The sequence below is a fragment of the Pseudocitrobacter sp. 2023LY-00077 genome, assembly GCF_055796175.1.
In genome coordinates, this window is the sequence record NZ_JBSPEI010000014.1 from 1 (window position 1) to 57,671 (window position 57,671).

Annotated in this window: 53 protein-coding genes (1 of these 53 running past the window's edge); 34 read left to right on the forward strand and 19 right to left on the reverse strand. The window is 52.8% G+C overall.

Annotated elements, in window-relative coordinates:
- Positions 1 to 427 precede the first annotated feature (427 nt).
- Entirely contained in the window at positions 428 to 1,132 is a 705-nt protein-coding gene (locus ACWWFX_RS17580) for a FadR/GntR family transcriptional regulator (RefSeq protein WP_276222716.1), read from the forward strand.
- Between the two features lie 9 nt (positions 1,133 to 1,141).
- The gene (mdtD, locus tag ACWWFX_RS17585) at positions 1,142 to 2,539 is read left to right on the forward strand and encodes a multidrug transporter subunit MdtD (RefSeq protein WP_456146784.1); all 1,398 of its coding nucleotides are present in this window, start codon (positions 1,142 to 1,144) and stop codon (positions 2,537 to 2,539) included.
- Here the strand turns inward: mdtD and rbsR are convergent.
- The 7 genes from rbsR to kup form a co-directional block, all read right to left on the reverse strand.
- A complete protein-coding gene (rbsR, locus tag ACWWFX_RS17590; RefSeq protein ID WP_473224388.1) occupies positions 2,536 to 3,528 on the reverse strand; it encodes a ribose operon transcriptional repressor RbsR in 993 nt (330 codons plus the stop codon). The two genes, mdtD and rbsR, sit on opposite strands and share 4 nt — an antisense overlap.
- 3 nt (positions 3,529 to 3,531) lie before the next feature.
- The gene (gene rbsK, locus ACWWFX_RS17595) at positions 3,532 to 4,461 is read right to left on the reverse strand and encodes a ribokinase (RefSeq protein ID WP_473224389.1); all 930 of its coding nucleotides are present in this window, start codon (positions 4,459 to 4,461) and stop codon (positions 3,532 to 3,534) included.
- A gap of 99 nt (positions 4,462 to 4,560) precedes the next feature.
- A complete protein-coding gene (rbsB, locus tag ACWWFX_RS17600) occupies positions 4,561 to 5,451 on the reverse strand; it encodes a ribose ABC transporter substrate-binding protein RbsB (protein WP_015966578.1) in 891 nt (296 codons plus the stop codon).
- A gap of 27 nt (positions 5,452 to 5,478) precedes the next feature.
- The gene (gene rbsC, locus ACWWFX_RS17605) at positions 5,479 to 6,444 is read right to left on the reverse strand and encodes a ribose ABC transporter permease (RefSeq protein WP_276222725.1); all 966 of its coding nucleotides are present in this window, start codon (positions 6,442 to 6,444) and stop codon (positions 5,479 to 5,481) included.
- A 5-nt stretch (positions 6,445 to 6,449) separates the two neighbouring features.
- Complete coding sequence (gene rbsA, locus ACWWFX_RS17610; RefSeq protein ID WP_015966580.1) at positions 6,450 to 7,955, reverse strand: ribose ABC transporter ATP-binding protein RbsA; 1,506 nt, start codon at positions 7,953 to 7,955, stop codon at positions 6,450 to 6,452.
- A 7-nt stretch (positions 7,956 to 7,962) separates the two neighbouring features.
- Positions 7,963 to 8,382, reverse strand: coding sequence for a D-ribose pyranase (gene rbsD / locus ACWWFX_RS17615; RefSeq protein WP_108476235.1), 420 nt, complete (start codon positions 8,380 to 8,382; stop codon positions 7,963 to 7,965).
- Between the two features lie 182 nt (positions 8,383 to 8,564).
- Positions 8,565 to 10,433: a low affinity potassium transporter Kup gene (kup, locus tag ACWWFX_RS17620; RefSeq protein ID WP_276222729.1), complete on the reverse strand. Its 1,869-nt coding sequence runs from the start codon at positions 10,431 to 10,433 to the stop codon at positions 8,565 to 8,567.
- Between the two features lie 219 nt (positions 10,434 to 10,652).
- On the opposite strand from kup, the gene ravA reads away from it, so the two are divergent.
- Together ravA and viaA are read left to right on the forward strand one after the other, a co-directional pair.
- Positions 10,653 to 12,152, forward strand: a complete 1,500-nt coding sequence (gene ravA, locus ACWWFX_RS17625) for an ATPase RavA (protein WP_473224390.1) — start codon at positions 10,653 to 10,655, stop codon at positions 12,150 to 12,152.
- Positions 12,146 to 13,597, forward strand: a complete 1,452-nt coding sequence (viaA, locus tag ACWWFX_RS17630) for an ATPase RavA stimulator ViaA (protein ID WP_456146780.1) — start codon at positions 12,146 to 12,148, stop codon at positions 13,595 to 13,597. Before ravA ends, viaA begins: the two co-directional genes overlap by 7 nt.
- A gap of 2 nt (positions 13,598 to 13,599) precedes the next feature.
- Here viaA and asnA read toward each other — a convergent pair whose 3' ends face one another.
- Positions 13,600 to 14,592 carry an aspartate--ammonia ligase gene (gene asnA, locus ACWWFX_RS17635; protein ID WP_276222735.1) on the reverse strand — a complete coding sequence of 331 codons (993 nt, stop codon included), beginning with the start codon at positions 14,590 to 14,592 and terminating at the stop codon, positions 13,600 to 13,602.
- A 152-nt stretch (positions 14,593 to 14,744) separates the two neighbouring features.
- Here asnA and asnC point away from each other — a divergent pair, with 152 nt between their 5' ends.
- The 14 genes from asnC (at position 14,745) to ACWWFX_RS17705 (ending at position 27,125) form a co-directional block, all read left to right on the forward strand.
- Positions 14,745 to 15,203, forward strand: a complete 459-nt coding sequence (asnC, locus tag ACWWFX_RS17640) for a transcriptional regulator AsnC (RefSeq protein ID WP_015966586.1) — start codon at positions 14,745 to 14,747, stop codon at positions 15,201 to 15,203.
- Positions 15,204 to 15,291: 88 nt separating this feature from the next.
- Positions 15,292 to 15,741, forward strand: coding sequence for an FMN-binding protein MioC (gene mioC / locus ACWWFX_RS17645; RefSeq protein ID WP_149463815.1), 450 nt, complete (start codon positions 15,292 to 15,294; stop codon positions 15,739 to 15,741).
- A gap of 372 nt (positions 15,742 to 16,113) precedes the next feature.
- Complete coding sequence (gene mnmG / locus ACWWFX_RS17650) at positions 16,114 to 18,003, forward strand: tRNA uridine-5-carboxymethylaminomethyl(34) synthesis enzyme MnmG (protein ID WP_456146779.1); 1,890 nt, start codon at positions 16,114 to 16,116, stop codon at positions 18,001 to 18,003.
- A gap of 97 nt (positions 18,004 to 18,100) precedes the next feature.
- Complete coding sequence (rsmG, locus tag ACWWFX_RS17655) at positions 18,101 to 18,724, forward strand: 16S rRNA (guanine(527)-N(7))-methyltransferase RsmG (protein ID WP_276222741.1); 624 nt, start codon at positions 18,101 to 18,103, stop codon at positions 18,722 to 18,724.
- Between the two features lie 615 nt (positions 18,725 to 19,339).
- A complete protein-coding gene (gene atpI, locus ACWWFX_RS17660) occupies positions 19,340 to 19,720 on the forward strand; it encodes a F0F1 ATP synthase subunit I (RefSeq protein WP_015966590.1) in 381 nt (126 codons plus the stop codon).
- An 8-nt stretch (positions 19,721 to 19,728) separates the two neighbouring features.
- Entirely contained in the window at positions 19,729 to 20,544 is an 816-nt protein-coding gene (gene atpB, locus ACWWFX_RS17665; RefSeq protein WP_276222744.1) for a F0F1 ATP synthase subunit A, read from the forward strand.
- 46 nt (positions 20,545 to 20,590) lie between these two features.
- Positions 20,591 to 20,830: a F0F1 ATP synthase subunit C gene (gene atpE, locus ACWWFX_RS17670; RefSeq protein WP_000429386.1), complete on the forward strand. Its 240-nt coding sequence runs from the start codon at positions 20,591 to 20,593 to the stop codon at positions 20,828 to 20,830.
- 61 nt (positions 20,831 to 20,891) lie between these two features.
- Complete coding sequence (gene atpF / locus ACWWFX_RS17675) at positions 20,892 to 21,362, forward strand: F0F1 ATP synthase subunit B (protein WP_015966592.1); 471 nt, start codon at positions 20,892 to 20,894, stop codon at positions 21,360 to 21,362.
- A gap of 14 nt (positions 21,363 to 21,376) precedes the next feature.
- Positions 21,377 to 21,910, forward strand: coding sequence for a F0F1 ATP synthase subunit delta (gene atpH / locus ACWWFX_RS17680; RefSeq protein ID WP_276222762.1), 534 nt, complete (start codon positions 21,377 to 21,379; stop codon positions 21,908 to 21,910).
- Between the two features lie 12 nt (positions 21,911 to 21,922).
- The gene (gene atpA, locus ACWWFX_RS17685) at positions 21,923 to 23,464 is read left to right on the forward strand and encodes a F0F1 ATP synthase subunit alpha (protein WP_015966594.1); all 1,542 of its coding nucleotides are present in this window, start codon (positions 21,923 to 21,925) and stop codon (positions 23,462 to 23,464) included.
- Between the two features lie 50 nt (positions 23,465 to 23,514).
- Positions 23,515 to 24,378: a F0F1 ATP synthase subunit gamma gene (gene atpG, locus ACWWFX_RS17690; RefSeq protein ID WP_015966595.1), complete on the forward strand. Its 864-nt coding sequence runs from the start codon at positions 23,515 to 23,517 to the stop codon at positions 24,376 to 24,378.
- Between the two features lie 26 nt (positions 24,379 to 24,404).
- Positions 24,405 to 25,787, forward strand: coding sequence for a F0F1 ATP synthase subunit beta (atpD, locus tag ACWWFX_RS17695; RefSeq protein WP_015966596.1), 1,383 nt, complete (start codon positions 24,405 to 24,407; stop codon positions 25,785 to 25,787).
- 20 nt (positions 25,788 to 25,807) lie between these two features.
- Positions 25,808 to 26,227 carry a F0F1 ATP synthase subunit epsilon gene (locus tag ACWWFX_RS17700; RefSeq protein ID WP_015966597.1) on the forward strand — a complete coding sequence of 140 codons (420 nt, stop codon included), beginning with the start codon at positions 25,808 to 25,810 and terminating at the stop codon, positions 26,225 to 26,227.
- A gap of 199 nt (positions 26,228 to 26,426) precedes the next feature.
- Positions 26,427 to 27,125: a Bax inhibitor-1/YccA family protein gene (locus tag ACWWFX_RS17705; RefSeq protein ID WP_473224391.1), complete on the forward strand. Its 699-nt coding sequence runs from the start codon at positions 26,427 to 26,429 to the stop codon at positions 27,123 to 27,125.
- 391 nt (positions 27,126 to 27,516) lie between these two features.
- Here the strand turns inward: ACWWFX_RS17705 and ACWWFX_RS17710 are convergent, their stop codons facing one another.
- Positions 27,517 to 29,664: a right-handed parallel beta-helix repeat-containing protein gene (locus tag ACWWFX_RS17710; RefSeq protein WP_473224392.1), complete on the reverse strand. Its 2,148-nt coding sequence runs from the start codon at positions 29,662 to 29,664 to the stop codon at positions 27,517 to 27,519.
- Positions 29,665 to 30,009: 345 nt separating this feature from the next.
- Here ACWWFX_RS17710 and glmU point away from each other — a divergent pair, with 345 nt between their 5' ends.
- From glmU to phoU, 11 genes are all read left to right on the forward strand, one after another.
- Positions 30,010 to 31,380: a bifunctional UDP-N-acetylglucosamine diphosphorylase/glucosamine-1-phosphate N-acetyltransferase GlmU gene (gene glmU, locus ACWWFX_RS17715; protein WP_473224393.1), complete on the forward strand. Its 1,371-nt coding sequence runs from the start codon at positions 30,010 to 30,012 to the stop codon at positions 31,378 to 31,380.
- Between the two features lie 221 nt (positions 31,381 to 31,601).
- Positions 31,602 to 33,431: a glutamine--fructose-6-phosphate transaminase (isomerizing) gene (glmS, locus tag ACWWFX_RS17720; RefSeq protein ID WP_276222776.1), complete on the forward strand. Its 1,830-nt coding sequence runs from the start codon at positions 31,602 to 31,604 to the stop codon at positions 33,429 to 33,431.
- A gap of 651 nt (positions 33,432 to 34,082) precedes the next feature.
- On the forward strand, positions 34,083 to 34,679 hold the full coding sequence (locus tag ACWWFX_RS17725; RefSeq protein WP_473224394.1) for a chaperone-usher fimbrial major subunit: 597 nt from the start codon (positions 34,083 to 34,085) through the stop codon (positions 34,677 to 34,679).
- Positions 34,680 to 34,756: 77 nt separating this feature from the next.
- Positions 34,757 to 35,443 carry a fimbrial chaperone gene (locus ACWWFX_RS17730; RefSeq protein WP_473224395.1) on the forward strand — a complete coding sequence of 229 codons (687 nt, stop codon included), beginning with the start codon at positions 34,757 to 34,759 and terminating at the stop codon, positions 35,441 to 35,443.
- 22 nt (positions 35,444 to 35,465) lie between these two features.
- Positions 35,466 to 37,997 carry a fimbria/pilus outer membrane usher protein gene (locus ACWWFX_RS17735; RefSeq protein ID WP_473224431.1) on the forward strand — a complete coding sequence of 844 codons (2,532 nt, stop codon included), beginning with the start codon at positions 35,466 to 35,468 and terminating at the stop codon, positions 37,995 to 37,997.
- A 17-nt stretch (positions 37,998 to 38,014) separates the two neighbouring features.
- Positions 38,015 to 39,073, forward strand: coding sequence for a fimbrial protein (locus ACWWFX_RS17740; protein WP_473224396.1), 1,059 nt, complete (start codon positions 38,015 to 38,017; stop codon positions 39,071 to 39,073).
- Between the two features lie 256 nt (positions 39,074 to 39,329).
- Positions 39,330 to 40,370 carry a phosphate ABC transporter substrate-binding protein PstS gene (pstS, locus tag ACWWFX_RS17745; protein WP_015966602.1) on the forward strand — a complete coding sequence of 347 codons (1,041 nt, stop codon included), beginning with the start codon at positions 39,330 to 39,332 and terminating at the stop codon, positions 40,368 to 40,370.
- Between the two features lie 127 nt (positions 40,371 to 40,497).
- Entirely contained in the window at positions 40,498 to 41,457 is a 960-nt protein-coding gene (gene pstC / locus ACWWFX_RS17750; RefSeq protein WP_015966603.1) for a phosphate ABC transporter permease PstC, read from the forward strand.
- The gene (gene pstA, locus ACWWFX_RS17755) at positions 41,457 to 42,347 is read left to right on the forward strand and encodes a phosphate ABC transporter permease PstA (protein WP_473224397.1); all 891 of its coding nucleotides are present in this window, start codon (positions 41,457 to 41,459) and stop codon (positions 42,345 to 42,347) included. Before pstC ends, pstA begins: the two co-directional genes overlap by 1 nt.
- Positions 42,348 to 42,393: 46 nt before the next feature.
- Positions 42,394 to 43,167 carry a phosphate ABC transporter ATP-binding protein PstB gene (pstB, locus tag ACWWFX_RS17760; RefSeq protein ID WP_276222790.1) on the forward strand — a complete coding sequence of 258 codons (774 nt, stop codon included), beginning with the start codon at positions 42,394 to 42,396 and terminating at the stop codon, positions 43,165 to 43,167.
- Between the two features lie 13 nt (positions 43,168 to 43,180).
- Complete coding sequence (phoU, locus tag ACWWFX_RS17765) at positions 43,181 to 43,906, forward strand: phosphate signaling complex protein PhoU (RefSeq protein ID WP_015966606.1); 726 nt, start codon at positions 43,181 to 43,183, stop codon at positions 43,904 to 43,906.
- Positions 43,907 to 43,997: 91 nt separating this feature from the next.
- Here the strand turns inward: phoU and yieH are convergent, their stop codons facing one another.
- Positions 43,998 to 44,663 (reverse strand): 6-phosphogluconate phosphatase, encoded by a 666-nt coding sequence (yieH, locus tag ACWWFX_RS17770; protein WP_473224398.1) that lies wholly within the window; start codon positions 44,661 to 44,663, stop codon positions 43,998 to 44,000.
- A 168-nt stretch (positions 44,664 to 44,831) separates the two neighbouring features.
- On the opposite strand from yieH, the gene adeP reads away from it, so the two are divergent.
- Positions 44,832 to 46,169: an adenine permease AdeP gene (gene adeP, locus ACWWFX_RS17775; protein ID WP_473224432.1), complete on the forward strand. Its 1,338-nt coding sequence runs from the start codon at positions 44,832 to 44,834 to the stop codon at positions 46,167 to 46,169.
- Between the two features lie 92 nt (positions 46,170 to 46,261).
- On the opposite strand, the gene ACWWFX_RS17780 is transcribed toward adeP, so the two are convergent.
- The 4 genes from ACWWFX_RS17780 to ACWWFX_RS17795 all read right to left on the reverse strand — a co-directional run bounded on the left by ACWWFX_RS17780 (position 46,262) and on the right by ACWWFX_RS17795 (position 49,899).
- On the reverse strand, positions 46,262 to 46,828 hold the full coding sequence (locus ACWWFX_RS17780) for an NADPH-dependent FMN reductase (protein ID WP_276222796.1): 567 nt from the start codon (positions 46,826 to 46,828) through the stop codon (positions 46,262 to 46,264).
- A 38-nt stretch (positions 46,829 to 46,866) separates the two neighbouring features.
- On the reverse strand, positions 46,867 to 47,616 hold the full coding sequence (locus ACWWFX_RS17785; RefSeq protein WP_276222798.1) for a 4'-phosphopantetheinyl transferase family protein: 750 nt from the start codon (positions 47,614 to 47,616) through the stop codon (positions 46,867 to 46,869).
- Between the two features lie 170 nt (positions 47,617 to 47,786).
- Entirely contained in the window at positions 47,787 to 48,746 is a 960-nt protein-coding gene (gene yidZ, locus ACWWFX_RS17790; protein ID WP_276222800.1) for an HTH-type transcriptional regulator YidZ, read from the reverse strand.
- Positions 48,715 to 49,899: an MdtL family multidrug efflux MFS transporter gene (locus ACWWFX_RS17795; RefSeq protein WP_473224433.1), complete on the reverse strand. Its 1,185-nt coding sequence runs from the start codon at positions 49,897 to 49,899 to the stop codon at positions 48,715 to 48,717. Before ACWWFX_RS17795 ends, yidZ begins: the two co-directional genes overlap by 32 nt.
- A gap of 99 nt (positions 49,900 to 49,998) precedes the next feature.
- Between ACWWFX_RS17795 and ACWWFX_RS17800 the strand changes: the two genes are divergently transcribed.
- Positions 49,999 to 50,133 carry a hypothetical protein gene (locus tag ACWWFX_RS17800; protein WP_276222803.1) on the forward strand — a complete coding sequence of 45 codons (135 nt, stop codon included), beginning with the start codon at positions 49,999 to 50,001 and terminating at the stop codon, positions 50,131 to 50,133.
- A gap of 10 nt (positions 50,134 to 50,143) precedes the next feature.
- Here the strand turns inward: ACWWFX_RS17800 and mnmE are convergent, their stop codons facing one another.
- The 5 genes from mnmE to rpmH all read right to left on the reverse strand — a co-directional run bounded on the left by mnmE (position 50,144) and on the right by rpmH (position 53,996).
- Complete coding sequence (gene mnmE / locus ACWWFX_RS17805; protein WP_456146771.1) at positions 50,144 to 51,508, reverse strand: tRNA uridine-5-carboxymethylaminomethyl(34) synthesis GTPase MnmE; 1,365 nt, start codon at positions 51,506 to 51,508, stop codon at positions 50,144 to 50,146.
- Between the two features lie 104 nt (positions 51,509 to 51,612).
- Positions 51,613 to 53,256, reverse strand: coding sequence for a membrane protein insertase YidC (yidC, locus tag ACWWFX_RS17810; protein ID WP_276222807.1), 1,644 nt, complete (start codon positions 53,254 to 53,256; stop codon positions 51,613 to 51,615).
- A 2-nt stretch (positions 53,257 to 53,258) separates the two neighbouring features.
- Positions 53,259 to 53,516: a membrane protein insertion efficiency factor YidD gene (yidD, locus tag ACWWFX_RS17815; RefSeq protein ID WP_276222809.1), complete on the reverse strand. Its 258-nt coding sequence runs from the start codon at positions 53,514 to 53,516 to the stop codon at positions 53,259 to 53,261.
- A complete protein-coding gene (rnpA, locus tag ACWWFX_RS17820) occupies positions 53,480 to 53,839 on the reverse strand; it encodes a ribonuclease P protein component (protein ID WP_014072458.1) in 360 nt (119 codons plus the stop codon). The genes yidD and rnpA overlap by 37 nt, the downstream gene beginning before the upstream one ends.
- A gap of 16 nt (positions 53,840 to 53,855) precedes the next feature.
- The gene (gene rpmH / locus ACWWFX_RS17825) at positions 53,856 to 53,996 is read right to left on the reverse strand and encodes a 50S ribosomal protein L34 (RefSeq protein WP_000831330.1); all 141 of its coding nucleotides are present in this window, start codon (positions 53,994 to 53,996) and stop codon (positions 53,856 to 53,858) included.
- Positions 53,997 to 54,790: 794 nt separating this feature from the next.
- Here rpmH and dnaA point away from each other — a divergent pair.
- The 3 genes in view from dnaA to recF are tightly spaced (at most 4 nt apart) and all read left to right on the forward strand, a layout consistent with a single transcriptional unit that may run on beyond the window.
- On the forward strand, positions 54,791 to 56,188 hold the full coding sequence (gene dnaA / locus ACWWFX_RS17830; protein ID WP_041686133.1) for a chromosomal replication initiator protein DnaA: 1,398 nt from the start codon (positions 54,791 to 54,793) through the stop codon (positions 56,186 to 56,188).
- Positions 56,189 to 56,192: 4 nt separating this feature from the next.
- On the forward strand, positions 56,193 to 57,293 hold the full coding sequence (dnaN, locus tag ACWWFX_RS17835; protein ID WP_108476261.1) for a DNA polymerase III subunit beta: 1,101 nt from the start codon (positions 56,193 to 56,195) through the stop codon (positions 57,291 to 57,293).
- A protein-coding gene (recF, locus tag ACWWFX_RS17840) for a DNA replication/repair protein RecF (RefSeq protein ID WP_015343928.1) crosses the window boundary here: on the forward strand, positions 57,293 to 57,671 show its beginning. It continues 695 nt past the right edge of the window; the window shows 379 of its 1,074 coding nt (coding positions 1-379); it begins with the start codon at positions 57,293 to 57,295; the stop codon falls past the right edge of the window. The genes dnaN and recF overlap by 1 nt, the downstream gene beginning before the upstream one ends.

The following is a 57,671-nucleotide window of genomic DNA, read 5'->3' on the forward strand; positions in this document are numbered from 1 at the left end:
CAGAGACTTGGTATTCATTTATCGTCTTGCGACGTTAAGAATCCGTATCATTGAGTGCCCACACAGATTGTCTGATAAATTGTTAAAGAGCAGTGCAACGCGGCGTGAAGCTCACCGTTGCGAGGTGCGCATATTACGCTTTCCTCCTTCAGAGTCAAGCGCTTATTTTCGCTTTTCTCTGGCGACGTTCCCGAAGGAAGCCTGCTAACCCGGCGGCTTAGAGGCCGTTGTTCCGTGTCAGTGGAGGCGCATTATAGGGAGTTATTTCAGACAGACAAGAGGTTATTTAAAAAAAATTACAGTTCGTGCTTTTTTTCACCAATATGCATGCTAATACGCCATAAAATGCACTCTTTGGCGTTTTTGCAGCCGATTTTTGTCGGTGAATGGCATACTAGAACCAATAACAAGATACAGGACACCTTTTATGTCTTTAAGCGCACAGCAATTAGCAGCTCAAAAAAACATCTCGTGGGTATTAGCGGAGAAGTTAGCTCAGAAAATCCTTAAAGGTGAATATCCTCCGGAAAGTATTCTGCCGGGCGAAATGGAATTAGGTGAGATCTTCGGCGTGAGCCGTACCGCCGTTCGTGAAGCGGTCAAAACCCTTTCCGCGAAAGGGATGCTTCTGCCGCGCCCGCGTATTGGCACTCGTGTCATGCCGCAATCACACTGGAACTTTCTCGATACCGAGCTGCTTTCATGGTGGCTGACGGAAGATAATTTCCAGGAAGTGATGAAACACTTTCTGGTGCTCCGCCACAGCCTCGAACCGCAGGCCTGCTTACTGGCCGCCGTATTAGGCACCGCAGAGCAAAAAGCAGAACTCAATACACTAATGAAGGAGATGGCGATTCTGAAAAAGAATTTCGATCGCCAACGCTGGATTGATGTAGATACCGCCTGGCACGAGCATATCTATGAAATGACGGCCAACCCATTCCTGATATCCTTCGCTAAACTTTTCCATTCGGTCTATCACACTTACTTTACCTCGATTACTCAGGATGAAGTGATCGAACTGGAAAAGCATCAGGCAATTGTTAACGCTATTCAGGAAAGCGATAGCCAAAAAGCGTTTATTGCCTGCCAGGCGCTATTAAGCGCTCCGCATATTCGACCTGGAGTATAAAAGCATCGCATGATAAAGAAAAAAGCGCGGAGTATGGCCGGGTTGCCGTGGATAGCCGCCATGGCATTTTTCATGCAGGCCCTGGATGCGACAATCCTTAATACCGCGCTCCCCGCCATCGCGCACAGCCTTAACCGTTCACCGCTTGCTATGCAGTCCGCCATTATCAGTTACACCCTGACGGTAGCCATGCTGATCCCGGTTAGCGGCTGGTTAGCCGACCGCTTCGGTACTCGTCGCATCTTTATGATTGCCGTGACGCTTTTCACGCTGGGTTCGTTAGCCTGCGCCCTCTCAACATCATTATTAGAGCTGGTTATCTTCCGCGTCATTCAGGGTATCGGCGGGGCAATGATGATGCCCGTCGCGCGTCTGGCGCTACTGCGCGCGTACCCACGCAGCGAACTGCTGCCGGTGCTTAACTTCGTCACCATGCCGGGACTGGTGGGGCCGATACTCGGTCCGGTACTCGGCGGCGTGCTGGTCACGTGGGCCAGTTGGCATTGGATTTTCCTTATCAATATTCCGATTGGAATTACGGGTCTCTTCTATGCCCGCAAATACATGCCCAACTTCACCACGCCGAAGCGCAGCTTTGATATGTCCGGCTTCCTGCTGTTCGGCCTGAGCCTGGTGCTGTTCTCCAGCGGGATGGAGCTGTTCGGCGAACGTATTGTGGCAAGCTGGATAGCTTTCGCGATTATTGGCATCAGTATTCTGCTGTTGCTGGCTTATATTCGCCACGCCCGCCGTCATCCGACGCCGCTTATCTCTCTGTCACTCTTTAAGACGCGCACTTTTTCCGTCGGCATTGCCGGCAATCTGGCCACGCGTTTGGGCACTGGCTGCGTGCCGTTCCTGATGCCACTGATGTTGCAGGTCGGCTTTGGCTATCCGGCGTTGATAGCCGGTTGCATGATGGCGCCGACCGCGCTTGGGTCTATTCTGGCAAAATCGACGGTTACGCAGGTACTGCGCTGGCTCGGTTATCGGAAAACACTGGTGGGTATTACGCTGTTTATTGGCGTGATGATTGCGCAGTTCTCGCTGCAATCACCCTCAATGCCGATTTGGATGTTGATCCTGCCGCTGTTTGTGCTCGGGATGGCGATGTCGACGCAGTTTACGTCGATGAATACCATTACACTTGCCGATCTGACGGATGAAAACGCCAGCAGCGGCAACAGTATGCTGGCCGTCACCCAACAGCTCTCAATCAGTTTAGGGGTGGCGATCAGCGCCGCCGTGTTAAGGGTGTACCAGGGAATGGAAGGCTCAAACACCATCGAACAATTCCACTACACCTTTATTACGATGGGCGGGATAACGGTAGTGTCAGCATTCATGTTTATGCTGCTGAAGCCGAAAGATGGCCGCAACCTGATTAAGGAGCGGCACAAAACTTAAACTGAGCCGCGAACCACCAGCTCGGGCGTCAACTGCACACGCTGCTGTTTTTGTCCGGGCTGTGCCATACGGTGGATTAACACATCAATCGCCAGTTCGCCCAGTTCATCTTTGGGCTGATGAATGGTCGTGAGCGGTGGCGTCATGTAGCGTGCCAGTTCAATATCATCATAACCAATCACCGCCATATCCTGCGGAATGCGCAATCCGGCCTGATAAAGCGCCTGATACGCCCCTACCGCCATCGCGTCATTGCCGACAAATACCGCCTGCGGTAATTCCGGCAGCGCCAGCAACTGCTGCATGGCATCAAAACCACCGCCAAATTCAAAGTTACTGGTGATCACATACCCGTCGGGTACAGGAAGCTCCGCATGCTGCATAGCTGAGTGATATCCTTCCAGACGCATACGTGCAGGCGTTTTATCCAGCGGCCCGGCGATACAGGCGATGCGGGTGTGGCCCTGTTCGATGAGATAGCGCGTCGCCATGTCACCGCCCAGCAAAGAGTTATCCTGAATCAGATCGCTATCGCCATCAAACGGCGCCCAGTCCATCATCACCGTCGGAATGGACGGATAACGCTGCATAATCTCCTGCGACGGCTGGTGCGTTTCGGTGCATAACAGCAATAACCCATCAACGCGTTTTTGCATTAGCGTCTCCAGGTTGCGGTTCATCCGCTGCTCGTCGCCTTCGGTATTACACAGCACCAGACTGTAGCCGCGTTCAAAACAGCTTCGCTCCACGCCGCGCACCAGCTCCGAATAGAATGGATTGGTACTGGCGGTGATCAGCATGCCGATAGTGCGGGTTTGATTTAGTTTGAGGCTACGCGCTATCGCAGATGGCGCGTAGTTCAGGCTTTTGATGGCCGCATCGACTTTTTCAGTGATCGCTTCACTGACGTAGCGGTCTTTATTGATGACGTGAGAAACGGTAGAGGTTGAAACGCCCGCCACGCGAGCGACATCTTTCATGGTAGCCAAACATTACCTCTGCTGATTCAGAAATTCGTCGATCTCTTCACGCCAGGGAACGGAAGGCTGCGCGCCTTTACGGGTGACGGCAATGGCCGCCGCCGCGTGCGCAAACCGAATCGCCTCGTTCAGCGGTTTATCTTCCAGCAGTGCGGTGATCAGCGCGCCGTTAAAAGTATCTCCGGCGGCGATGGTATCAATGGCCTGCACTTTAAAGCCCGCCACGCGCTGACCTTCGCCCTTCACACTTGTCCACACGCCACGGCTACCCAGGGTGATGATAACGGTATCGATGCCTTTGGCGTGCAACGCCTGCGCCGCTTTCGCCGCATCGTCATCGTTTTCTACGCGGATGCCGGTTAGCTTCTCAGCTTCCGTTTCATTCGGCGTGATGATGTCCACCAGCGCCAGTAATTCGTCAGACAGTTCACGTGCCGGAGCCGGGTTTAAAATCACCTGTGTCTGGTGCTGATGGGCAATTTTAGCCGCCAGCAGGACGCTTTCCAGCGGTGATTCCAGCTGCATCAGCAGCGCATCCGCCTGTGCAATACGCGTTTTCTGCGCCTCAACCAATGCAGGCGACAGCGCCGCATTGGCGCCCGCATGAATACCAATGACGTTTTCGCCTTCGCCGTTAACGAAAATCAGCGCCACGCCGGTTGATTCCCCCGGAATCACGCTCACCGGCGCCACGTCGATACGATCGTTCGCCAGCTGTTGACGCACGCGCTCGCCAGTATCATCGTCACCCGTACAGGCGATAAACGCGATATCCGCGCCGCTGCGCCCTGCGGCCACCGCCTGGTTTGCGCCTTTGCCACCAAAAGCGACCTGGTACTGGTTACCGGTGACGGTTTCACCCGGCGTCGGGAAGGATTCGAGGTTAAGGATGTGATCGGCATTGATGCTGCCAAGAACGACGAGTTTGCCTGCGGTTTTCATTTCAGCGTGTCCGATAAGTGCGCCACCCGTTGCCGGGTGGCGCGTGCCCTGCTTTTCTTTATAGGTTGTCCCTCAAGCCTTTTGTGGCCTGATAGTGACTTATTGCTTAATGACCAGTTTCAGGTCAACCGGATATTTAGCCTGAACTTTCTCACCTTTCAGGACCTTATCCGCAGTTTCAACGCCTTTCGCGCCGATCTGCTCTGGCAACTGAGCAATAGTCGCCGACAGTTTGCCATCATTTACTGCTTTTTCGCCATCTGGCGTGCCGTCAAACCCGACAACCATCACATCGGATTTACCTGCGGTTTGCAGCGCACGCAGTGCACCCAGCGCCATTTCATCGTTCTGAGCAAATACCGCCTGCACATCCGGGTGCGCAGTCAGCAGGTTCTGCATGACGTTCAGGCCCTTAGTGCGGTCGAAATCAGCCGGTTGGCTCGCCAGCACATTAAATTTGTGCGCTGCCACAGCCTGCTGGAAACCTTCACCACGCTCACGTGCAGCAGAGGTTCCGGCGATACCTTGTAATTCAATCACCTTCGCGCCTTCACCGGCTTTTTTCGCAATGTAATCACCGGCGATTTTTCCGCCCAGCACGTTATCAGACGCGATATGGCTGACCACTTCGCCTTTCGACGCTACGCGGTCGAGGGTGATTACCGGAATTTTAGACTGGTTAGCCATTTTGATGGCGTTACCCACTGCGTCGGAATCCGTTGGGTTGACCAGCAGAATTTTCGCGCCGCGCACGGTCAGGTCCTGCACGTTCGCCAGCTCTTTCGCCGGGTTGTTCTGCGAATCCAGTACCACCAGGTTGTAACCCAGTTTGTCGGCTTCTTTCTGCGCGCCATCTTTCAGGGACACGAAGAACGGGTTATTCAGGGTAGAGATGACCAACGCGATGGTGTCTTTCGCCATCGCGTTTGCGCTCACAGTGGCGCTCAGCGCAACAGCAGAAACCAGGGTTGCCAGTTTTTTCATATTCATAGTTAAGATGTCCTGTAGAGTCGTGAGTTACTGCTTTTTGTTGTCTACCAGCACCGCCAGCAAAATCACCACTGCTTTAACGATCATCTGGTAATAGGAAGAAACACCCAGCAAATTCAAACCATTATTCAGGAAACCGAGGATCAGCGCGCCGATCAGCGTCCCAACAATGCGACCTTTACCGCCCGCAAGACTGGTGCCGCCCAGCACAACCGCCGCGATAGCATCCAGCTCGTAGCCGGTGCCCGCCGTCGGCTGCGCAGAAGAGAGACGCGCCACTTCGATAACACCCGCCAGCGACGCCAGCAGGCCGCACAAAGCGTAGACGATAATTTTGATTTTATTGACGCTGATACCGGAAAGGCGTGTTGCCGCTTCGTTACCGCCCAGCGCATAGATATAGCGGCCAAGACGCGTGTGGTGCAGCATGTACCAGGCCGCGAGGAAGACAATCGCCATGATCCACACCGGCGTCGGGATGCCGAGCGGGCGGCCAATCCCGAACCAGCCGAACAGATCGGCGTTATCGGTAAAACCGGTATTCACCGGGCTGCCGTTGGTGTACACCATGGTCACCCCGCGCAGCAGTAGCATCATCACCAGCGTGGCGATAAACGCCTGCACGCGGCCTTTCGCCACAATCACCCCGGTCACCGCGCCAATAGCGCCGCCCAGCACCAGCGCGGCAGCCACCGCCACCAGCGCATTGACTTCAAGGCCGACAATCGAGGCAGCGACCGCGCCGGTGAGCGCCAGCAGAGAACCGACGGACAGGTCGATCCCCGAGGTCAAAATCACCAGCGTCATCCCCACCGCCATAATGGCGTTAACGGAGGTCTGTTGCAGGATGTTGAACAGGTTATTGACGGTAAAAAAGTTGGGACTCATGGTCGAGACGATGGCAATCAGCACCAGCAAAGCGATCAGCGATTTTTGCTCCAGCAGCCATGCTTTGGTGAAATAGCGGCGACCAGCGACAGCCTGGTTTGTCATCTTCTTTACTCCTGATTCACACGGTTAAGCTTGCCCACAGCGGCAGCCATTAATACTTCCTGGGTGGCCTGCTCGCGTGTGAATTCACCGCCGAGATGCCCTTCATGCATCACAATAATGCGATCGCTCATCCCCAGTACTTCCGGCATCTCGGAGGAGACCAGAATGATGCTCAGGCCGTCAGCCTTGAACTGGTTGATCAGCTGATAAATCTCTTTTTTTGCGCCAACGTCTACGCCACGCGTGGGTTCGTCGAGAATCAGCACTTTCGGGCGCGTCATCAGGCCACGCGCGATGGCGACTTTCTGTTGATTACCGCCGGAGAGCAGGCCGATAGCCTGTTCCATTGATGGCGTTTTGACGTTAAACAGACGGATAAAATCGCTGACCGCCTGCTGCTCATCTTTATGCTTCAGGCTGCCGCCCGCGTGGCTGAAATAGCGCAGCGCCGTCAGCGACATATTCTCTTTCACCGACATGCCGAGCACTAAGCCGTCCCGTTTACGGTCTTCAGAGATATAGACAATGCCGTTCGCCAGGCCATCCTGCGGGGAACGCGCCACCACTTCGTGGCCGTCGAGGGTGACATAGCCGCTGCTGCGCGGCAGCGCGCCGTACAGCACTTTCATCAGTTCCGTACGCCCTGCGCCCATCAGGCCCGCCACGCCAAGAATTTCGCCTTTGCGCAGCGTAAAGGAGACGTTTTCAACGCCCGATCCGCACAGGTTATCGACCTTCAGGCGGATCTCACCCGGCGCTTTATCGAGGCGTGGGTATTGATCTTCGAGCTTGCGCCCTACCATCATTTCGATCAGTGAATCTTCCGTTAGCGAGGAAACTTCCCGCTCAGCGATAAACTGCCCATCGCGGAATACGGTCACGTCATCGCAAATCTCGAAGATTTCTTTCATGCGGTGGGAGATATAGACAATGCCGCGCCCCTGCGATTTCAGCTCGCGGATAACACGGAAGAGGGATTCGGTTTCGGTATCAGTCAACGCATCGGTCGGTTCATCCATCACGATGACTTTCGACTCAAAGCTCAGCACCTTGGCAATTTCCACCATCTGCTGATCGCCGATGGAGAGTTCGCCCACCAGCCTGTCGCTTTTAAAGCGCAGGTTGAGTTTCGCCAGCAGCACGTTCGCTTCGGCGTACATCTTCTTCCAGTCGATTTTGCCAAAGCGATTCACAAACTCGCGGCCGAGGAAGATGTTTTCCGCAATGGTGAGCTGCGGGATCAGGTTCAGTTCCTGGTGAATGATGCCAATCCCGGCTTCCTGCGACGATTTCGGCCCGCTAAAGGTGGTTTCTTTGCCCAGCCATAACAGCGAACCGGCATCGCGAGAGTAGATACCGGTCAGCACTTTCATCATCGTGGATTTGCCGGCGCCGTTTTCGCCAACCAGCGCCATCACGCGGCCCGCATAAACATTTAACGCCGCGCCAGAGAGGGCTTTCACCCCCGGGAAGGATTTATCGATACCTTTTAATTGCAGTAATGCGTCCATGTTGGCCTCAGAAGGTGACGCCAGCACAGAGAATAATGTTCGCATACGGGGAACACTCCCCGCTGCGAATCACCGCCTGACTGTCTGCGGTTTGTTTTTTAAACTGCTCATGGGTGGTGTAACGAATTTCTATGGTATTTCCCTGGTGTTGTTGCAGTTGCCCGATGAATTTGAGCAACGTTTCGTGGAGTTGCGGATTATGTTGTTTAATCTCCGAGGCGAGAATGGCGGCCTCAACCTGCATTTCACGGGTCACTACGTCCAGCACCTGCATAAAGGTGGGAACGCCCTGAGTTAATGCCATATCGATACGCGTTGTACTGCGTGGGATGGGTAAACCCGCATCACACACCACCAGCGTATCGGTATGCCCCAGGCGGGAGATGACCGATGAGATCTCAGAATTAAGTACCGTGCCTTTCTTCATTTTCTTGCTCCACTAGCGAAACGTTTCGCTGATGTAAGTTTAATCTTAAGAGTGAGCAGAAAACCAACATGGCGTAACAGAATTGTGATCGTCGTCGAAACGTTTCGCTCGCGACGTAAAAAGCGAAGAGTAGAAAGAGAAACGCCGGGAGGTGATAAACCTTCCCGGCGTGTTGATAGACTTTAAATCTCGACCTGGGTGCCCAGCTCGATAACCCGGTTCGGCGGGATTTCGAACTGATCCGGCGCGCGCAGGGCGTTACGTTGCAGCAGCAAATAGAGCTTACCGCGCAGGCGTAAATACCATGGGCGTTTGCCAACAATCAGCGACTCATGCGACATAAAGAACGACGTTTCCATCATTCGGCAGCTTAAACCTTCCAGACCACAGCGATGGAACACCTCTTCCACGTTCGGCGTTTCACGCCAGCCGTAGCTGGCCACCACCCGCCAGAAGGTTGGCGAAAGCTGTTCAATCTGCACACGACGCACGTTGTGGACGTAAGGCGCATCTTCCGTGCGCAGCGTCAGTAAGATCACCCGCTCATGCAGCACCTTGTTGTGCTTGAGGTTGTGCATCATAGCAAACGGAATCACGTTCAGCGCGCGCGACATATACACCGCGGTGCCCGGTACGCGAACCGGCGGTGATTTCTCCAGCGACGCGATCATCGCTTCCAGAGAGTTACCGTGCTCATGCATACGACGCAGCAGACGGAAGCGTTCGCTTTTCCAGGTCGTCATCACGATAAACATCACCGTACCGAGGCTCAGCGGCAGCCAGCCACCGGAGACGATTTTATCGAGGTTCGCCGAGAACAGCGGAATATCGATGCACAGGAAGGCGACCAGAATGAACGCCACCAGGAACTTGTTCCAGTGCCAGTTTTTACGCGCCACGGTGGTCGACAGAATTGAGGTCAGCACCATCGTACCCGTTACCGCGATACCGTAAGCTGCCGCCAGATTACTGGAGTGCTCGAAGTTGATAATGACGATAACCACCGAGAAATAGAGCAGCCAGTTGATGAACGGGATGTAAATCTGCCCGGACTCCATTTCAGAGGTGTGAATAATGCGCATCGGCGAGAGATAACCCAGACGCACCGCCTGGCGAGTCAGTGAGAAGACGCCGGAAATAACCGCCTGCGAGGCGATAACCGTCGCCAGCGCCGCCAGAATCAGCAGCGGGATCAGCGCCCATTCCGGCGCGAGCAGGAAGAACGGGTTCTTAATCGCTTCCGGATGCTTCAAAAGCAGCGCGCCCTGACCGAAGTAGTTCAGCGTCAAAGACGGCAGCACCACCGAGAACCAGGCCAAACGAATCGGGAATTTACCGAAGTGGCCCATATCCGCATACAGCGCTTCTACCCCGGTGATGGAGAGGACAACCGCCCCCAGCGCCACAAACGACACCATCTTATATTCAAGGAAGAAGTGCACCGCCCACATTGGATTCAGCGCCTGAAGGACTTCCGGGTTACCGATAATGCTGCGCACGCCAAGCACCGCCAGAATCAGGAACCATGCCAGCATAATCGGGGCGAAGAGTTTGCCCACCATGCCGGTACCGTGCTTCTGAATCATAAACAGCAGCGTCAGCACCAGGATTGAGAGCGGTACTATCCAGCTATCAAGCTGTGGTGCGACAATTTCCAGGCCTTCAATGGCTGACATCACCGATATCGCCGGCGTGATGACCACTTCCCCATAGAAGAAGCTGCCGCCGATCAATCCAATGATAACCAGGAAGGAGGTGGTTTTTGCCGACGTGTTGCGCCCCGCCAAAGACATTAGCGTCAGGATCCCCCCCTCACCGGCGTTATCCGCGCGCATGACGAAGGTCAGATACTTAATGGAGACAACAAAGATCAGCAGCCAGAAGATTAATGACAGAAAGCCAAAAACCGCGTCACGTTCAACGCCAAAACCAAACTGCCCGGACAAACATTCTCGAAGAGTATAAAGAGGGCTGGTGCCGATATCGCCGTATACCACCCCAATGGCAGCGAGGGTTATCGCCGACAAAGATTGCTTCTTATCAGTGCTCATAGACTAGTCTTTCGTTTGTAAAACAAATGAGTGCCTGGTCCCTTGGCCCACGAAAAGCGCACAGTATGCACGATTAATCGCAAAATCGTACCCTTATGTGAATTCATATTAACCTGGCGCAAAGAAAATGAAGCGCTTCTTCAGCCTATTATCCTCGTCCATGAAACGTCTATACTCGCTCAGTTAGCCGTATGTTCGGCGAAAGGATGCAACTCAATTATGGCCCAATCACATTTATTAGCAGAAAGAATTTCGCGCCTGAGTAGCGCGCTTGAGAAAGGGCTGTATGAACGCAGTCACGCTATCCGCCTGTGCCTGCTGGCAGCGCTCAGCGGCGAGAGCGTGTTTTTGCTTGGCCCGCCAGGTATCGCCAAGAGCCTGATTGCGCGGCGCATTAAGTTCGCTTTTCAACACGCGCGCGCTTTCGAATATCTGATGACCCGCTTCTCCACGCCGGAAGAAGTCTTTGGCCCGCTGTCCATCCAGGCGTTAAAAGATGAAGGGCGCTATGAGCGTCTGACCGCAGGCTATTTACCGGAAGCGGAAATCGTTTTTCTTGATGAGATCTGGAAAGCTGGCCCGGCGATTCTGAACACCCTGCTGACCGCCATTAACGAACGTCATTTCCGCAACGGCGCGACGGTCGAGAAAATCCCGATGCGCCTGCTGGTGGCCGCATCGAACGAACTGCCGGAAGCAGAAAGCAGCCTTGAAGCGCTGTATGACCGTATGCTGATTCGTCTGTGGCTCGACAGGGTGCAGGAGAAAGGCAACTTCCGTTCCATGCTGGTGAGCCAGCAGGATGAGAACGAAAACCCGGTATCATCGGTGCTTCAGGTCACGGATGAAGAGTTCTTCCAGTGGCAGAAAGACATCGCCGCTATCAAGCTGCCGGATACGGTTTTTGAACTGATCTTCACCCTGCGCCAGCAGCTCGATACGCTGCCCAATGCGCCCTATGTCTCTGACCGTCGCTGGAAGAAAGCGATTCGTCTGCTACAGGCCTGCGCATTCTTCAGCGGGCGCGATGCCATTGCGCCTATCGATCTTATTCTGCTTAAAGAGTGCCTGTGGCACGACGCGCAAAGCCGCAATTTGATGCAGCAACAGCTCGAAATATTGATGACCGGGCACGCCTGGCAACAGCAATCGATGCTGAATCGCCTGAGCGCCATTACTCAGCATCGCTTGCAGCTTCAGCAGCAGGAAAGCGATAAAACCGCGCTCAAAGTGACGCGTCTGGGCGGTATGTTCAGCCGTAAACCGCACTATGAACTTCCGGCGGAAGTTCAGGGCCCAACGGTCACGTTGCTGCTGCAAAAACCGCTTAAATTGCACGATATCGACGTTATTCACATCACCTTCGAGCGTCAGGTGCTGGCGCACTGGCTGGAGAAAGGCGGTGAAATTCGCGGCAAACTCAACGGCATCGGTTTTGCGCTGACGTTGAATATGGAGGTTGATAACGCGCAGCATCTGGTAGTGCGTGATATCAGTTTGCAGGGCTCACGCCTGGCGCTGCCGGGAACCGAAAGCCAGCAGAACATGCCTGCCGAAATCAAACAGCAGCTCGACGAACTGGCGGAAGAGTGGCATCGGCAGCATCTCAGCTTCAACGATCAGCAGAAATGCCTGTTCATTCATAGCGACTGGCTGGCGCAGATCGAAGCCAGCCTGCAGGATGTCGCGGCGCAGATCAAACAGGCACAGCAATGCTGACGATCGATACGCTCAACGTGATGCTGGCGGTCAGCGAAGAGGGATTGATCGAAGAGACGATCATCGCCCTGCTGGCGTCACCACAGCTATCGGCATTCTTTAAGAAATTCCCGCGCCTGAAAAGCGCTATTACGGAAGATCTGCCCCGCTGGCGTGAAAACCTGAAAAGCACGCTTAAAGGTACGCATGTGCCGCCGGAGCTGGAAGAAGAAGTGCTCTGCTATCAGCAGTGCCAGACCTTCTCCACGCCGCAAATCAATGCGCAGTTGCCGCAGATCCTGGCGCTGCTGAAAAAGGTGCGCTCACCGTACGCCGAACAGGCACAACAGCTGGCGGCGCATAATCCCACCTTTACCCCGGCGCTGCATACGCTGTTCCTGCAACGCTGGCGGCTAAGCCTGGTGGTGCAGGCGACATCGCTCAACCAGCAGTTACTGGAAGGTGAACGGGAACAGCTGCTGAGCGAGGTTCAGGAGCGAATGACCCTGAGCGGCCAACTGGAACCGGTGCTGGTCGAGAACGAAAACGCCGCCGGTCGTCTGTGGGACATGAGCGCCGGGCAGCTTAAGCGCGGTGATTATCAGTTGATCGTGAAGTATGGCGATTTCCTCAGTCAGCAGCCGGAACTGATGCAGCTGGCGGATCAGCTTGGGCGTTCGCGCGAAGCGAAATCGGTGCCCAAAAAAGATGCGCCAATGGAAACCTTCCGCACCCTGGTGCGCGAACCGTCAACGGTGCCGGAGCAGGTCGACGGCATTCAGCAAAGCGATGACATCCTGCGCCTGCTGCCACCGGAACTGGCCACGCTCGGCATTACCGAGCTGGAATATGAATTTTATCGGCGGCTGGTGGAGAAACAGCTTCTCACCTACCGTCTGCACGGCGACGCGTGGCATGAGAAAGTCACCGAACGCCCGGTGGTACACCAGGATGTAGACGAACAGCCGCGCGGGCCGTTTATCGTCTGCGTAGATACTTCAGGCTCAATGGGCGGCTTTAACGAGCAGTGCGCGAAAGCCTTTTGCCTTGCGATGATGCGCGTCGCGCTGGCGGACAACCGTCGCTGCTTCATTATGCTGTTTTCCAGCGAAGTGGTGCGCTACGAGCTGACTGGTCCGCAGGGGATCGAACAGGCGATCCGTTTCCTGAGTCAGCGTTTTCGCGGCGGTACCGACATGGCGAGCTGTTTTCGCGCCATCATCGAACGGCTGGAAAATCCCGCCTGGCAGGATGCCGACGCGGTGGTGATTTCAGACTTTATTGCCCAGCGGCTGCCGGATGAGGTGGTGAATAAGGTAGGGGAGTTACAGCGAAAACATCAGCACCGTTTTCACGCGGTGGCGATGTCTGCGCATGGCAAGCCCGGCATCATGCGCATCTTTGACCACATCTGGCGCTTCGATACCGGGTTGCGTAGCCGCCTGCTCAGACGCTGGCGGCGTTAATCTTACAGCAGGGAAGAGACGCCTTCACGTACCTGCGCCGGCCATACGCCGCATTGAACCTGCCCGATGTGGGAGAGTTGCAGCAGCAGCATGGTCAGACGCGACTGGCCAATCCCGCCGCCGATAGTCTGCGGCATTTCACCGCGCAGCAGCGCCTGATGCCATTCCAGCTGCAGGCGCTCTTCGTCGCCGGTCAGCTGTAACTGGTGTTGCAGCGCGTTGGCATCAACGCGGATCCCCATCGAAGAGAGCTCAAACGCATCTTCCAGAATCGGGTTCCACACCAGGATATCGCCGTTCAGACCCGCCAGACCAGATTCCGCCTGCGTGCTCCAGTCATCATAATCCGGCGCACGGACGTCGTGGCGTTGACCATCAGAGAGTTTGCCACCGATCCCAATCAGGAAGACGGCACCCAGTTCTTTGGCAATGGCGCGTTCACGACCTTTCGCATCGAGATCCGGATAACGGCTTAACAGCGTCTGGCTGTGCACAAAGTGGATCTGTTCTGGCAGGAACGGTGCCAGACCAAACTCTTTGCTTACTGCTTCTTCTGTTGCTTTGATCCCCGCCCAAATCGCCTTCACGGTACTTTCCAGAGTACCGAGATGACGCTCGCCATCACCCATCACGCGTTCCCAGTCCCACTGGTCAACGTAAACGGAGTGGATCGGCGAAAGGCGGTCTTCATCGGGGCGAAGGGCTTTCATGTGCGTGTAGAGCCCTTCCCCCGCGCTGAAGTCGTGCTGTCCCAGGGTTTGACGTTTCCACTTAGCCAGAGAGTGCACCACTTCAAACTGGGCCTCTGGCAGGGCTTTCACTTTTACCTGTACCGCTTTTTCGCAACCAGAAAGGTTGTCCTGCGTCCCATCCCCTACGCGGCTCAGCAGCGGTGCCTGGACTTCAATCAGGCCCAACTTTTCTTCTAACTGGCGAGAGAAAAAGGATTTTACGAAACTAATCTGGCGTTGTTTTGCGATGTAAGCGGTTTTCATTTTTTATTACTCCTGCGTCCTGTTGGTTATGATTAAGCAACAGAATGCGGGTCATATTCAATAATCAACAGATAAAAAGGCGACTTCACTTTTGATTCGTTAAAAACAGGCGCTAAAATAGAAAGAATCATCATTCTTCATAAGAAAAAGCTATGGAAAATTATCAGATCGACAATCTGGACCGCGGCATCCTCGACGCCTTAATGGCGAATGCCCGCACCGCTTACGCCGAATTAGCCAAACAGTTCGGCGTCAGCCCTGGCACCATTCACGTTCGCGTCGAAAAAATGAAACAGGCGGGCATCATTACCGGCGCGCGCGTCGATGTCAGCCCAAAACAGCTCGGATACGATGTCGGCTGCTTTATCGGCATTATATTGAAGAGTGCAAAAGACTATCCGTCAGCGCTGGCGCGGCTGGAAAGCCTGGATGAAGTGACCGAGGCATACTACACCACCGGCCATTACAGTATCTTTATTAAAGTGATGTGCCGGTCGATAGACGCGTTGCAGCACGTACTTATCAACAAGATCCAAACAATTGATGAAATTCAGTCCACCGAAACACTGATCGTCCTGCAGAACCCGATCATGCGTACCATCAAGCCGTGATCGGCTTTTTTAATCCCGCACTTTTCCACAGGTAGATCCCAGACCGTTCACAGCGTACAATACGCCACTCTTAATAAAGGTGGCGGTTATGGCAGATATCACACTCATCAGCGGAAGCACACTTGGCAGCGCCGAGTATGTGGCGGAACACCTGGCTGAAAAGCTGGAAGACGCGGGTTTTTCGACCGAAACGCTTCATGGTCCTTTATTAGAGGATCTCTCTGCGTCGGGGATCTGGCTGGTTATCAGCTCCACGCACGGTGCCGGTGATATTCCTGACAATCTGCTGCCTTTTTATAACGATCTCCGCGAGCAGAAACCCGACCTCTCTCAGGTTCGTTTCGGTTCTATCGGTATTGGCAGTCGTGAATACGACACTTTTTGCGGTGCCATCGATAAAATCGACACCGAATTGACCGCCTGCGGCGCGAAACAGATTGGTGAAACGCTCAAGATCAATGTCCTTGAACATGACATTCCTGAAGATCCTGCGGAAATTTGGGTCGGATCATGGGCCGATCGGCTCAGAGATTTGTAAAGATCCAACTTTATTCTGTGGATAACCCTGGTTAAAACCTTGGATCAACCGGTAGTTATCCAAAGAACAACTCTTGGTTAGTTTTTGAGTTGTGTATAACTCCCCGTTTTGATCCCAGCTTATACGGAACAGGATCACCGATCATTCACAGACAGTGATCCTTCTTAAGCTTTTGATCTTAAATACCGGATCGCACTTATCCACAGAAACTGGCGATCCTAATAAGAGATCACAATAGAACAGATCTCTAAATAAAAAGATCTTCTTTTAAATAGCAAAGATCCAGACGCTTTCTCCATCGACTAAAGTTGAGTAGAATCCACGCCCGGGCTTCAATCCATCATCAAACCGCTTTATGCGAGGCAGACCACCATGTTTTATCAGGATCCTTTTGACGTCATCATCATTGGCGGGGGTCATGCAGGCACTGAGGCCGCGATGGCCGCAGCGCGAATGGGTCAGCAGACCCTGCTTTTGACACACAATATCGACACTCTGGGGCAGATGAGCTGCAACCCGGCGATTGGCGGCATTGGGAAAGGACACCTGGTAAAAGAAGTGGATGCACTTGGCGGCCTGATGGCCACCGCGATCGACCATGCAGGTATCCAGTTTAGGATACTAAACGCGAGCAAAGGGCCGGCGGTACGCGCCACTCGTGCTCAGGCGGATCGCGTGCTCTATCGCCAGGCCGTGCGTACTGCGCTTGAGAACCAACCCAACCTGATGATCTTCCAGCAGGCAGTTGAAGATCTGATTGTGGAAAACGATCGCGTTGTTGGCGCTGTCACCCAGATGGGACTGAAATTCCGTGCGAAAGCAGTCGTGCTGACCGTCGGAACTTTCCTCGACGGCAAAATTCATATCGGGCTGGATAACTACAGCGGTGGCCGTGCTGGCGATCCGCCGTCCATTCCGCTCTCTCGTCGTCTGCGTGAACTGCCGCTGCGCGTGAGCCGTCTGAAAACCGGCACCCCGCCGCGTATCGACGCGCGCACTATCGACTTCAGCGTGCTGGCGCAACAGCATGGCGATAACCCAATGCCCGTTTTCTCGTTCCTCGGCGATGCGTCCCAGCATCCGCGTCAGGTACCGTGCTATGTCACGCATACCAACGAGAAAACCCATGACGTGATCCGCAATAACCTCGACCGCAGCCCAATGTATGCTGGCGTGATTGAAGGGATTGGCCCACGTTACTGCCCGTCTATCGAAGACAAAGTGATGCGCTTTGCCGACCGAAACCAGCACCAGATTTTCCTGGAGCCGGAAGGGCTGACCTCCAACGAAATTTACCCGAACGGTATCTCCACCAGCCTGCCATTCGATGTGCAGATGCAAATCGTCCGCTCTATGCAGGGGATGGAAAACGCGAAGATCGTCCGTCCAGGCTATGCTATCGAGTACGATTTCTTCGATCCTCGCGACCTGAAACCGACGCTGGAAAGCAAATACATTCATGGTCTGTTCTTTGCGGGACAGATCAACGGCACCACCGGTTACGAAGAAGCCGCTGCACAAGGCCTGCTTGCCGGTCTGAACGCCGCTCGATTCTCTGCGGAGAAAGAGGGCTGGGCGCCGCGTCGCGATCAGGCCTACCTGGGTGTACTGGTCGACGATCTCTGCACGCTGGGTACCAAAGAACCGTACCGCATGTTTACCTCACGTGCGGAATATCGCCTGATGCTGCGCGAAGACAATGCCGATCTGCGTCTGACCGAAGCGGGCCGTGAGCTGGGTCTGGTTGATGACGTGCGTTGGGCGCGCTTCAACGAGAAGCTGGAAAATATCGAACGTGAACGTCAGCGTCTGAAATCCACCTGGGTGTCGCCATCCTCTGAGTCTGCGGGCGAAGTGAATACTCACCTGAGTGCGCCGCTGTCACGTGAAGCCAGCGGAGAAGATCTGCTGCGTCGCCCGGAAATGACCTACGAACAGCTGACCGCGCTGACGCCATTCGCGCCTGCGCTGGGCGATGCTCAGGCCGCTGAACAGGTTGAGATTCAGGTGAAATACGAAGGTTATATCGCGCGTCAGCAGGATGAGATTGAAAAACAGCAGCGTAACGAAAATACGCTCCTGCCTGCGACGCTCGATTATCGTCAGGTTAACGGTCTCTCCAACGAAGTGATCGCCAAGCTGAACGATCATAAACCGGTTTCAATTGGCCAGGCGTCACGTATTTCCGGGATTACTCCTGCCGCGATCTCAATTTTGCTGGTTTGGCTGAAAAAACAAGGTATGCTGCGCCGCAGCGCGTAATAACGGTTTTGGGCGGCGGCGTTTCGCGAGCCGCCCTACAAATTCGTAAGCCGGATAAAGCTAACATCCGGCAAATTATCCCCAACAGGTAACTTTCGTGATTAACAAACTCTCTCGTCTGCTGGATGAAGCAGGCATTTCGCTCACCGATCACCAGAAAAATCAGCTGGTGGCCTATGTCGATATGCTGAACAAATGGAACAAAGCGTACAACCTGACGTCCGTACGCGATCCTAACGAGATGTTAATTCGACATATTCTGGACAGCATCGTGGTTGCGCCGCATTTGCAGGGGCAACGGTTTATCGATGTCGGTACGGGCCCTGGATTGCCGGGTATCCCGCTTTCGATCGTGCGTCCTGAATCGCATTTTACGTTGCTCGACAGCCTGGGTAAGCGTGTACGCTTCCTGCGTCAGGTGCAGCATGAGCTGAAACTGGAGAACATCGCGCCGGTGCAAAGCCGGGTGGAAGAGTTCCCCGCAGAGCCGCCGTTTGACGGCGTCATCAGCCGTGCGTTTGCTTCTCTGACGGACATGGTGACCTGGTGTAAGCACTTACCAGCGGAAAATGGCCGCTTCTATGCGCTGAAAGGGCAGAGGCCTGACGATGAAATCAGCCAGTTACCGACTGAATTTTCCGTAGAAAATATCGTTGAACTCCGTGTTCCGCACCTGGAAGGCGAACGCCATCTGGTGACAATTAGAACAAACAAAAGTTAACTTTTATCAAAAAATATCGGAAAAAACCGACCTCGATTTTGTTAAAAAGAAGCGACAAAAACGATGGAACATTCAGTTACATTTAACGACATTTTAACTAGACTGTATCTGGCATTTAACGTGGCTCTTTTTGTTAACAATAAAAATAGTCAACGTGGAAAATATCAGTCTACTAGCAGTCGATTCGCTGAATGAAAATTGAATGTTAAATTTTTATTATAAATGTCAATAAGCTGTTTTTACGGTGTGTGTGTCATTTTTGAAAAGAGTTGTCTCTAATTGCCTTTAAGATCAAAACACTGGCAAGTTATGAATTGAGGCTAATCTCAATCGAACATCATCAAAAATGTTTATTATGTGATCTGGAGCACGCTTTGTAGTCAGCGTTTTCGCGGTATTTGCACTTTTGTTCGATCGTTCACACTTTCACAAAAATCGCGAAAATAGAGGTGAGGAAAAATATTTAAACATTTATTCACCTTTTTGCTACTTATTGTTTGAAATCACGAGGCGTCACCGTATAATTTGACCGCTTTTTGATGCTTGACTCCGAGCCTTAAAGAACGTTTTATACGACACGCGGCATACCTCAAAGGGAGCAGGAGTAATAACGTGATGTCATTGTCGCTCGTGAGTCGAAACGTTGCTCGTAAGCTTCTGTTCATTCAGCTCCTGGCAGTAATAGCAAGTGGACTGCTGTTCAGCCTCAAAGACCCCTTTTGGGGCATTTCCTCCGCGTGCGGAGGTATGGCAGTATTCCTGCCTAACATGTTGTTTATGATTTTTGCCTGGCGCCACCAGGTACATACACCGGCTAAAGGCCGAGTCGCCTGGACATTCGCGTTTGGCGAAGCGTTCAAGGTGTTGGCGATGCTGGTGTTGCTGATCGTGGCGTTGGCAGTTTTGAAGGCGGTGTTCTTGCCGCTAATCGTGACATGGATTTTGGTGCTGGTGGTTCAGATACTGGCACCCGCTGTAATTAACAACAAAGGGTAAAAGGCATCATGGCTTCTGAAAATATGACGCCGCAGGATTACATAGGTCACCACCTGAATAACCTTCAGCTGGACCTGCGTACATTCTCGCTGGTAGATCCGCATAACCCCCCAGCCACCTTCTGGACGCTCAATATTGACTCCATGTTCTTCTCGGTGGTGCTGGGTCTGTTGTTCCTGCTTATGTTCCGTAGCGTTGCTAAACGAGCAACCAGCGGCGTACCAGGCAAATTTCAGACCGCGATTGAGCTGGTAATCGGCTTCGTTCATGGCAGTGTCAAAGACATGTACCATGGCAAAAGCAAGCTCATCGCTCCTCTGGCTCTGACGGTTTTCGTCTGGGTCTTCCTGATGAACCTGATGGACCTTCTGCCTATCGACCTGCTGCCGTACATTGCTGAGCATGTACTGGGCCTGCCGGCGCTGCGCGTGGTTCCGTCTGCGGATGTGAACATTACCCTGTCTATGGCACTGGGCGTGTTTATCCTGATTCTGTTCTACAGCATCAAAATGAAAGGCATCGGCGGCTTCGCTAAAGAGTTGACGCTGCAGCCGTTCAATCACTGGGCTTTCATTCCTATCAACTTAATCCTTGAAGGGGTCAGCCTGCTGTCCAAACCGATTTCACTCGGTCTGCGACTGTTCGGTAACATGTATGCCGGTGAGCTGATTTTCATTCTGATTGCTGGTCTGTTGCCGTGGTGGTCACAGTGGATTCTGAATGTGCCGTGGGCCATTTTCCACATCCTGATCATTACGCTGCAAGCCTTCATCTTCATGGTTCTGACGATCGTCTATCTGTCGATGGCGTCTGAAGAGCATTAATTTACCAACACTACTACGTTTTAACTGAAACAAACTGGAGACTGTCATGGAAAACCTGAATATGGATCTGCTGTACATGGCTGCCGCTGTGATGATGGGTCTGGCGGCAATCGGTGCTGCGATCGGTATCGGCATCCTCGGGGGCAAATTCCTGGAAGGCGCAGCGCGTCAACCGGATCTGATTCCACTGCTGCGTACTCAGTTCTTTATCGTTATGGGTCTGGTGGATGCTATCCCAATGATCGCTGTAGGTCTGGGTCTGTACGTGATGTTTGCTGTCGCGTAGTAAGCGTTGCTTGAATTAGTAAGCAATATCAGAACGTTAACTAGATAAGAGGCATTGTGCTGTGAATCTTAACGCAACAATCCTCGGCCAGGCCATCGCGTTTGTCCTGTTCGTTCTGTTCTGCATGAAGTACGTATGGCCGCCGTTAATGGCTGCCATCGAAAAACGTCAAAAAGAGATTGCTGACGGTCTTGCTTCTGCTGAACGAGCTAAAAAGGATTTGGACCTTGCACAGGCCAACGCGACCGACCAGCTGAAAAAAGCGAAAGCGGAAGCCCAGGTTATCATTGAGCAGGCGAACAAACGTCGCGCCCAGATCCTGGACGAAGTGAAAGCTGAAGCAGAACAGGAACGTACTAAAATCGTGGCGCAGGCTCAGGCGGAAATCGACGCTGAGCGTAAACGTGCTCGCGAAGAACTGCGTAAGCAAGTTGCTATCCTGGCTGTTGCTGGCGCCGAGAAGATCATCGAACGTTCCGTGGATGAAGCTGCTAACAGCGACATCGTGGACAAACTTGTCGCTGAACTGTAAGGAGGGAGGGGCTGATGTCTGAATTTGTTACTGTAGCTCGCCCCTACGCCAAAGCAGCTTTTGACTTTGCCGTCGAACACAACAGTGTAGAGCGCTGGCAGGACATGCTGGCGTTTACCGCTGAAGTGACGAAAAACGAACAAATGGCAGAGCTTCTGTCTGGCGCGATGGCGCCGGAAACGCTCGCTAAGTCGTTTATCGCCGTCTGTGGTGAGCAACTGGACGAAAACGGCCAGAACCTGATTAAGGTTATGGCTGAAAATGGTCGTCTGAGAGTGCTCCCGGATGTTCTTGAGCAGTTTATTCATTTACGTGCCGCCAGCGAGGCGATTGCAGAAGTCGAAGTGACTTCCGCGACAGCACTGAGTGAAGAACAGCTTGCGAAAATCAGCACAGCGATGGAAAAACGTCTGTCACGCAAAGTGAAGCTGAATTGCAATATCGATAAGTCTGTAATGGCAGGCATTATCATCCGTTCGGGTGATATGGTCATTGATGGCAGCGTACGCGGCCGTCTTGAACGCCTTGCAGACGTCTTGCAGTCTTAAGGGGACTGGAGCATGCAACTGAATTCCACCGAAATCAGCGAACTGATCAAGCAGCGCATTGCTCAGTTCAGTGTTGTGAGTGAAGCTCACAACGAAGGTACTATTGTTTCTGTAAGTGACGGTGTTATCCGCATCCACGGCCTGGCCGATTGTATGCAGGGTGAAATGATCTCCCTGCCGGGTAACCGTTACGCTATCGCACTGAACCTGGAGCGCGACTCCGTTGGTGCAGTTGTGATGGGTCCGTATGCTGACCTTGCCGAAGGCATGAAAGTTAAGTGTACGGGTCGTATCCTGGAAGTTCCGGTTGGCCGTGGCCTGCTGGGTCGTGTGGTTAACACCCTGGGTGCGCCAATCGACGGTAAAGGTGCGCTGGATAACGACGGCTTCTCCGCTGTTGAAGCTATCGCGCCGGGCGTTATCGAACGTCAGTCCGTTGATCAGCCTGTTCAGACTGGTTATAAGTCCGTTGATGCCATGATCCCAATCGGTCGTGGTCAGCGTGAACTGATCATCGGTGACCGTCAGACCGGTAAAACCGCGCTGGCAATCGATGCCATCATCAACCAGCGTGATTCCGGCATCAAATGTGTCTACGTTGCTATCGGCCAGAAAGCGTCCACCATTTCTAACGTGGTACGTAAACTGGAAGAACACGGCGCGCTGGCTAACACCATCGTTGTTGTGGCAACCGCGTCTGAATCCGCTGCACTGCAATACCTGGCGCCGTATGCCGGTTGCGCAATGGGTGAATACTTCCGTGACCGTGGTGAAGATGCGCTGATCATTTATGATGACCTGTCTAAACAGGCTGTCGCATACCGTCAGATCTCCCTGCTGCTCCGTCGTCCGCCAGGACGTGAAGCATTCCCGGGCGACGTATTCTATCTCCACTCCCGTCTGCTGGAGCGTGCTGCGCGTGTTAACGCCGAATACGTTGAAGCCTTCACCAAAGGTGAAGTGAAAGGGAAAACCGGTTCTCTGACCGCTCTGCCGATTATCGAAACCCAGGCGGGTGACGTTTCTGCGTTCGTTCCGACTAACGTAATCTCCATTACCGATGGTCAGATCTTCCTGGAAACCAACCTGTTTAACGCCGGTATTCGTCCTGCGGTTAACCCGGGTATCTCCGTATCCCGTGTAGGTGGTGCAGCGCAGACCAAGATCATGAAAAAACTGTCCGGTGGTATCCGTACCGCACTGGCACAGTATCGTGAACTGGCGGCGTTCTCTCAGTTTGCATCCGACCTTGACGATGCAACCCGTAAGCAGCTTGACCACGGTCAGAAAGTGACCGAACTGCTGAAACAGAAACAGTATGCGCCGATGTCTGTCGCGCAGCAGTCTCTGGTTCTGTTCGCAGCAGAACGTGGTTACCTGGCAGATGTTGAATTGTCGAAAATCGGTAGCTTCGAAGCCGCTCTGCTGGCTTACGTCGACCGTGATCACGCTCCACTGATGCAAGAGATCAACCAGTCCGGTGGCTATAACGACGAAATCGAAGGCAAGCTGAAAGGCATCCTCGATTCCTTCAAAGCAACCCAATCCTGGTAACGTCTGGTGGCCTGCCCTAAGGCAGGCCGCAAGGCATTGAGGAGAAGCTCATGGCCGGCGCAAAAGAGATACGTAGTAAGATCGCAAGCGTCCAGAACACGCAGAAGATCACTAAAGCGATGGAAATGGTCGCCGCTTCCAAAATGCGTAAATCGCAGGAACGTATGGCGGCCAGCCGTCCTTATGCAGAAACCATGCGCAAAGTGATTGGTCACCTTGCAAACGGTAATCTGGAATATAAGCACCCTTACCTGGAAGAACGCGACGTTAAACGCGTGGGCTACCTGGTGGTGTCGACAGACCGTGGTCTGTGTGGTGGCTTGAACATTAACCTGTTCAAAAAAATTCTGGCGGAAATGAAAGGTTGGTCTGATAAAGGCGTTCAGTGCGATATCGCAATGATCGGCTCTAAAGGCGTCTCTTTCTTCAATTCCGTTGGCGGCAACATCGTCGCGCAGGTCACTGGCATGGGGGATAACCCTTCCCTGTCCGAACTGATCGGCCCGGTAAAAGTGATGTTGCAGGCTTACGATGAAGGCCGTCTGGACAAGCTTTATATTGTAAACAACAAATTTATCAACACCATGTCTCAGGTTCCTACCATCACTCAGCTGCTGCCGCTGCCTGCGTCAGAAGATGAGGATCTGAAGCGTAAATCCTGGGATTACCTGTATGAACCCGATCCGAAAGCGCTGCTGGATACCCTCCTGCGCCGCTACGTAGAGTCTCAGGTTTATCAAGGTGTTGTAGAAAACCTGGCCAGCGAGCAGGCCGCACGTATGGTGGCGATGAAAGCCGCGACCGACAATGGCGGCAGCCTGATCAAAGAGCTGCAGTTGGTATACAACAAAGCTCGTCAGGCCAGCATTACTCAGGAACTCACCGAGATCGTCGGTGGTGCATCCGCGGTATAACCAGGTTAATTCGTAGAGGATTCAAGATGGCTACTGGAAAAATTGTCCAGGTAATCGGCGCCGTAGTTGACGTCGAATTCCCTCAGGATGCCGTACCGCGCGTGTACGAAGCTCTTGAGGTACAGAATGGTAATGAAGTGCTGGTGCTGGAAGTTCAGCAGCAGCTCGGCGGCGGTATCGTGCGTACCATCGCAATGGGTTCTTCTGACGGCCTGCGCCGTGGTCTGGATGTAAAAGACCTCGAGCACCCGATCGAAGTCCCGGTAGGTAAAGCAACACTGGGTCGTATCATGAACGTACTGGGTCAACCGGTTGACATGAAAGGCGACATCGGTGAAGAAGAGCGTTGGGCTATCCACCGCGCAGCACCGTCCTATGAAGAGCTGTCAAACTCTCAGGAACTGCTGGAAACCGGTATCAAAGTAATCGACCTGATGTGTCCGTTCGCTAAGGGCGGTAAAGTCGGTCTGTTCGGTGGTGCGGGTGTAGGTAAAACCGTAAACATGATGGAGCTGATCCGTAACATCGCGATCGAGCACTCCGGTTACTCTGTGTTTGCGGGCGTAGGTGAACGTACTCGTGAGGGTAACGACTTCTACCACGAAATGACCGAATCCAACGTTATCGATAAAGTATCCCTGGTGTATGGCCAGATGAACGAGCCGCCGGGAAACCGTCTGCGCGTTGCACTGACCGGCCTGACCATGGCTGAGAAATTCCGTGACGAAGGCCGTGACGTACTGCTGTTCGTCGATAACATCTATCGTTATACCCTGGCCGGTACGGAAGTATCCGCACTGCTGGGTCGTATGCCTTCAGCGGTAGGTTATCAGCCGACCCTGGCGGAAGAGATGGGTGTTCTTCAGGAACGTATCACCTCCACCAAAACCGGTTCTATCACCTCCGTACAGGCGGTATACGTACCTGCGGATGACTTGACTGACCCATCCCCAGCAACCACCTTTGCGCACTTAGACGCAACCGTGGTACTGAGCCGTCAGATCGCGTCTCTGGGTATCTACCCGGCCGTTGACCCGCTGGACTCCACCAGCCGTCAGCTGGACCCGCTGGTTGTTGGTCAGGAACACTACGACACTGCGCGTGGCGTTCAGTCCATCCTGCAGCGTTATCAGGAACTGAAAGACATCATCGCCATCCTGGGTATGGATGAACTGTCTGAAGAAGATAAACTGGTGGTAGCACGCGCACGTAAAATTCAGCGCTTCCTGTCCCAGCCGTTCTTCGTAGCGGAAGTATTCACCGGTTCTCCGGGTAAATACGTTTCCCTGAAAGACACCATCCGTGGCTTTAAAGGCATCATGGACGGCGAATACGATCACCTGCCAGAGCAGGCGTTCTACATGGTCGGTTCCATCGACGAAGCCGTGGAAAAAGCCAAAAAACTTTAACGCCTTAATCGGAGGGTGATATGGCAATGACTTACCACCTGGACGTCGTCAGCGCAGAGCAACAAATGTTCTCTGGTCTGGTCGAGAAAATCCAGGTAACGGGTAGCGAAGGTGAACTGGGTATTTACCCGGGTCACGCCCCGCTGCTCACCGCCATTAAGCCTGGTATGATCCGCATCGTGAAACAGCACGGTCATGAAGAGTTTATCTACCTGTCTGGCGGCATTCTTGAAGTGCAGCCTGGTAGCACGACCGTTCTGGCTGATACCGCCATTCGTGGCCAGGATCTCGACGAAGCGCGAGCCCTGGAAGCGAAACGCAAAGCGGAAGAGCACATCAAGAGCTCTCACGGCGACGTGGATTACGCTCAGGCGTCTGCGGAACTGGCCAAAGCGATCGCGCAGCTGCGCGTTATCGAGCTGACCAAGAAAGCGATGTAACACCGGCTTGAAAAGTCAAAAAGCCAGTCTGGTTTCCAGGCTGGCTTTTTTTATGATTTTGACCCGTTATATACATAATATTTATTAATATTCAAAAAGTTATCCGATCCCGTCAACGCTAATTGTCACCCTCTCGACGCAGTGCTATTTTGTCTCGCATGTAACTATTACAGCTGTAACTATATGAGGGATCATTAGCATGTCATTTAAACCTTTATTTGAAGGCCCGCAATCAGCTCGTCAGACTGACCGCGCCACGTTTATTCGTCAAACCTACATTCACCTTGCCGTTTCGGTACTGGGCTTTATTTTGCTGAGCGCGGTGTTGATGAATCAGGGCGTGGGCGAGATGATGCTGGCAAAACTGGCGGCGGGCGGTCGTTATGGCTGGCTGGTGGTACTGGGGGCATTTATGCTGGTGAGCATGCTGGCGACGCGTCTCGCCGATAACGTGGAATCCGATAACACTCAGCAGATTGGCCTTGGGATTTACGTGCTCGCCGAAGCGTTAATTTTCGCGCCGTTGCTCACCATGGCCAGATACATCAACCCGGACATCATCCCATCCGCTGCGATTACCACGCTGCTGCTGGTGTGCGGCCTGACCTTTACCGCCTTCACCACGCGTAAAGACTTTTCTTTTATGCGTTCGTTTTTGACGATAGCGAGCTTTATCGCGCTGGGGGCTATTGTGGCAAGCGTGATGCTCGGGTTCTCGCTCGGGATTTGGTTTAGTGCCGCGATGGTGCTGCTGTGTGCCGGGTTTATTCTGTACGATACCTCCAACATCATTCATCACTATCCAACCAACCGTCCTGCTGGCGCAGCGCTGCATTTGTTCGCATCCATCGCCACGATGTTCTGGTATGTGCTGCGGCTGTTTATGTCACGCAACTAAGTTCACGCGGTAAATCGTGCATATGCAGGTTTTACCGCGCTGTTTCAATTTGCCTGAAACTGAAAAGCGGTTTTGATATTTTGTGATTAACATCACAAAAACGTTGATCGATTAAAAAATGAGGCGTAGACTTCTTTTTGTGAGTTGAGTCACAAAAATTATTTTCCTACAAAGGTGCTATCATGAAACTGATCAACAAAATCATCGCTCTTTTCAGCTCTATGAATATCTCTTTCGGTACTATCAACCACTAAGGTTGCATGGCTGAAAGCCTCGTTTGCTGTGTTTCGTTTTGCGCTGTACCGCTAACTAAAACCACAACACATGCGGTGTGAACGAGAACCAAACGAAGAAGGTCGCCTGATGGCGACCTTTTTGTTTATTTGCGGCGTTAATTTTTAGTCAGAAAATCCCCGGTCTTAAAGCTGCCATCCGCGTTACGCTCCAGCGGTTGTGGCAGGTCCAGCGAGAGATACTCCTTGCTGTTTATGCTTTTCCCTTCAGCAATAAAGATATTGCTGGCATCAATATTCCCCACCACCGCATCATCGTATTTTCCGGGCGTTGTGCGCAGCGAAAGGTTGTCGCTGAAGACACCCTGCGTTGACGCATCGCCGTAGGGGCTCGGGCGGAAGATGTAGTTGAAACGCTGATTGTCGACGGCAACGTTGTTCACCACCACCAGCTTGCCCGGGTTAAAGTTATCGGTGAAACCATCAAGATGGTTGCCAATGGCAATACTGTTGCGGATCTCATGTGCGACGGGCTGCCCTTCTCCACCTAACTTAAAGCCGTTACTGGTGTTGTTACGGGCGATGGAGTTTTCAATGACCACCACCCCGTTGGCGCCGTCTTCGATTTTGTTGAACAGATCGTAGCCGTCATCAATGTTGTCGTGTGCATAGCATCCTTCCAGCCGGTTGCCTTCCCCCACGCGCATCTTCACCGCAAAGCCGTCGGCATTGATCTTGCCGGGATCTTCATTGCTGAACGATTCCGAATTCACGACCCGGTTGTAGCTGGCCCACAGTGGGCGACCCAGTTTATCCGGCGAGGAGATTTGAATCCCGGTATCGTCGTTGTGATAGGCCACAACGTTCTCGATAATGTTATGACTGCCCTGAATACGCAAACTCTTATCGGTAATATCGATACCGTTGAGATGCCAGTAGTTCGCGTCCAGCAATATACCGTGGATCACCGCTTTGCCCTTGGCCGCCAGCACTTTCGGCTTATCCTTCAGGCCGCTGGCGCTGAGCGGAATATCCGTTTTCGGATAGCTTCCCGCAGCAAGAATAATTGTTCCGCCTGGCGGCAGCAGATTAATAGCCGTATTGAGATCTAACGGCGACGCTTGCGTCCCTTTCCCCTCTGCTTTTCCGTCTGGCGCAACATACAACGTGTTGCCCGTGATGGTCGTGACGAGTTGCACGTCCATGCTCTGAGTTACCGGCTTGCCGTTTGTGGGCGTCCAGCTAATCTGGAAATTATTGTTCTCCTGAAGCTGAGTGGGCAGGGTAAACATCTCGCCGGCCTTCACCACTTTATCAATCCCGATCACCACTTCGTTGTGACGCACGGTAAAGTTTCCGTCACCGTTGGCGCGTGCCTGGAGGATGTAATCCTTGCTCAGACTCTTCTCTGCGGAAGCAATCTGCATCACCGGCGGCCAGCTTTTCGCCACAAAAGGCGCGGATGCCACGGTTTGCGCAGGAGAAGTGGTGAGTGACGCATCGCGAACGGTGATTTTGGCATTGCGCGAGGCGAAGAAGCCAACGTAGTAATGTTGCTTATCCTGTACCGAAATAAGATCGGCACGCGGCAGTTTTTCGCTGACCCACTCATCACTGCCCGCAGGAGCCCAGGCGGTAATGAAGCCTTCGTTGGTACGCTCAAGCTTCAGGCGGAAGGTCGGCGTCTTTTGCAGATCAACTTCTTCTTTGTAGCTCACCTTATTTATCGCTGACCCGGAATTGCCCCACGGTTGTGTGATGCCTTCGCGCGCGATGGCCTGTAGCTTCACGCGGTGAGCATCTTTTTTGTCCTGCGTCATGATGGCATTCATCACCATGTTGGATGCGGCCGGGAACTCCTCGTAGCCCTCTTTCAGTGGCTCCTGACGCGGAGTGCCAATTACATCGCGCACCAGTAAACCCGCACCCTCCTGTGCCGCCGGTTTGGCGCCGTTTTCCGGGCCAAACTGATCGACGGTCACCGTGGCCTGCAGCACAAAGTTTTCATCTGCGGGGAGTTGGGTGTAGAAAAACGTCAGGCCATCATGCGAGTTAGCAATCTTGCCGCCGCGGCTCTCCAGGGTAATCGGTTTGCTCAAATCCGCCGTGCTGTCCTGGCTGAGCGTTTTACCCTCAATGGTGACGTTATTCACGCCAACCTTTTCCGGCAGGACGTTGGAGGAGAAATTGACATCAGTCGATTGCCCAAAGGCGACCGCTTTCCAGAGTGGAGCCTGTGCGGCCAGTGCCGGTAGGGTAATAACAGCGCTGCACAGAGTTAAAGCCAGAGGTAATTTGTTTTTCATATTATATTCCTGAATGGTTTCCCGCTGCGATTATCACCAAAATGAAATGCTGTTTCTTTTTTGTGCGTCACAAAATAGCTCAAATAAAACACTGTTTTATTTCTGCGCGATCTTTATTCAGGTGGCAAAAGAAGAGCCTAAGCAGTGGCATAGCGCGTAATTCGGCGTTCTGGCTAAACTTTTACAAGACAAAACGTTTTATGATGGTCGAAAATGGGCTCAGAAAGACGTGTAACAACAGACGGTTGACCGTTTTAACAGCAGACCATTTCATGATGAAAAATATGTAGAAATTTCAAGGTGAAATGGGGTTTACTTCTTACTTAATTTACAGACAGGATGCATATGTCTAACAGTACAATGAGCGTCGTGATCCTTGCCGCTGGCAAAGGCACCCGCATGTATTCCGAACTTCCAAAAGTGCTGCACACCCTGGCAGGAAAGCCAATGGTGCAACACGTCATTGATGCTGCCAATAAATTAGGCGCAGCGCAGGTCCATCTGGTATATGGCCACGGCGGCGAACTGCTCAAAAAGACGCTGACCGACGGCAATCTGAACTGGGTGCTTCAGGCTGAACAGCTGGGTACGGGCCATGCCATGCAGCAGGCCGCGCCGTTCTTTGCCGATGATGAAGACATCATGATGCTGTATGGCGATGTACCGCTGATTTCCATTGAGACGCTGCAACGCCTGCGCGATGCGAAACCGCAGGGCGGCATTGGCCTGCTGACCGTCAAGCTCGACGATCCTACCGGCTATGGCCGCATCACCCGCGAAAATGGCAAGGTGACCGGCATCGTTGAGCATAAAGACGCCAGCGATGAACAGCGTCAGATTCAGGAAATTAACACCGGCATTTTGATTGCCAGCGGTGCGGATATGAAGCGCTGGTTGTCGAAGCTGAACAACAACAATGCGCAGGGTGAGTTCTATATCACCGACATCATCGCGATGGCGTATCAGGAAGGGCGTGAAATTGCCGCCGTACATCCTGACCGCCTGAGCGAAGTGGAAGGCGTCAACAACCGTCTGCAACTCTCTCGCCTGGAACGTGTTTACCAGTCTGAGCAGGCCGAAAAGCTGCTGCTGGCTGGCGTAATGCTGCGCGACCCGGCGCGTTTTGATCTCCGTGGCACCCTGGTTCACGGGCGCGATGTGGAAATCGACGCTAACGTTATTCTGGAAGGCGACGTTACGCTGGGCAACCGCGTGAAAATTGGCGCGGGCTGCGTGATTAAAAACGCGGTGATTGGCGATGATTGCGAAATCAGCCCCTATAGCGTGGTGGAAGACGCGCGTCTTGACGCCGCCTGCACCATCGGCCCGTTCGCTCGTCTGCGTCCTGGCGCAGAACTCATGGAAGGCGCGCACGTCGGCAACTTCGTTGAAATGAAAAAAGCGCGTCTGGGTAAAGGCTCGAAAGCCGGTCATCTGACTTACCTGGGCGATGCAGAAATTGGCGACAACGTGAATATCGGCGCAGGCACCATCACCTGTAACTACGATGGTGCGAATAAATTCAAAACCATCATTGGGAATGATGTGTTTGTGGGTTCTGACACGCAGCTGGTGGCGCCGGTTACCATCGGCAATGGCGTGACCATCGCCGCAGGCACCACCGTAACGCGCAATGTTGCTGATAACGAACTGGTTTTAAGCCGTGTACCGCAGGTCCATAAACAGGGCTGGCAGCGTCCGGTGAAGAAGAAGTAAGTTTCGTGGCGGGCTTGCCCGCCCAACAAATTTGTAGGCCTGATAAGGCGAAGCCGCCATCAGGCAGACTGGGGATGAGGAGATAACATAATCTCCCGCCCAAAAAGCAGTACTCAAAATAATAACCCCACTCTCTACAAAGGCTCGGGGCGCCCGAAAATACGGGCATACAGGTTGACCGACAACGACTGGCATATCGCCAAAATCGGAATTAAAAAACTATGTGTGGAATTGTAGGCGCAGTCGCGCAACGTGATGTAGCTGAGATCCTTCTCGAAGGTTTACGTCGTCTGGAATACCGTGGTTATGACTCCGCGGGTCTGGCGGTCGTTGATGAAAAGGGCAATATGACCCGTCTGCGTCGTCTGGGTAAAGTCCAGATGCTCTCTCAGGCGGCGGAAGAACACCCGCTTCACGGCGGCACCGGTATTGCTCACACCCGTTGGGCAACGCACGGCGAACCATCAGAAACCAACGCGCATCCGCATGTTTCTGAACACATTGTGGTGGTGCATAACGGCATCATCGAAAACCACGAACCGCTGCGCGAAATGTTGCAGGGCCGTGGCTATACATTCGTGTCCGAAACGGATACCGAAGTGATCGCGCACCTGGTGCACTGGGAAATGGAACAGGGCGGCACGCTGCGTGAAGCTGTGCTGCGCGCCATCCCACAGCTGCGTGGCGCGTACGGTACCGTGATTATGGATACCCGCAACCCGGAAACCCTGCTGGCCGCGCGTTCGGGTAGCCCGCTGGTTATCGGCCTCGGCATGGGTGAAAACTTTATCGCCTCTGACCAGCTGGCGCTGCTGCCGGTGACGCGTCGCTTTATCTTCCTCGAAGAGGGCGATATCGCGGAAGTGACCCGCCGCGCGGTAACCGTGTTTGATAAATCTGGCGCAGAAGTAAAACGTCAGGATATCGAATCCAATCTCCAGTATGACGCCGGCGATAAAGGTATTTACCGCCACTACATGCAGAAAGAGATTTACGAGCAGCCTAACGCCATCAAAAACACCCTGACTGGCCGCATCAGCCACGGGCAGGTTGATTTAAGCGAACTGGGTCCGAACGCCGACGAACTGCTGGCGAAAGTGGAGCACATTCAGATTATCGCGTGTGGTACCTCCTACAACTCCGGGATGGTTTCTCGCTACTGGTTTGAATCGCTGGCGGGCGTACCGTGCGACGTGGAAATCGCCTCTGAATTCCGCTATCGCAAATCTGCGGTGCGTCGTAACAGTCTGATGATCACCCTGTCTCAGTCTGGCGAAACGGCAGATACCCTTGCGGGTCTGCGTCTGTCGAAAGAGCTGGGATATCTGGGGTCACTGGCAATCTGTAACGTGCCGGGTTCCTCGCTGGTGCGTGAATCTGACCTGTCGATGATGACCAATGCCGGTACTGAAATCGGCGTGGCATCGACCAAAGCGTTCACCACTCAGTTAACGGTTCTGTTAATGCTGGTGGCGAAACTGGCGAGCCTGAAAGGTCTGGATGCGTCCATCGAACACGATATCGTTCATGGTTTGCAAGCGCTGCCGAGTCGTATTGAGCAGATGCTGTCGCAGGACAAACGTATTGAAGCGCTGGCGGAAGATTTCTCTGACAAACATCATGCGCTGTTCCTTGGCCGTGGCGACCAGTACCCTATCGCCCTGGAAGGCGCTCTGAAGCTAAAAGAGATCTCCTACATTCACGCGGAAGCCTACGCCGCAGGCGAGCTGAAACACGGCCCGCTGGCGCTGATTGATGCAGATATGCCGGTTATCGTGGTTGCGCCGAACAACGAACTGCTGGAAAAACTGAAGTCCAACATTGAAGAAGTGCGTGCGCGCGGCGGTCAACTGTACGTTTTCGCCGACCAGGATGCTGCTTTCACCAACAGCGACAACATGCACATCATCGAGATGCCGCACGTTGAAGAGGTGATTGCGCCAATCTTCTATACCGTACCGCTGCAGTTGCTGGCATATCACGTCGCGCTGATTAAAGGCACTGACGTTGACCAGCCGCGTAACCTGGCGAAATCGGTAACAGTTGAGTAAAATTTGAACGCGAATGGAAAAGGTTGCCGTAACGGCAACCTTTTTGCGTTCCTGTGCATGGTACAGGAATAGAACTGAGGCATTTTAGTCTTATGATCACGAGTTTTTCCGGGATAGATTTCGAATAGCCAATTATCTGATTTGTTAATTTTCAAACCATCAATGATATGTTTTTAATATTCAATATTTTTTGAAACAATATTAAACTAAATGAATTCTTAAATATAATGAGATCGGTTGCATCAATTCAAGCGTTAAGATAATTATACTTATTAAATATAATATTTTGTGTTTTTTATATATTACAGAGTTATGGATTTATATTTAATATTGTTTTAATGTATTTATAAATTAATAAATATTATATCCATCCAAAATATTATTTTGCGGTGAATTATAATTTATTCTTGCTATTTCCCCTTTCCAGGTATTAACATCCCCCCCGTCAATATGTGTCCCATCTTTTCCAGATGTAATTATTCATACTTGTTGTATTGTATTTGCATATACATGTTGTTACTGCCATTACAGTGATTTATGAATAAGAGGATTGTTCGTCTGAATATGTTGTGATGATTATTGCTATTAATTCTATATATGTAGTTAATATATGGAAAGGAAATGATATTTATTATTTAATGGAGTTAGGGAATGAAACTCAATTTAGTTACAGGTGTATTGGTGCTGTCCTCCACGCTGATGATGGGCCAGGCGCTAGCAGAAGATGGTACTGTTCACTTTCGTGGTGAAGTAACTGATAGTACCTGTAAAGTTGATCCGGCTAGCGCCGATCAATATGTCGATTTGCATAAAGTGAGTACGTCTGGTCTGACTGGCCAGACAGAAAGAACCACGTCACCAACCCCTTTTGATATCAAACTGACAGATTGTCCTGCTGTATTTAAAAATGCCACCGTGGTTTTTGATGGTACAGAAGATCAGGATGCTGCGGGAAAAGGTTATCTGGCAATTGGTAGCGGTGGCGCACCAGTAAACGATGGCACTCATCCAAGTGGTGATTTTACCGGTGATCCACTTCCTGTTGCTGCTGCTACGGGCGTGGCAATCAAAATTACCAACCGTAGCGACAGATCTGTCGTCGGTCTTTTCAACCCATCATTACCTGCTGATATTACTGGCGGCTCTGCCACTCTGTCATTCCTGGCTCAGTATGTTTCTACGAAAGATACTGTAACGCCGGGTACGGGTAATGCTGATTCGCAATTTACCGTAACGTATAGTAAATAACTCACAATATTACTAAATAGCGGAATAAGGGGCTGCCTTTGTCCTCAGCCCCTTTTATCATTTTTTGGTGCTAAATTATGTTGCTACGTTTGTCCACTGTTTTTTTTACGTTTTCTTTATTTATGATGTCAACACTGGCGCAGGCGGGTATTGTTGTGGGCGGAACGCGGGTTATTTATTATAGTAATAAACCCGATGCAACAATTTCGGTTATTAATAAAGAAACTACCGTACCGTATCTGATTCAGGCATGGGTCGATCCTTTTGATAAAACGGACACCAGCAAACCTCCATTTACGGTGATCCCACCCGTGTCTCGCCTTGAAGCCCAGCAGGAAAAGGTGTTGCGTATTATTAAAACACAGGGCGAACTGCCAAAAGACAGAGAATCTGTTTTCTGGTTAAACATCAAAAACATTCCCCCTGCCAGCGATCGGGAAAAAACCAACACTCTGGAAATCGCCGTTAAAACGCGGATTAAATTTTTCTGGCGACCTGCCGAGATTAAAGATACGCCTGAGAGTGTTGTGTTGAAACTAAAATGGCAGATTCAGAATCAAAAGTTAGTGGTTACTAATCCCTCAGCAATTCATATCAATGTGATGGATGTTGCTGTTGACGGTAAAGATGTCCCTCTTAATATCATTCGACCCTTTGAAACGTTAACGCTCCCGTTACCATCAGGCGTAAGTGGAAAATCATTGTTGTGGCACTTTATTAATGACTACGGCGCGATTAGTAAAGATATTAAAATAAAACTCTGACCGTTTTATAAGGAAAATAATGATGAACGGGTCATCACTTTTTATCGCGCTGACATCAGGGGTGCTGTTGTGTCTTACCGGTACTGCCGCTGCGCGTGATGCATTATTTAACCCAGCTTTGCTGGAAATCGATCATCCTATGGATGTCGATATTAGTCAGTTCAATCGATCAAATAGCTTGCAGCCCGGCACCTATAAACTTTCTATTAATGTTAATGGCAAGTTTATCGAAGACCGTGATGTGACGTTTGTACAGGATAATCCAGATAGTAAATTACACCCCTGCTTTGTTGCCATAAAAGATGTGCTGACGGAGTTAGGCGTAAAAGTGAAGGCGATAAAAACGCTGGATAAAATTGACGATAAAATGTGCGTTAATCCAGAGTCACTGATTGATGGCGCAAGCTGGGTACTGGATGTCAATACGTTATCGTTGAACGTTGATATTCCACAAATCTGGCTGGATATCGCTGCGCATAATTACATCAGTCCATCCCGCTGGGACGAGGGGATTAATGCCATGATGATCAACTATGATTTCTCTGGCATGCATTCTTTGAAATCTGATTATGATGAAGGTGATTACTATTACCTGAACCTGCAAAATGGGATTAACCTGGGCGCATGGCGATTGCGTAATTACAGTACCTTAAATGTGACTGAGGACGACACCAGCTACCACTCGCTAAGTTCTTATTTACAGCGTGATATTGCGGCTTTGCGTAGCCAAATTATGATCGGCGATACCTGGACGGCGAGCGATATTTTCGACAGTACTCAGGTGCGCGGTTTAAGGTTATACACCGACGACGATATGCTCCCGTCCAGTCAAAATGGTTTTGCACCCGTGGTGCGTGGGATCGCGAAAAGCAATGCGACAGTAATTATCAAACAAAATGGCTACATTATTTATCAGTCTGCCGTCCCACAAGGGGCATTTGAAATTACCGATCTCAATACTGCCAGCACGGGTGGCGATTTGGATGTGACCGTCAAGGAAGAAGGGGGTAGCGAACAACACTTTACCCAACCTTTTACGTCACTGGCGATCCTCAAACGTGAAAACCAGACAGACTTTGATATCAGCGTAGGGGAAATGCGCGATCAAAGTGGTTTCACACCCGATGTTTTTCAGTCGCAAATATTACATGGTTTGCCGTGGGGGCTAACCGTGTACGGTGGGACGCAAATTGCAGAAGATTACATGTCAGGGGCGATTGGCATCGGTAAAGATATGGGGTCTCTGGGGGCTGTTTCTGTTGATGTAACGCAGGCTAATTCCACTTTTGATGATAGTGATGAGCAGGGGCAGTCATACCGATTCCTGTATTCCAAGCGTTTTGAAGATACTGATACGACATTCCGTCTGGTGGGTTATCGCTACTCCACGCAGGGATATTACACGCTCAATGAATGGGCAAGCCGACGTGATGATGAAGAAGGGTTCTGGGAAACCGGCAACCGGCGTAGTCGCCTGGAAGGGACGTGGACCCAGGCGTTTCCTGAAGGATGGGGTAATATTTATTTGACCCTCAGTCGCCAGGAGTACTGGAAAACGGATGAGGTAGAGCGACTGGTGCAGCTTGGCTACAACAACTACTGGCACCGTATTTCGTGGAACGTATCCTGGAACTATACCGATTCGACGAATATCAGCAGTGGTTCGCATTATTACACCAATGACGACAACAACAACAATGATGATGATGGCGGCGAACATATTTTTATGTTCTCGGTTTCCATTCCGCTCTCTGGCTGGATGCAGGACAGCTATGCTAATTATTCATTGACGCAGAACAATCATAATGAAAGCACCATGCAAGCGGGTGTTAGCGGTACATTGCTGGAAGAGCGTAATATGACCTATAACGTTCAACAGTCCTGGAGTAGTTCGCCAGAAGATACTTACAGTGGAAGTGCGGGTTTGAGCTACGATGGTACATATGGTTCCGTTAGCGGCTCGTATGATTACAGCTCAGAGTCGCAGCGACTGAATTATGGAATGAAAGGCGGTATTCTGGTTCATGCCGATGGAGTGACCTTCTCGCAGGAATTGGGTGAAACCGTTGCGCTTATCAAAGCGCCAGGGGCGGAAGGCGTTGGCGTAGATAACGCCACGGGCGTTTCTACTGACTGGCGCGGTTATACGGTAAAAACGCAAATGTCGCCATACGATGAAAACCGTGTGGCTATCAGTAGCGATTATTTTGAAAAAGCCAATGTTGAAATTGAAAACAGTGTTGTAAACATTGTACCTACACGTGGTGCGGTTGTTCGCGCTGAATTCGTCACGCATGTGGGTTATCGCGTGTTATTTTTCGTGAAAACAGCAAGTGGTAAGCCAGCCCCCTTTGGCGCAATGGCAATGGCAAATTTGGAATCAGGGTCTGTCACAGGGATCGTTGGAGACAATGGTGAATTGTACCTTTCAGGTATGCCAGAAAAAGGTAGTTTTACACTGACTCTCGGTACTGATAAAACCTGTACTGCACATTATCAGCTCACCGTTCAGTCACCGAAAGCATTGCTGGAATTACCAGTGAGTTGCCAATAATAAAAGGAATTATAGTAATGAATAAAATATGGATGCCTGTATTGTCGGGAATACTGATGCTGATAAGTTTATCGGCGTTCTCTGCACCAACCGGGTATTGTGTTGCTGACAGTGGTACGTTCCATAACACACTGCCTTTTAGTGGTACAACAATTACAGTGCAGCAGAACCGTGCCGGGCAGGTTGTTGAAAGAGATGTCGATAATGGACTGTCCTATCAAGGGCATTGCTATTGCCAAACGGATATCAATGGTAGCTGGGCGCATATTTATTACACGGCAATAATGAATCCAGCCTTACCTGAGTCGGGAGCGAGAAGCGGTATCCAGTATTATAATTTAGATGAGTATTTGGATGTCGGTGTATCATTCTATATCCTCGGTAAAGGATATTTTAATGCCCCATTTGCCGACCAACCTAACCAGCCAAGTGATGGGGTCTATAAATGTCACGGGGTAGCAGGCGATCCGTTACCTTTCTATAGTGGTGGGCAAGCAAAACTTTATTTTTATATTAAGCAACCGTTTATTGGGAAAATTGTTATTCCTCAAACGTTGATCAGTAAACTGTATGGCACGATCACACCGGATGATCCTCTTAATGTCGCGATGTCTGATGTGTATATTGCCGGAGATATTACCGCGCCACAAAGCTGTACGATTAATGCCGGGCAAATTATTGAGTTCGATTTTAAACAAATCCCCGCGTCTGAATTTTCGTCTACAGCCGGAACGGCGCTGACAGCCAGAAAACAAACGCAAACAGTAAATGTGGATTGTACCGGAATGGCGCAGGGGCAAGACGTCGATGTATCGTTACATGCGTCGCCGGTGGCTTCTGACCCCACCATGATTCAAACCTCCAACCCGGATGTAGGAATCAAAGTTTACGATGAATTCAATAATGAAGTGAATGTGAACGGTGGGATAATGGAAACGGAGATGGGGAGGATCAGGTTAGGCGAGGAAGATGGCTCGTTAACGTTTTCTGCGGCGCCCGCCAGCGCAACGGGGGCCAGACAGGAGCCCGGCGTGTTTGATGCTACGGCAACCATTAATGTGGAGATTAAAAACTAATCTCGCAATATGTTCCCCAACGGCTGCTTCGGCGGCCGTTGTCATTTTCTCCATCTTGTACCACGCTTACTATCAGGTTTTATGACAAAATAGTGACAATGATTGGAAATAAATCTGATAATAATCATTGCATTAGATAATTTTCCACGGATGTCATAAAAATGTCATATTCCATACATATAACTGTCACCTGTTTGTCCTATTTTGCTCATCGTAGCCATTAAACAATGCTTTATGAATCCTCCCAGGAGACATTATGAAAGTTATGCGTACCACCGTCGCAACTGTTGTCGCCGCGACCTTATCGATGAGTGCTTTCTCTGCGTTTGCTGCAGCAAGCCTGACAGGTGCTGGTGCAACATTCCCGGCGCCGGTGTATGCCAAATGGGCTGACACCTATCAGAAAGAGACCGGTAATAAGGTTAACTACCAGGGTATTGGTTCTTCTGGCGGCGTAAAACAAATTACCGCTAACACCGTGGATTTCGGCGCATCTGATGCCCCGCTTTCTGACGAAAAACTGGCGCAGGAAGGCCTGTTCCAGTTCCCGACCGTTATCGGCGGTGTGGTTCTGGCTGTAAACATTCCGGGTCTGAAATCTGGCGAACTGGTGCTGGATGGCAAAACCCTGGGTGACATCTACCTGGGTAAAATCAAGAAGTGGGATGATGAAGCCATCACCAAACTGAACCCAGGTGTGAAACTGCCTTCGCAGAATATCGCCGTCGTACGCCGTGCGGATGGTTCCGGTACTTCTTTCGTGTTCACCAGCTATCTGGCGAAAGTGAACGAAGAGTGGAAATCCAAAGTTGGCGCAGGCTCTACCGTGAACTGGCCGACTGGCCTGGGCGGTAAAGGCAACGACGGTATCGCGGCGTTCGTACAGCGTCTGCCGGGTGCGATTGGTTATGTCGAGTACGCTTATGCGAAACAGAATAACCTGGCCTATACCAAAATTGTTTCTGCCGACGGTAAGCCGGTAAGCCCGACCGAAGAGAGCTTCTCTAACGCCGCCAAAGGCGTTGACTGGAGCAAATCCTTCGCCCAGGACCTGACTAACCAGAAAGGTGACGATGTGTGGCCGATTACCTCCACCACCTTCATCCTGGTGCACAAAGAGCAGAAGAAACCTGAGCAGGGTGTAGAAGTGCTGAAGTTCTTCGACTGGGCATACAAAAACGGCGCGAAACAGGCTAACGACCTGGATTACGCTTCACTGCCGGACAGCGTGGTTGAGCAGGTTCGTGCCGCATGGAAGACCAGCGTGAAAGACAGCAGCGGTAAAGCGCTGTACTAACGGGAAATATTGACGAAAATGGCGGGTGGCGCTGCGCTTACCCGCCCTACGGTTCACACTGTAGGCCCGATAAGTGCTTGCGCCATCGGGCAACTTCGTAAAACGCGTTTAACGGAAAGAGTGATTTATGGCTGCAACCAAGCCTGCTTTTAACCCACCGGGTAAAAAGGGTGACATGATCTTCAGCGCGCTGGTAAAACTGGCTGCGCTGATTGTGCTATTGATGTTGGGCGGCATTATCGTGTCCCTGATCATCTCCTCCTGGCCGAGCATCGAAAAATTCGGCTTCTCATTCCTGTGGACCAAAGAGTGGGATGCGCCGAACGATATTTACGGTGCGCTGGTTCCCATCTACGGCACCCTCGTCACCTCGATTATCGCGCTGCTGATCGCCGTTCCGGTGAGTTTCGGCATCGCGCTGTTCCTGACGGAACTGGCTCCCAACTGGCTGCGTCGCCCGTTGGGTATCGCCATTGAACTGCTGGCGGCTATCCCGAGTATCGTTTACGGCATGTGGGGCCTGTTTATCTTTGCCCCGCTGTTTGCGACCTATTTCCAGGAGCCGGTTGGCAACGTTCTCTCCAACATCCCGTTTGTTGGCGCGCTGTTCTCCGGCCCAGCCTTTGGTATCGGGATTCTGGCGGCTGGCGTGATCCTCGCCATCATGATTATCCCGTACATCGCGGCGGTCATGCGCGATGTGTTCGAACAAACGCCGGTAATGATGAAAGAGTCGGCCTACGGTATCGGCTGCACTACCTGGGAAGTTATCTGGCGCATCGTCCTTCCGTTCACCAAAAATGGCGTGATTGGCGGTGTGATGCTGGGCCTCGGTCGTGCGCTGGGGGAAACCATGGCGGTGACCTTTATCATCGGTAACACCTACCAGCTCGACAGCGCCTCGCTGTACATGCCGGGTAACAGTATTACCTCGGCGCTGGCGAATGAATTTGCGGAAGCGGAGTCCGGCCTGCATGTCGCGGCACTGATGGAACTGGGGCTGATCCTGTTTGTGATTACCTTTATCGTGCTGGCAGCGTCTAAATTCATGGTGATGCGCCTGGCGAAAAACGAGGGGGCGCGTTAATGGCTACGCTCGAAATGCAAAACACAACCGCGCTGGCGGAATCCCGCCGCAAAATGCAGGCGCGTCGTCGCCTGAAAAACCGTATCGCACTGACGCTTTCGATGGCGACGATGGCATTCGGCCTGTTCTGGCTGGTGTGGATCCTGATGTCCACCGTAACCCGTGGTATCGATGGGATGTCGCTGGCGCTGTTCACTGAAATGACGCCGCCGCCGAATACAGCAGGTGGTGGTCTGGCGAATGCCCTGGCAGGCAGTGGTTTGCTGATCCTGTGGGCGACGGTATTTGGTACGCCGCTCGGCATTATGGCGGGGATCTACCTGGCGGAATATGGCCGTAAATCCTGGCTGGCGGAAGTGATTCGTTTTATTAACGACATCCTGCTTTCCGCACCGTCGATTGTCGTGGGGCTGTTCGTCTATACCATCGTGGTGGCGCAGATGCAGCACTTCTCCGGCTGGGCCGGGGTGATTGCGCTGGCGCTGTTGCAGGTGCCAATCGTTATTCGTACCACCGAAAACATGCTGAAACTGGTACCCGATAGCCTGCGAGAAGCGGCTTATGCGCTGGGTACGCCGAAGTGGAAGATGATCTCCGCTATCACGCTGAAGGCGTCTGTTTCGGGGATCATGACCGGTATCCTGCTGGCGATTGCCCGTATTGCGGGCGAAACCGCACCGCTGCTGTTTACCGCACTCTCGAACCAGTTCTGGAGTACGGACATGATGCAGCCGATCGCCAACCTTCCGGTCACCATATTTAAATTTGCGATGAGCCCGTTTGCCGAGTGGCAGCAACTGGCCTGGGCCGGGGTACTGATTATTACCCTGTGCGTACTGCTACTGAATATTCTGGCGCGCGTTGTTTTCGCGAAGCAGAAACACGGTTAATTTTTGCGGCGTGGCGGATGCCGCGTCGGATGAGGAAAAGAGTGAAATGAGTATGGTCAATACAACCCCGGGTAAAATTCAGGTTCGTGATTTGAACTTCTACTACGGTAAATTCCATGCCCTGAAGAACATCAACCTGGATATCGCCAAAAACCAGGTGACGGCGTTTATCGGGCCGTCCGGCTGCGGTAAATCCACGCTGTTGCGTACCTTCAACAAAATGTTCGCGCTCTATCCGGATCAGCGTGCGGAAGGGGAAATTCTGCTCGATGGCGACAACATCCTGACCAACACCCAGGATATCGCCCTGCTGCGTGCGAAAGTGGGCATGGTGTTTCAGAAACCGACGCCGTTCCCGATGTCGATTTATGACAACATCGCCTTTGGCGTGCGCCTGTTTGAAAAGCTCTCGCGCACTGATATGGACGAACGCGTGCAGTGGGCGTTGACCAAGGCCGCATTATGGAACGAAACCAAAGATAAACTGCATCAGAGCGGGTACTCTCTCTCCGGTGGTCAGCAACAGCGTCTGTGCATCGCGCGCGGTATCGCTATTCGCCCGGAAGTGCTGTTGCTTGATGAACCGTGCTCCGCGCTTGACCCTATCTCCACCGGGCGTATCGAAGAACTGATCACCGAACTGAAGCAGGATTACACCGTGGTAATTGTTACGCACAACATGCAGCAGGCTGCGCGTTGCTCGGATCACACGGCGTTTATGTACCTGGGCGAGCTGATTGAGTTCAGCGACACGGATGCACTGTTCACCCGCCCGGCGAAGAAACAAACTGAAGATTACATTACTGGCCGCTACGGTTGATTTGGAGTTAACCATGGACAACCTCAATCTTAATAAACACATTTCCGGCCAGTTCAACGCCGAGCTGGAAAGCATCCGCACCCAGGTGATGACCATGGGCGGCATGGTCGAGCAGCAGCTCTCCGACGCGATTACCGCGATGCACAACCAGGACAGCGATCTGGCCAAACGCGTGGTGGAAGGCGACAAACAGGTCAACATGATGGAAGTCGCCATCGACGAAGCGTGCGTGCGCATTATCGCCAAACGCCAGCCGACGGCGAGCGACCTGCGCCTGGTGATGGCTATTATCAAAACCATCGCCGAGCTGGAACGTATTGGCGACGTTGCCGATAAAATTTGCCGCACGGCGCTGGAGAAGTTTTCTTCGCAGCACCAGCCGCTGCTGGTGAGTCTGGAATCGCTGGGCCGCCACACGGTGCAGATGCTGCATGACGTGCTGGACGCGTTTGCGCGTATGGATCTCGACGAAGCGGTGCGTATCTACCGCGAAGATAAGAAAGTCGATCAGGAATATGAAGGCATCGTGCGTCAACTGATGACGTATATGATGGAAGATCCGCGCACTATCCCGAGCGTGTTAACGGCGCTGTTCTGCGCGCGCTCTATCGAGCGTATCGGTGACCGCTGCCAGAATATCTGCGAATACATCTTCTACTTCGTGAAAGGACAGGATTTCCGTCACGTGGGCGGCGATGAGCTGGATAAGCTGCTGGCGGGAAAAGATCCGAAAGAGTAATCGGCTGCGGTAAAATGCCCGGTGGCGCTGCGCTTACCGGGCCAACCCAACGTATGTAGGCCGGATAAGCGTTAACGCCATCCGGCTTTGTTTAGCGTGTAATATCCCACCCGCGCGCTTTCCACAGCGCAGGCAATTGCGCCAAATCGGTAAACGTCGTCACCTTCGGATGAGCAATCGGCTTGTTATGCGGGTCGGCGCAGAAGTAGAACACCTCCATTCCCGCATCAATTCCCGACTGCGCGCCAGCGGAAGAGTCATCCACCAGAATGCAGTTCTCAACGTTGACGTTCATCGCCTTCGCCGCGTGGAACATCAGCGCCGGGTCCGGCTTCCAGCGCTGGATGTCGTAGCCGCTGAACAGTTTTTCCGGGAAATGGTGCAACATCTGAAGCTTGCCCAATGAGTGCTGCATTTTGCTGACCGGGCCGTTAGAGACCACGCACATTGGCACTTTCATGGCATTCAGCAGCGTATCTGCCCCGGCGATGATCTCAAGTTCCGAGTCGAACAGGCGTGCGACCTCAGCGCGATAAACCGGTTCCAGATCTGCGCGGGCGAGATTTACCCCGTGCTCTGCGTTAATGATGTCGATGATCTCGTAGAGTTTCACGCCTTTAAAGCGTTTAAAGATCTCTTCCAGATCAAGCGTAATGCCAAATTCTTTGAACATATGGACATACGCGCGAGAACAAATCACTTCGCTGTCGACCAGCGTGCCGTCACAGTCGAAAAATACTGCTTCAATCCCGGACATATCATTCCCTTAATAACAAGTTTAACGTTTTCGTACTGCTGAATTGAGAGACGCAATCGTTGCCGTATAAGCAAAACAGATGAAAAAAAGTATCTCGCAACCGCGCCTATTGTCGCATTTTGGTATAGGATAGCGACGAATTTTCCTTCCTTTCTGCGGAAATAGATGATGAGCCAACAACAAACTACCCAGGCTTCCGGTCAGGGTATGCTGGAACGCGTGTTCAAACTGCGCGAACACGGCACAACGGCACGTACTGAAGTGATTGCCGGTTTCACCACTTTCCTGACGATGGTCTACATCGTTTTTGTAAACCCACAAATTCTTGGCGTGGCGGGCATGGACACCAGCGCGGTGTTTGTCACCACCTGCCTGATTGCTGCGCTGGGCAGCATCCTGATGGGCGTTTTCGCGAACCTGCCGGTGGCACTGGCGCCCGCGATGGGCCTGAACGCCTTCTTCGCCTTTGTCGTGGTACAGGCGATGGGCCTGCCGTGGCAGGTTGGCATGGGCGCAATCTTCTGGGGCGCAATCGGCCTGCTGTTGCTGACTATCTTCCGCGTGCGTTACTGGATGATTGCCAATATCCCGGTAAGTCTGCGCGTGGGCATCACCAGCGGTATTGGCCTGTTCATCGGTATGATGGGCCTGAAAAACGCGGGTGTCATCGTGGCGAACTCCGAAACGCTGGTGGCGATTGGTAACCTGACCTCTCACAGCGTCCTGCTGGGTGTGCTGGGCTTCTTCATTATCGCCATTCTGGCCTCGCGTAACATTCATGCTGCCGTACTGGTCTCCATCGTGGTTACCACGCTGCTGGGCTGGATGCTGGGCGACGTGCATTACAACGGTATCGTTTCTGCGCCACCAAGCGTCATGACGGTTGTGGGTCATGTTGACCTGGCTGGGTCATTCAACCTGGGCCTGGCGGGCGTGATTTTCTCCTTCATGCTGGTGAACCTGTTCGACTCCTCCGGTACGCTGATTGGCGTGACCGATAAAGCAGGCCTGACCGACGAAAAAGGCAAATTCCCGCGCATGAAACAAGCGCTGTATGTGGATAGCGTCTCGTCCGTCGCCGGTTCCTTTATTGGCACCTCGTCCGTAACCGCGTACATCGAATCCTCTTCCGGTGTGTCCGTCGGTGGCCGTACCGGCCTGACAGCGGTCGTTGTGGGTCTGTTATTCCTGCTGGTTATCTTCCTGTCTCCGCTGGCCGGAATGGTTCCGGGCTATGCGGCTGCGGGTGCGCTGATTTACGTTGGCGTGCTGATGACCTCAAGCCTCGCGCGCGTGAAATGGGAAGACCTGACCGAATCCGTACCGGCGTTCATTACCGCCGTGATGATGCCGTTTAGCTTCTCGATTACTGAAGGTATTGCGCTGGGTTTCATCTCTTACTGCGTGATGAAAATCGGTACCGGCCGTTTCCGCGACCTCAGCCCGTGCGTGATTATCGTTGCGATGCTGTTTGTGCTGAAGATTGTGTTTATTGACGGGCATTAATGCCCTCACCCTAACCCTCTCCCACAGGGAGAGGGGATGGTATGGTGTTCTCCCTCTCCCTGTGGGAGAGGGCCGGGGTGAGGGGAAATTTTTTACGCCTTAACCCGCGAAATATACTCGCCAAACGCGGTCAACTGACCGGTCAGATGATCCAGCGTACCCTGCTCAATGACTTCTCCCAACTGCGGGTCAACCTTGTTCTGAATCACGCCGCCCATAAATTCCGGCTTGTTCATCACCATTGCATCGAGGAAGACCAGAATCTGACGCAGGTGATACTGGCAGCGTGCGCCGCCAATCGCGCCCATAGAGCTGGTCTGAATCAGCACCGGCTTACCGGCCAGCGGCTGTTCCGGCAGGCGTGACAGCCAGTCGATGGCGTTTTTCAGGCCACCCGGCACCGAGTAGTTATATTCCGGCGTCACAATCACCACGCCATCTGCCTGACGAATCTGCTCCGCCAGCGCTAATACGCTTTGCGGAAAACCGTCTTCCTGCTGAACGTCGGCGTCATACAGCGGGATATCGCCAATCGACGGCAGCGGAGCAACGTCCATACCCGCAGGCGCAATTTTCGGCAGGGTGCGCGCAACCATACCGTTAAATGAACCTTTGCGCAGGCTTCCCAGTAACGTAACAACTTTCAACGCTTCGGACATGATTACTCCTGTTTATCTACTGGCCAACGACGGCCAGGCTAATTGAGTATAAGAGCCTTATCAGCCGACAGGCTGGTGAATCGCATCAGACGGGCATCTTCTGCATTCGCGCGCGTTTGTGCGTCGGGCAGGCTCTGCCAGCCGTGCTTACCGTCATATTGCCAGATTTTGAGCTTCTCGATGGCGGGCGTCGCGGCGAGCGACCAGACCAGCACATCCTCCGCATCGCTCAGCGCTTCCAGCTGCGCCAGGCTTGCCGAACGTAAGCGCCCAGAACCGGGTAACAGCTGAAGCAGTTCGGGCTTATCTTTATGGATTTCACCGGTGAGTTTCAGAATGCTGTGGCGCAGGGTCAGCAACTGAACCTGTGCTTCATTTGCGTCATTTTGATTTTTAATCCACAGCTTCTCATTGCCGGTGAAGCAGTCACTTTCCGGATTCTGGGCACGGGAAAGCGAGTAGGCAGAACGCTGTAGTTCAATATCGAGCCCGCATTTTCCTTCGGTGGTCAGGGCGACACCGACAATGTTTCCGGCGTAGGCCAACGAAAAATCGGGAAGGTTGGGGTCACGAAAAACCGGCCTGCCATCAGGCTGATTGATGATTTCTGGTAGTTCGCTGATGCCGTAGAGCATGAACACCAGTTCGGCGAGCAGGGCGCGTGACGCCAGAAATCGTGTTCGTCGATGTGATGGTAATTCGCGGGCCGCATTATGACAGGCTGTTGATAGCCTGACCGAGAGCATATGCCCGTCGTTCAGTATCCCTCTTGCAAAATGTATCGCCATTTTTCGCTCCGTGATTAATGGTCCGTTAATAAATTTCACCCTTATATTATCGGTGAAACGTATACGTTTTAATGCGGAAGCGCAGACTTTGAAAGGGGCAGGACAGGACTTTTACAATTCCTTAGCCGTAACAGTTAAAGATCTCGCAAAAATGACATAAATAAGCAGGATCATTTAATGTTCCGGTATAACGATTTGATGGTCTCCTTGAGCCAGACGATTTTGGGATTGTGGCTATTACGCTTGTGCCAGAGAAGCGTAAAAGGCACCATCAGCTTCTCACGTTGACTCTCATCAAAGGGCAGCGGGCGGGCAACCAACGGTAGATGATGCTGCTGATTGTAGTGCTGACAGTAGAGCGGCGCGGTAGCGATCAGCGAATGATCCGGTTGGGCGGCCATAAACAGCGATTGCTCAAACCCCGCCAGGCTCAGGGCGATAGTGCGTTCGCGTCCCAGCTCCTGTAACACGTTGTCCAGCGCCCAGGTGTCACTCTGTTCCCAGCAGATGCTGATATGCGGATAACGCAGGAAGGTCTCCAGATTCCACTCTTCGCGCAGCGCCGGATGATCCTCGCGCAGCCAGACCCAGGGAAGATCGGTAAACAGCACCTCGAAGTCGATCGACAGCGGCAGGGCGCTAAGCAGTTCTCGTGAGCGCGGGTGGGTTTCGCGACCGGTAAATCCAATATCGACCTCGCCACGCGTGATGGCATCCAGCGAGTCGTAATCCCAGTTACGCACTTTTATCGACGCCTGCGGGTAACGCTGATAAATCTGCTGCGACAGCGTATTAAATTTCAGCATCATCAGCGGCGATTCGGCTGCCAGCTCGAATTTCAGCCCTCCCGGCGTCTCGTTGTGCGGCTTATCGAGGATTTGCTTACCCATCTGCATCCAGTCCGCCAGGTCCTGCTCAATGCTCACCATTAGCGGCGTCGGCGTCAGCCCTAGTGGCGTATTGATAAACAGCGGATCATCAAACCAGGCGCGCAGCTTGGCCAAAGACTTACTGACCGCCGACGGCGTCACGCTCATCCGCTTCGCCGCTTTGGTCACGCTACGCTCCTGCGCCAGCAGTTGCAGGCATAACAGCAGGTTAAGATCGAGGCTGGTGATGGATTTCTTCATGGCGATGCGCGGTCCTGTTGGGCGTGACGGCGATAATCAGCAATAGACTCAGTATGCTACAGGCAATCAGAATCCCGATCAGCATATTCAGCGCATTGAGGCCGAGCACCGCCGCCAGCCAAATCCACAGTGATGAACCGCAGACCTGAGCAATTCCCAGTACCGAACTGGCGACGCCCGCACGCAGGGCGAACGGGCCGAGTGCCTGGCTCATCGCCACGCCAAAGCCGACCGAGAACCCTGCGCAAATCAGCGTAATGCCAAACAGCGTAACAGCATGGGTTGGCGCAAGGATGAGCACCACGCCCGCCGCCAGAAACAGGCACTGCGAGGCCATCATCAGCGTGCGCGGCTTGAAGATGCTCAGTGCAAACGGCGTTGAGAACGAGACTGCCATGCTTACACCCGCCGTTAACGCCATGGTGGTGGCATACTCGCCGCGCGCAAAGCCCATCATCTCCATCAACAGCACCGGTGACGTATTCACAAAGGTGAGGATCACCGAGACGCTAAGCGTGGTGATGGCCAGGCGGCTGAGGAAGAATCGGTCGAGCAGCGATTCGGGTGAGGGAGCAGAGTGGGCGGTGGCATTGTGTTGTTTATCGGGCCGCGTCTCTTTCAGCACCAGCAGTGAGAGCAGGAATACCACTACGCCCATGGTTAACATGGTCCAGAACAGGCTCTGCCAGGGATAGCTGAGCATAATCAGATGTCCCATCACGGGTGCCAGTACGGGCACAATACAGGTGATACCGTTCAGCAGCGACAGTACTTTTGCCCGTCGCTGGTCATCCAGCGTATCGCGCAGAATCGCAAAGGCGACGACGTAACAGTTCCCGGCACCGAATCCCTGCACGAAACGCCCCAGCAGAAACAGCGAGCTCTCCTGCGCCAGTGCGCATAGCGCGGAGGCCAGCACAAACACCACCGCGCCAAACAGCGCGACAGGCCGACGCCCTGAGCGATCGGCGACGCGTCCGGCAAACAGCATCGCGGTCGCCATTCCGGCCAGATAAACCGAGAAGGCAATATGCAGCTGCGCCTCGCTGGCGTTGAGATCGGCGGCAATACGCGGTAAACCCACCAGATACATATCGATACCAGCGGGATAAAGCAAAACAAGGGCGAAACTACACAGGAGATATCCGGCCATAGCGTCCTCACAATAAGCGTGGCGCTCAGGATACGGGGAGGGCGGATGGCTGGCGAGTTGCCATTTGGACAAGTGTGATTTCCTGTGGGGAAAACTCACATGGCAGGCAGTGGTGTTAAACGCCCGGTGGCGCTACGCTTACCGGGCCTACAGGGGTTGTGGCCGAAAACACGGCACGGCCCCGTAGGCCGGATAAGGCGCAGCCGCCATCCGGCGATGGGCGCGAAAGTCTGACAAAAAGACCTTACTTCCCGATACAAAAACTCGAGAAAATCCGCCCCAGCAAATCATCGGAGGTGAATTCCCCGGTTATCTCGCTCAGGGCCTGCTGTGCGAGGCGCAGTTCTTCAGCCAGCAGTTCACCCGCCCAGGCACCCAACAGCTGCGCCTTGCCCTGCTGAAGGTGCTCTGCGGCCTGTTCCAGCGCCTGCAAGTGGCGACGACGCGCCAGGAAGCCGCCTTCCATATTGGTTTCAAAGCCCATACTCTGTTTGAGATGGTTGCGCAGCACTTCCACACCATCGCCGGTACGCGCGGAAAGACGAACCAGTGAGTGACCATTCACCTCGCTTAGTCCCTGCGGCTCGCCGGTAATATCCGCTTTGTTACGCACCACGGTTATTGGCAGATTTTCCGGCAGACGGGCGATAAAATCCGGCCAGATTGTTGCCGGATCAACGGCGTCGGTGGTGGTGCCATCCACCATAAACAGCACGCGGTCGGCTTGTTCGATTTCCTGCCAGGCACGCTCGATACCGATGCGTTCCACTTCATCACTGGCTTCACGCAGGCCCGCCGTATCGATGATGTGCAGCGGCATGCCGTCGATATGAATATGTTCGCGCAGTACATCGCGCGTGGTGCCTGCGATATCGGTGACGATAGCGGCTTCACGCCCTGCCAGCGCATTCAGCAGGCTCGATTTCCCGGCATTAGGGCGTCCGGCAATCACCACTTTCATCCCTTCACGCAGCAGGCTGCCCTGACGCGCTTCGGCACGCACGGCGTCGAGATCGGTCATCACATTGTTGAGCTGCGCTTCGATTTTACCGTCGGAGAGAAAATCAATTTCTTCATCCGGGAAGTCGATGGCAGCTTCCACGTAGATGCGCAGGTGAGTGAGTGCTTCCACTAAGTGATTTACGCGAGCGGAAAACGCACCCTGCAACGAGTTCAGCGCGGAACGCGCCGCCTGTTCGGAGCTGGCGTCAATCAGATCGGCAATCGCTTCTGCCTGCGCTAAATCAAGCTTGTCGTTAAGGAATGCACGCTCGGAGAACTCGCCCGGTTTCGCGATACGCACGCCCGGGATCGTCAGAATACGTTTGAGCAGCAGGTCCAGAATCACCGGGCCGCCGTGTCCCTGAAGTTCCAGCACGTCTTCGCCGGTAAAGGAGTTTGGGCCAGGGAACCACAGGGCGATGCCCTGATCCAGCGCGGTACCATCGACATCTTTGAATGGCAGATAGTCGGCGTAGCGAGGTTTTGGCAGTTTGCCCAGTACGGCTTCGGCCACCTCACGCGCCTTCAGGCCAGAGATGCGCAGAATGCCCACACCACCGCGTCCCGGTGGGGTAGCCTGGGCGATGATCGTGTCGTTTTGGCTCATGATATGTCTCGTCCAATACAAATAAAAAAAGGCGGTCATGAGACCGCCCTATCATTATTGTTCCGATTGCCGGGTGGCGCTACGCTTACCCGGCCAACACCGAATCAGGAGCTTTTCTTCTCGCGGCTATGCAAGCCACGTTTCTCCAGACCACGGTAAATCAGCTGCTGCTGAATAATGGTCACCAGGTTGCTGACGATATAGTACAGCACCAGACCTGACGGGAACCACAGGAAGAACACGGTAAAGATGACCGGCATAAAGGTCATGATCTTCTGCTGCATCGGGTCGGTTACGGTGGTCGGCGACATCTTCTGAATGAAGAACATCGTTACGCCCATCAGAATCGGCAGGATGTAGTACGGGTCCTGTGCAGACAAGTCGTGGATCCAGAGCGCGAACGGCGCATGGCGCAGTTCAACAGAACCCATCAGCATGTAGTACAGCGCAAGGAAGATAGGCATCTGGATAACCAGCGGGAAACAACCGCCCAGCGGGTTAACCTTCTCTGCTTTGTACAGGGCCATCATTTCCTGGCTCTGACGCTGTTTGTCATCGCCCAGACGCTCACGCATCGCCGCGATCTTCGGCTGCAGCATACGCATCTTCGCCATGGAGGTGTACTGCGCTTTAGTCAGCGGGTACATGATGCCACGAACGATGAAGGTGATAACGATGATGGAGAAGCCCCAGTTACCCAGGAAGCTGTGGATCCATTTCAGCAGTTTGAACAGCGGCTGAGAGATGAACCACAACCAACCGTAATCAACGGTCAGATCCAGGTGCGGCGCAACGGCTGCCATTTTATCCTGAATTTCCGGGCCAACCCACAGGGTGCTGCCAAGCGTACCGGTTTGACCCGGTTGAACCAGCACTGGCTGAGATTTGTAGCCGATTGCTGCAACGCCGTTACCGAGGTTAGCGGTATAGAAGTTGTTGGAGCCATCGTTACGCGGAACCCATGCCGTCGCGAAATACTGTTGCAGCATCGCCACCCAACCGCCTTTGGAGCTGACGTTCAGGTTTTCGTTATCTGCAATGGTATCGAATTTGTATTTTTCATACTTCGCGTCAGGCGTGGAGTATGCAGCGCCGCGGAAGGTGTGCAGCGCAAAGTTGCTGCTGCCCGTATCGCGGTGAGTCGGCAGATTGATGGACTGCTTAAGCTGACCAAAGGTGGACAACTCTAACGGTTTCTCGCTGCTGTTCTGCACGCTATAGCCCACGTTCACCGCATACTCGCCCTTTTTCAGGGTGAAGGTTTTGGTGAAGGTGTTGCCCGCTTTATCGGTATAGGTCATCGGGATAACCAGTTCGTTCTGACCATTGGCCATCACGAAAGTATCGCTGGTGACGTTATACAGCGGACGATCGCCATTTGCCGGGTTATCCGGGCCATCACGACCGGTCAGGCCGCTTTGTGCCTGATAGATAAACTGCGGCGTCGTTTCCAGTAACTGGAACGGCTCAGAAGATTTGAGTTCTTTCGGGTAAGCCAACAGGAGTGCCTGCTCAACATCACCACCACGGGTGTTGATGGTCAGCTCGAGCACATCGGTTTTCACCGTAATCAGTTTCCCCTGGCCACTGGCCGGTACGCCCTGGTCGGCGGCGCTACCCGCTGCGGTGGTCGTAGTCTGCGTGGTCTGCTGCTGAGGTTGAGGATTGTTATCCTGTTCCCAAGCCTGCCAGATCATGAAAGACACGAACAACAAAGCGATGATGAGAAGATTGCGTTGCGAATCCATCGTTAGTGTTCTCTGGTATCAAAAGGTCCGGGGGGGACGGGGTCGTCTCCACCTGGGTGTAAAGGGTGGCATTTTAATACGCGTTTCACTGTCAACCAACTGCCTTTTATCACTCCAAACCTGCGCAATGCCTCAATTCCGTATTGTGAACAGGTAGGAGTGAAACGGCAATGCGGCCCGAGTAGCGGACTAATCAGGCGTTGATAGACCCGAATGAGGGCTATCAGGAGCCGTGAGCCAGGCGACAATGGCGGCGCCATAATTTTTCCAACGCTTCCGAAAGAGCACGGTTATCGAGGTCTGCAACCCCCTTCTTCGCCACCACCACGAAATCCATAGACGGGAGTTCATGTTGACGTAAACGGAAGCTTTCACGCGTCAGACGTTTAATCCGGTTGCGTTCATGCGCACGTTTAACATTTTTCTTGGCGACTGTAAGACCGATACGGGGATGCCCCAGCGAATTTTGGCGGCCGAGGATGGTGATTTGCGGCGTGCCAGCCCGTTGTGGCTGCTGGAAGACGAATGTGAAATGAGTGGGAGTTAACAAACGTAACTCCCTGGGAAATGCTAGCTTAACCACTCAGGGGTTAGCTTTATTACTTGGAAACGGTCAGACGAGCGCGGCCTTTAGCACGACGACGTGCCAGAACCTGACGACCATTTTTAGTAGCCATACGAGCACGGAAGCCGTGAGAACGGTTGCGCTTCAGTACAGACGGTTGAAAAGTGCGTTTCATGGCGATTTCTACCTAAACTTGAATAAATTCAATGGCTTTATTGGATATCCGCCCGAAAATCGAACGATGGACACCGAAGCCATGGGTGATTAAAGAGGCCGGATTGTAATAATTGTACACTCCGGAGTCAATTCTCTTTCCTTATTTACCGCGCAATTTACCACGTTTTTTTGTAGCGATTAGCACGGAAAATGAGCAACATCTGACGCCTGTAGGCACGTAACATGCGCTGGGTCGGGGATTATACGGCCTGACCATTAAAGCGCAAGGATCATCCAGGATCTTTGTTAGATCATTTAAGCAAAAATTTGTCGTTACTCATTAATTTTTCCAATATGCGGCGTAAATCCCCCCTCCTTCTCTTGCGGATCGTTTACACTTAGCCGGTCTCGATCCTTCCTGTGGATAAATCGGGAAGAATCTGTGAGAAACAGAAGATCTCTGGCTCAGTTTAGGCTATGATCCGCGGTCCTGATCGGATCAACGGATCCTGAACCGGGAAAACACACTGAACGCTTCCGGTGTTTCTGGTTGCGGTACTGCCCACGGGCAGCCCGAGGTGTTTTGTGGAAAACCGCAAAGAGCGGTTCGCACGTCACCCTTGTGCATTGGGTCTTTTCGACGTGTGCCAATAATCACGAACTTTTTAATCTTATACACAGCACTATTCAGGCTGCATCTGCGGCTACTGAGTGAGTCCCCGACAGTTTATGTCAGGCAGGTTCATCAACAGCACCCTGACAGGGTCGCCTGAACGATGATGTGTATCGACTTTTTTTCGAGTGGAGTCCGCCGTGTCACTTTCGCTTTGGCAGCAGTGTCTTGCCCGATTGCAGGATGAGTTACCAGCCACAGAATTCAGCATGTGGATCCGCCCGTTGCAGGCGGAACTGAGCGATAACACGCTGGCCCTGTACGCGCCAAATCGTTTTGTGCTTGATTGGGTAAGAGATAAATACCTGAACAATATCAACGGGCTGCTGAATGATTTCTGCGGTTCTGACGCCCCACAGCTGCGCTTTGAAGTGGGCACCAAACCGGTCACCCATACCCTCAAAGAGACGGCAAACGTCGCGATCCCAGCACAGGCCGCGCAGGTGCATACGCCACGTGCCGTGCCCGCACCGCGTCAGGGTTGGGATAACGTACCGGCCCCGGCTGAGCCTTCTTACCGCTCCAACGTCAACGTAAAACACACCTTCGATAACTTCGTTGAAGGTAAGTCGAACCAGCTGGCTCGCGCGGCGGCGCGTCAGGTGGCAGACAACCCTGGCGGCGCGTATAACCCGCTGTTTTTATACGGTGGAACGGGCCTCGGTAAAACGCACTTATTACATGCGGTCGGTAACGGCATCATCGCGCGTAAACCGAATGCCAAAGTGGTGTACATGCACTCCGAGCGTTTTGTGCAGGACATGGTAAAAGCCCTGCAAAACAACGCCATTGAAGAGTTCAAACGCTACTATCGCTCTGTCGATGCGCTGCTTATCGATGACATCCAGTTCTTTGCCAATAAAGAACGATCCCAGGAAGAGTTTTTCCACACCTTTAACGCCCTGCTGGAAGGTAATCAGCAGATCATCCTGACGTCGGATCGCTATCCAAAAGAGATCAACGGCGTGGAAGATCGTCTGAAATCCCGCTTCGGCTGGGGCCTGACGGTGGCGATTGAGCCGCCGGAACTGGAAACCCGCGTTGCCATTCTGATGAAAAAAGCCGACGAGAACGACATTCGTCTGCCGGGTGAGGTGGCGTTCTTTATTGCCAAGCGTCTACGCTCTAACGTGCGTGAGTTGGAAGGGGCATTGAATCGCGTGATTGCCAACGCCAACTTTACGGGCCGGGCGATCACTATCGACTTCGTTCGCGAAGCGCTGCGCGATTTGCTCGCGTTGCAGGAAAAACTGGTCACTATCGACAATATTCAGAAGACGGTGGCCGAGTACTACAAGATTAAGGTGGCGGATTTGCTCTCCAAACGGCGTTCCCGTTCGGTGGCGCGTCCGCGTCAAATGGCGATGGCGCTGGCTAAAGAGCTGACCAACCACAGTCTGCCAGAAATTGGCGACGCATTTGGTGGTCGTGACCATACTACCGTGCTTCATGCCTGCCGCAAGATTGAGCAGTTGCGTGAAGAGAGCCACGATATCAAAGAAGATTTTTCAAATTTAATCAGAACATTATCGTCGTGACGCTATGAAATTTACCGTAGAACGTGAACATTTATTAAAACCGTTACAACAGGTGAGTGGCCCGTTAGGTGGCCGCCCGACGCTGCCTATTCTCGGAAACCTGTTGTTGCAGGTCGCTGACGGTACGCTGTCATTGACCGGTACCGATTTAGAAATGGAGATGGTCGCTCGCGTGGCGCTGGTACAGACGCACGAACCCGGCGCAACCACCGTCCCGGCGCGTAAATTCTTCGATATCTGCCGTGGTCTGCCGGAAGGCGCCGAGATCGCCGTGCAGCTGGAAGGCGACCGTATGCTGGTCCGTTCTGGCCGTAGCCGTTTCTCGCTCTCCACGCTGCCTGCCGCAGATTTCCCGAATCTGGACGACTGGCAGAGCGAGGTGGAATTCACCCTGCCACAGGCGACCATGAAACGTCTGATTGAAGCGACCCAGTTCTCGATGGCGCATCAGGATGTTCGCTATTACTTAAACGGCATGCTGTTCGAAACCGAAGGTGAAGAGCTGCGTACCGTGGCGACCGATGGCCACCGTCTGGCGGTATGCTCTATGCCGGTCGGCGAATCGCTGCCGAATCATTCGGTGATCGTGCCGCGTAAAGGCGTGATTGAACTGATGCGTATGCTCGACGGCGGTGATAACCCGCTGCGCGTACAAATTGGCAGTAATAACATCCGCGCGCATGTCGGCGATTTTATCTTCACTTCTAAGCTGGTTGATGGCCGTTTCCCGGATTATCGTCGCGTATTGCCGAAGAACCCGGACAAACATCTGGATGCCGGCTGCGATATTCTCAAGCAGGCATTTGCCCGTGCGGCCATTCTTTCCAACGAAAAATTCCGCGGCGTGCGTCTGTTTGTCAGCGAAAATCAGCTGAAAATCACCGCCAACAACCCGGAACAGGAAGAAGCGGAAGAGATTCTGGACGTCAACTATTCCGGTACCGAGATGGAAATTGGCTTTAACGTCAGTTACGTCCTCGACGTGCTGAATGCCCTGAAATGTGAAAACGTACGTATTTTGCTGACGGACTCTGTTTCCAGCGTTCAGATTGAAGATGCCGCATCACAGTCGGCTGCCTATGTTGTCATGCCAATGAGACTGTAATGTCGCTCACCCGCTTGTTGATCCGCGACTTTCGCAACATCGAAAGCGCGGATCTCGCCTTATCTCCCGGCTTTAACTTCCTGGTTGGCGCAAACGGCAGTGGCAAAACCAGCGTGCTGGAAGCCATCTATACGCTCGGCCATGGTCGGGCGTTTCGCAGTTTGCAGATTGGTCGCGTGATTCGCCATGAACAGGACGCGTTCGTGCTGCACGGGCGTTTGCAGGGCGAAGAGCGCGAAACCACCATCGGCCTCACCAAAGATAAGCTGGGCGACAGTAAAGTACGCATCGACGGCACGGACGGTCACAAAGTTGCCGAACTGGCGCTGCTGATGCCGATGCAGCTCATCACGCCCGAGGGGTTTACTTTACTCAACG

Coding starts and splice junctions, on each gene's coding strand:
- ACWWFX_RS17580 (WP_276222716.1), top strand. CDS start 428: ATGTCTTTAAGCGCACAGCAATTAGCAGCTCAAAAAAACATCTCGTGG.
- mdtD (WP_456146784.1), top strand. CDS start 1,142: ATGATAAAGAAAAAAGCGCGGAGTATGGCCGGGTTGCCGTGGATAGCC.
- rbsK (WP_473224389.1), bottom strand. CDS start 4,461: ATGAAAACCGCAGGCAAACTCGTCGTTCTTGGCAGCATCAATGCCGAT.
- rbsB (WP_015966578.1), bottom strand. CDS start 5,451: ATGAATATGAAAAAACTGGCAACCCTGGTTTCTGCTGTTGCGCTGAGC.
- rbsC (WP_276222725.1), bottom strand. CDS start 6,444: ATGACAAACCAGGCTGTCGCTGGTCGCCGCTATTTCACCAAAGCATGG.
- rbsA (WP_015966580.1), bottom strand. CDS start 7,955: ATGGACGCATTACTGCAATTAAAAGGTATCGATAAATCCTTCCCGGGG.
- rbsD (WP_108476235.1), bottom strand. CDS start 8,382: ATGAAGAAAGGCACGGTACTTAATTCTGAGATCTCATCGGTCATCTCC.
- kup (WP_276222729.1), bottom strand. CDS start 10,433: ATGAGCACTGATAAGAAGCAATCTTTGTCGGCGATAACCCTCGCTGCC.
- ravA (WP_473224390.1), top strand. CDS start 10,653: ATGGCCCAATCACATTTATTAGCAGAAAGAATTTCGCGCCTGAGTAGC.
- viaA (WP_456146780.1), top strand. CDS start 12,146: ATGCTGACGATCGATACGCTCAACGTGATGCTGGCGGTCAGCGAAGAG.
- asnA (WP_276222735.1), bottom strand. CDS start 14,592: ATGAAAACCGCTTACATCGCAAAACAACGCCAGATTAGTTTCGTAAAA.
- asnC (WP_015966586.1), top strand. CDS start 14,745: ATGGAAAATTATCAGATCGACAATCTGGACCGCGGCATCCTCGACGCC.
- mioC (WP_149463815.1), top strand. CDS start 15,292: ATGGCAGATATCACACTCATCAGCGGAAGCACACTTGGCAGCGCCGAG.
- mnmG (WP_456146779.1), top strand. CDS start 16,114: ATGTTTTATCAGGATCCTTTTGACGTCATCATCATTGGCGGGGGTCAT.
- atpI (WP_015966590.1), top strand. CDS start 19,340: ATGTCATTGTCGCTCGTGAGTCGAAACGTTGCTCGTAAGCTTCTGTTC.
- atpB (WP_276222744.1), top strand. CDS start 19,729: ATGGCTTCTGAAAATATGACGCCGCAGGATTACATAGGTCACCACCTG.
- atpE (WP_000429386.1), top strand. CDS start 20,591: ATGGAAAACCTGAATATGGATCTGCTGTACATGGCTGCCGCTGTGATG.
- atpH (WP_276222762.1), top strand. CDS start 21,377: ATGTCTGAATTTGTTACTGTAGCTCGCCCCTACGCCAAAGCAGCTTTT.
- atpA (WP_015966594.1), top strand. CDS start 21,923: ATGCAACTGAATTCCACCGAAATCAGCGAACTGATCAAGCAGCGCATT.
- atpG (WP_015966595.1), top strand. CDS start 23,515: ATGGCCGGCGCAAAAGAGATACGTAGTAAGATCGCAAGCGTCCAGAAC.
- atpD (WP_015966596.1), top strand. CDS start 24,405: ATGGCTACTGGAAAAATTGTCCAGGTAATCGGCGCCGTAGTTGACGTC.
- ACWWFX_RS17700 (WP_015966597.1), top strand. CDS start 25,808: ATGGCAATGACTTACCACCTGGACGTCGTCAGCGCAGAGCAACAAATG.
- ACWWFX_RS17705 (WP_473224391.1), top strand. CDS start 26,427: ATGTCATTTAAACCTTTATTTGAAGGCCCGCAATCAGCTCGTCAGACT.
- ACWWFX_RS17710 (WP_473224392.1), bottom strand. CDS start 29,664: ATGAAAAACAAATTACCTCTGGCTTTAACTCTGTGCAGCGCTGTTATT.
- glmU (WP_473224393.1), top strand. CDS start 30,010: ATGTCTAACAGTACAATGAGCGTCGTGATCCTTGCCGCTGGCAAAGGC.
- glmS (WP_276222776.1), top strand. CDS start 31,602: ATGTGTGGAATTGTAGGCGCAGTCGCGCAACGTGATGTAGCTGAGATC.
- ACWWFX_RS17725 (WP_473224394.1), top strand. CDS start 34,083: ATGAAACTCAATTTAGTTACAGGTGTATTGGTGCTGTCCTCCACGCTG.
- ACWWFX_RS17730 (WP_473224395.1), top strand. CDS start 34,757: ATGTTGCTACGTTTGTCCACTGTTTTTTTTACGTTTTCTTTATTTATG.
- ACWWFX_RS17735 (WP_473224431.1), top strand. CDS start 35,466: ATGAACGGGTCATCACTTTTTATCGCGCTGACATCAGGGGTGCTGTTG.
- ACWWFX_RS17740 (WP_473224396.1), top strand. CDS start 38,015: ATGAATAAAATATGGATGCCTGTATTGTCGGGAATACTGATGCTGATA.
- pstS (WP_015966602.1), top strand. CDS start 39,330: ATGAAAGTTATGCGTACCACCGTCGCAACTGTTGTCGCCGCGACCTTA.
- pstC (WP_015966603.1), top strand. CDS start 40,498: ATGGCTGCAACCAAGCCTGCTTTTAACCCACCGGGTAAAAAGGGTGAC.
- pstA (WP_473224397.1), top strand. CDS start 41,457: ATGGCTACGCTCGAAATGCAAAACACAACCGCGCTGGCGGAATCCCGC.
- pstB (WP_276222790.1), top strand. CDS start 42,394: ATGAGTATGGTCAATACAACCCCGGGTAAAATTCAGGTTCGTGATTTG.
- phoU (WP_015966606.1), top strand. CDS start 43,181: ATGGACAACCTCAATCTTAATAAACACATTTCCGGCCAGTTCAACGCC.
- yieH (WP_473224398.1), bottom strand. CDS start 44,663: ATGTCCGGGATTGAAGCAGTATTTTTCGACTGTGACGGCACGCTGGTC.
- adeP (WP_473224432.1), top strand. CDS start 44,832: ATGAGCCAACAACAAACTACCCAGGCTTCCGGTCAGGGTATGCTGGAA.
- ACWWFX_RS17780 (WP_276222796.1), bottom strand. CDS start 46,828: ATGTCCGAAGCGTTGAAAGTTGTTACGTTACTGGGAAGCCTGCGCAAA.
- ACWWFX_RS17785 (WP_276222798.1), bottom strand. CDS start 47,616: ATGGCGATACATTTTGCAAGAGGGATACTGAACGACGGGCATATGCTC.
- yidZ (WP_276222800.1), bottom strand. CDS start 48,746: ATGAAGAAATCCATCACCAGCCTCGATCTTAACCTGCTGTTATGCCTG.
- ACWWFX_RS17795 (WP_473224433.1), bottom strand. CDS start 49,899: ATGGCCGGATATCTCCTGTGTAGTTTCGCCCTTGTTTTGCTTTATCCC.
- ACWWFX_RS17800 (WP_276222803.1), top strand. CDS start 49,999: ATGGCAGGCAGTGGTGTTAAACGCCCGGTGGCGCTACGCTTACCGGGC.
- mnmE (WP_456146771.1), bottom strand. CDS start 51,508: ATGAGCCAAAACGACACGATCATCGCCCAGGCTACCCCACCGGGACGC.
- yidC (WP_276222807.1), bottom strand. CDS start 53,256: ATGGATTCGCAACGCAATCTTCTCATCATCGCTTTGTTGTTCGTGTCT.
- yidD (WP_276222809.1), bottom strand. CDS start 53,516: ATGGCGCCGCCATTGTCGCCTGGCTCACGGCTCCTGATAGCCCTCATT.
- rpmH (WP_000831330.1), bottom strand. CDS start 53,996: ATGAAACGCACTTTTCAACCGTCTGTACTGAAGCGCAACCGTTCTCAC.
- dnaN (WP_108476261.1), top strand. CDS start 56,193: ATGAAATTTACCGTAGAACGTGAACATTTATTAAAACCGTTACAACAG.